Here is a 57671-nt window from a genome sequence, read left to right as displayed (position 1 = left end):
CATCCTTCGATGCGATCGGCGCCGGCCATGTAACCGAGCTCGGCCGCCGCGATCGCCGTGCCGCGGTCGTTGTGCGGGTGCAGCGAGAGGATGACGTTCTCGCGGTGGGCGAGGTTGCGGCTCATCCACTCGATCGAGTCGGCGTACACGTTCGGCGAGGCCATCTCGACGGTCGCGGGCAGGTTGATGATGACCTTGCGATCGGGCGTCGGCTCGAAGACCTCGATCACCTGGTTGCAGACGTCGACGGCGAACTCGAGCTCGGTGCCCGTGTAGCTCTCAGGCGAGTACTCGTAGTACACCTGCGTGTCGGGGATCGTCTTCTCGTACTGGCGGCACAGACGCGCCCCCTCGAGGGCGATGTCGATGATGCCCTGCTTGTCGGTGCGGAACACGACCTCGCGCTGCAGCACGCTGGTCGAGTTGTACAGGTGCACGATGGCCTGCTTCGCTCCCGCGATCGACTCGTAGGTGCGGGCGATCAGGTGCTCACGAGCCTGGGTCAGCACCTGGATCGTGACGTCGTCGGGAATCAGGTTCTCTTCGATGAGCTGTCGCACGAAGTCGAAGTCTGTCTGGCTCGCCGAGGGGAATCCGACCTCGATCTCCTTGTAGCCCATGCTGACGAGGAGCTCGAACATGACGCGCTTGCGCTCGGGCGACATCGGATCGATGAGCGCCTGATTGCCGTCACGCAGGTCGACGGCGCACCAGCGGGGAGCCTCGGTGATACGGGCGTCGGGCCACGTGCGGTCAGGCAGGTGGACGGTGATCTGCTCGTGGTACGGCCGGTACTTGTGGATCGGCATCGCAGACGGGCGCTGAGTGTTCTGCATGATGGGGCTTCTTCTCTTCGTCAGAAATGTGAACGGGCCAACACAAGCGCCGCGACGAGGAAGGCCCTAGCTTTAGGACTCGTCGCGGCAGCTAAGAAGAAGCAGACCGCCGAAAGGCATGCGGCCATGGTAGCAGGGATGCGGAACCGCTCCGACCGCTCGTGAGACGATCGAGCCCCGCGCGACACTGTCAGGCATGAGCACATCGCACAGCCGCATGCTTCTCGCCACCGCCGCCCTCGCGGGGGTGCTCGGTCTCGCCGCATGCGCCGCCGGGCCAGGTTCCTCCCCCGCCCCGACGAGCTCCGCCTCGTCGACCGGCGACATCTCCGGTGCCGCACCTCCGGAGGGCCGCGTGATCGGGACGGGCACGGTTCTCGATGTGGCGGGAGACGCGCAGCTGTGTCTCGGTGCCGTCGCCGAGTCGTACCCTCCCCAGTGCACCGGCATCCCGCTCGACGGGTGGACGTGGGAGGGCGTCGACGGCAGTGAGACCAGCGGAGACACGCAGTGGGGCACCTACGCCGTGTATGGCACCTTCGACGGCGACCGGTACACGGTCACAGACCCGCCGATCATGCTCGCGCTGTACGACCCCATCCGTCCGGAGGACCCGGCAGGCGGGGTCGACGGCACCAGCTCGGAGGCCGACCTCGCCCGCATCCAGGACGAGATCGCGGCGTCCCTCGGTCGCGAGGCGCTCTCGCTCTGGATCGAGCGCGGTTATGTCTGGGTGAACGTCGTCTGGGATGACGGGACGCTGCAGGATGCGCTCGACGCGGAGTACGGCGACGACGTGGTGATCGTCACCTCGGCGCTGCGCGAGATCGATTAGTCCGACGGGATCAGCGCGAGCTTGCCGCCGGGGTGTCCCTCGGCGAGCAGGGCGAGCGCCGCCGGAGCATCCTCCAGCGCGAACGTCTGCGCGACAGGGACGACGAGGTGCCCCGACTCCGCCAGCGCGACCAGTACGCCCCGCACGGCATCTCGGAAGCGAGCACTGTCGGGCATCGAGCCGGCGATCCACCGGATGCCGTCGGACGAAGCCCTCGTCGGGGCGGCGATCGTGACGATGCGACCGGGATCGGCGACGAGTTCGAGCGACACGTCGACCGCTTCGTCGGTGCCGACGGCGTCGAGCCCGGCAGAGACCTCCGCGCCCGCGGCGATCTCTCTGACCCTGTCCGCCAAGCCCGGTCCGTAGTGCACGGGAAGGCCGCCGAAGGCACGGACGACGTCGAACCTCGCCTCACTCGCCGTGCCGATCACGCGGATGCCGCGACGCACCGCCTGCTGGAGCACGCTCACCCCGACCGCGCCGGACGCCCCGTGCACCAGGATCGTCTCGCCGGGCATGGCTCTCGTCACGGCGAGCATCTCGGCCGCCGTGGTGCCGGCGAGAAGGAGATTCGCCGCCTCCGGGTGGGTCAGCGGCGACGGCTTCGCGAAGGCCTTCTCCGCGGGGATGGTGATCGCGGTGGCATACCCCCCGCTCACCCGGAACGCGATGACCTCGTCACCGACCTGCGCGGATCCGGATCCGATCAGGGTGTCCGGTCCGAGCGCCGTGATCTCGCCGGAGATCTCGTAGCCGATGGCCACGGGAAGGTCGGCACCCGCCCGCTCGACCGCGACATGCTTCGCGTCGGCAGGGTTCACGCCCGACGCGCGGATCCTGATCGTCACCTCACCCGGACCGGGCCGGGGCACCTCGTACTCGACGAACTGCCAGGCATCCGGCGAGCCCCACGAGGTGGCGATCCAGTGCCGCGCCATCAGAAGCCGAGACGTCCGAGCTGCTTCGGGTCGCGCTGCCATTCCTTCGCGACCTTGACGTGCAGTCCCAGGAACACGCGAGTGCCGAGGAGCTCCTCGATGCCGACGCGTGCACGACGTCCGACGTCGGCGAGGCGCTTGCCCTTGTGTCCGATGATGATCGCCTTCTGGCTGTCGCGCTCCACCACGATCGACGCGTGCACGTCGGTCAGGTCTGTGCCCTCGCGCGGTGCGATGTCGTCGATCACGACCGCGATCGAGTGCGGGAGCTCGTCACGGACGCCGTCGAGAGCCGCCTCGCGGATCATCTCCGCGATCCGGTCCTCCTCCGACTCATCGGTGGTGACTCCTTCGCCGTAGAGCGCAGGCCCTTCGGGCATCAGCGAGAGCACCTCGTCGGCGAGCACCTCGAGCTGGTCGTTCGTGAGCGCGGAGATCGGAATCACGGCATCCCAGTCCTCGCGAAGCGCATCGACCTCCATGAGCCGCTCGGTGATGTCGTCGCGGCCTGCCGCATCGGTCTTCGTGACGATCGCGATCTTCTTCGCCCGTCGGTACCCGTCGAGCGAAGCCGCGATCCTGCGGTCACCAGGACCGACCTTCTCGGTCGCCGGCACGCAGAAACCGATCACATCGACGTCGCCGAGCACCTGCTCGACCAGATCGTTCAGGCGCTCGCCCAGGAGCGTGCGGGGCTTGTGGATGCCCGGTGTGTCGACGATGACGAGCTGCCCTTCAGGGCGGTTGACGATCCCGCGGATCGCCCGGCGGGTCGTCTGCGGCTTCTCACTGGTGATCGCGATCTTCTCGCCGACCAGCGCGTTCGTCAGAGTCGACTTGCCGACATTCGGGCGCCCCACGAACGTCACGAACCCGCTCCGTGTCTGCTCAGTCATCGTTTCCGTCTCTCTCGTCTGCGGTGTCATCCGCGTCGTGTGCCGCACGTTCCACGAACACCGTCGCGATTCCGCGTCCTCGTCCTCGGGAGGCTCCGCCGGTGAGCGTCAGCCCCTCGACGGTCGCCGTCGAACCGGGCTGAGGGACCTGCCCCAGAGCCTTGCCGAGAAGTCCGCCGATGGAGTCGACGTCCTCGTCCTCGAGCTCGAGGCCGAACAGGTCCCCCACGTCCTCGAGCGAAAGGCGGGAGCTCACGCGGTAGCGTCCGTCACCGAGCTCGACCACTTCTGCGGATACCTGATCGTACTCGTCGGAGATCTCGCCCACGAGCTCCTCGATGAGGTCCTCGAGCGTCACGAGCCCCGAGATCCCGCCGTGCTCGTCGATCACGAGGCACACGTGCACGGCATCCCGCTTCATCTGCTGAAGCAGCGTCTCCGCGCGCATGGATTCGGGCACGAAGGTCGCCGGGCGCGAGATGGGACGGATGGATGCCGTACGCCACGCGTTCTCGTCTCGGAAGGCGAACAGCACGAGGTCCTTGAGGTAGAGGACGCCGACGACGTCGTCGGCGTCGTCGTCGACGACCGGCATGCGCGAGACGCCACGTTGCAGGAACAGGGTCATCGCCTCGCTCGTGGTGGCGGTCGCGTCGACCGTCACCATCTCCGTGCGGGGAACCATCACCGCACGCACGAACTGATCGGTGAAGTCGAAGACGGAGTGGATGAGATCGCGGTCGTCGGCCTCGATGAGGTCGTTCGACGCCGCCTCGTCGACCATGCTGAGCAGCTGCTCCTCCGACGTGAACGAGCTGCGTCCGCGCCCGGGGGTCACGCGGTTGCCGAGCACCACGAGGCCCTGCGCGAGCGGTCCGAGGATGATGCGCAGCCCGCGGACGACCGGAGCGTTGGCTCGGAGCATGCCCTCGGAGTGATGACGACCGAACGATCGGGGGCTCGCTCCGACGAGCACGAAGCTGATTCCGGTCATCAGGACGGCCGCGGCGAGCATCGCCCACCAGATGTTCTCGAACAGGATGCTGAAGGCCACCGTGACGAGCACGGCGGCTGCCGTTTCGGCGAGCACTCGGATGAACGCGACCGCGTTGACGTGCGCGTCGGGGTCCGCGGCGATGCGCGTCAGCTGCCGGGCGTTGCGGCCCTCGAGCCCCATCTCCGCGATGTCGGATCGCGAGGTCACACCGAACGCCGCATCGATCGCCGCCATCAGACCGCCGAACGCGACGAGCAGGACGGCGCCCGCGAGCAGGAAGGCAGCGGTCATCGTCGACGTTCAGCCGCGGCGAAGCCCTGGATGAGCTCCTTCTGCAGTCCGAACATCTCGCGCTCCTCGTCGGGCTCGGCGTGATCGAACCCGAGCAGGTGCAGCAGCCCGTGGGTCGTGAGGAGGATCAGCTCGTCCATCAGCGTGTGTCCGGCGGCCTGAGCCTGAGCCTCGGCGACCTGCGGGCAGAGCACGATGTCGCCGAGCAGCCCGGGGGCCGTCGGGCGGTCCTCGGTGCCGGGGCGCAGCTCGTCCATCGGGAAGCTGAGCACGTCGGTGGGACCGGGCTCGTCCATCCACTGGACGTGGAGCGCCTCCATGGCGCCCTCGTCGACGAGCACGATCGCGACCTCGGCGTCAGGGCTCACGTGCATCTGCGCGAGGTTGAAATCGGTGAGCCGCTGCAGCACGGTCTCGTCGACGTCGATCGCCGACTCGTTGTTGATCTCGATCATGGCTGTGCTCGTTTCATCAGGAGAGGCCTCGTTTGGGCATCCGGTCCCGGGGTCCTGGTCGTTGTGCGCCTCGGCGATCGGCGCGGTTGGCGAACTCCGCCGCCTGCTCGCGCTCGAAGCGCTGAGCCGTGCGGCGCTCGTCGTACTCGCTGTATGCGTCGACGATGCGCCCGACCAGCGAGTGGCGCACCACGTCCTCGCTCGTGAGACGGGCGAAGTGGATGTCGTCGATGCCGTCGAGCACGCGCGTCACGAGCCGGAGCCCCGAGGATCCCTGCGGAAGGTCGACCTGCGTGATGTCGCCGGTGACGACCATCTTCGACCCGAAGCCCAGACGCGTCAGGAACATCTTCATCTGCTCGGGCGTCGTGTTCTGCGCCTCGTCGAGCACCACGAACGAGTCGTTGAGAGTGCGGCCGCGCATGTAGGCGAGCGGTGCGACCTCGATCGTCCCTGTGGCCATCAGCCGGGGCACGATCTCGGGGTCCATCATCTCGTTCAGCGCGTCGTAGAGCGGGCGCAGGTACGGATCGATCTTGTCGGTGAGCGTGCCGGGAAGGAACCCGAGCCGCTCTCCGGCCTCGACTGCGGGGCGGGTCAGGATGATCCGCGTGACCTCTTTGCGCTGCAGCGCCTGCACGGCCTTCGCCATCGCGAGGTAGGTCTTCCCCGTACCGGCAGGGCCGATGCCGAAGACGATCGTGTTCTCCTCGATCGCGTCGACATACTCCTTCTGTCCGAGCGTCTTGGGACGGATGACCTTGCCCCTGGTCGACAGGATGGCCTCGCCGAGCACCTCGCTCGGGCGCGGGCCGCCGTCGTTGCGCAGCAGGCGTGCCGAGCTCGTGACGTCGCTCGGAGCGAGATCGTGGCCGGCCTTCGTCATGGTCATCAGCTCGTCGACGAGGGTCTTCGCCTTCGCGACGGCCTCAGCCGACCCAGTGAGCGTGATCTCGTTGCCGCGCACGAGCACCTGGACATCGCGGTGCTCCTTCTCGAGCATCCGGAGCAGCCGATCCTGCGGACCGAGCAGCTGCACCATGGCGACACCGTCGGCGTAGATCTTCTCGACGGCCGTGTCGGATGCGGTGGAAGGGGCGTTTTCGTCAGAAGCCAACGAGCTTGTTCTCCTCGATGTTGCCGAGCACATGGGCGTGCACGTGGAAGACGGACTGGGCGGCGCTCGCGCCGTTGTTGAAGATGAGGCGGTACTCGCCGTTCGCGTGCTCGGATGCGAGCTGCTTCGCAGCTGCGACCATCTCTGCCAGAAGGCCCGGGTCACCCTCCGCGAGCTCGGTGACGTCGCGGTAGTCCTCGGTCTTGGGGATCACCAGCGCGTGCAACGGTGCCTGCGGGTTGATGTCGCGGATCGCGAACACCCGCCCGGTGTCCAGCAGGATCTCACCCGGGATGTCGCCGTTCAGGATGCGCGTGAAGATCGAGGGATCGGACATGCTCCCAGTCTACCGACCGGGAGGGAGCCGGGCCGGAAGCGTCGGTCACCAGCGGCCGAGCGCCACCGAGAGGACGGCGATCGCGGCCGGACCTGCCGTCGACGTGCGCAGCACGGTGTCGCCGAGCAGCACGCGCTCGGCGCCGGCATCCGACAGCTTCGCGAGTTCGTCGTCGGAGATCCCGCCCTCCGGCCCGACCACGAGGACGATGTCGCGGCCGTCCGGCTCGAGTTCCGACAGCCGGGTGGTCGCACTCGGGTCGAGCAGAAGCACCCGCTGAGACGAGGCGCGCGCCGCGAGTCCTGCGGTCGACGCCGGAGGCGAGACCTCGGGCACCCACGCACGATGCGCCTGCTTGGCCGCCTCACGGACGATGGTCGCCCAGCGTTCGCGTCCCTTGACCGCCTTCGGGCCCTCCCACCGAGAGACGCTGCGGCTCGCCTGCCACGGCACGATCTCGTCGACGCCCAGCTCGCAGGCCGCCTGCACCGCGAGCTCGTCGCGATCGCCCTTCGCCAGCGCCTGCACCAGGATCATTCGAGGATTCGGAGCCGGCTCCTCGGAACGAGCCGAGATGCGCACGTCGACGCGAGACGGTGAGACCTCCTCAGCGGCGCCGGTCAGCCACACGCCGGCGCCGTCCCCGACCGTCACCGCCTCGCCGACGCGAAGTCGGCGCACGACGGCGGCGTGCTTGGCCTCAGCCCCCGTGAGCGACACGAGGTCGCCGATCGTGGCATCCGACGAGGACTCGAGAAGGAAGTGCAGTGCCATGAGCGCCGTCCGGATCAGTGCGAGCGGAAGCGGTCGCGGAGCTTCGAGAAGAGTCCCTGCTGGAACTGAGCGAGCTGGGGTCCCGGTGCCTTCGTCTTCTTCGCGAAGTCCTCGATGAGCGCGCGCTGCGCCGAATCGAGCTTCGTGGGTGTGACCACCTGGACGCCGACCCGGAGATCTCCGCGCTGGGTCCCGCGCAGCGGGGTGATTCCGCGGCCCTTGATCGTGAGGACGTCACCCGACTGCACTCCGGAGCGGACCTCGAGGTCGACCTCGCCGTCGAGCCCCTGGATCGTCGTCTCGGTGCCGAGGATCGCGTCGGGCATCGAGACCTCGAGGGTCGCCAGCAGATCGTCGCCGTCGCGGCTGAACGAAGGATGCGGATTGACGGTGACCTCGACGTACAGGTCGCCGTTCGGGCCGCCCGCCTTGCCGACCTCGCCGGATCCGGGCAGCTGCAGGCGCAGGCCGGTCTCGACGCCGGCCGGGATGTCGAGGGAGACGGTGCGACGCGAACGCACGCGACCCTGGCCGCCGCACGTGCCGCAGGGGTACGGGATGGTCGTGCCGTAGCCCTCGCAGGTGCCGCACGGCTGCGAGGTGACGACGTTGCCGAGCAGGCTGCGCACCTGGCGCTGCACGTGGCCCGATCCGCCGCAGATGTCACAGGTGACAGGCGACGTGCCCTCCTGACAGCACGAGCCGTTGCACGTCTCGCACAGCACCGCCGTGTCGACCTCGATGTCGCGGTGCGCGCCGAAGACGACGTCACCCAGATCGAGGGTCACGCGCACCAGTGCATCCTGACCGCGCTCACGACGCGAACGCGGGCGCGCTCCTCGGCCGCCACCCTGGCCCGCACCGAAGAACGTCTCGAAGATGTCGCCGAAACCGCCGAAGCCGCCGAAGTTCCCGGCTGCTCCGTCTCCGCCGCCCATGTCGTAGCGACGACGCGAATCGTCATCGCTGAGCACGTCGTACGCGTGCGTGACGAGCTTGAACCGCTCGGCCGCGTCTTCTCCCGGGTTCACGTCCGGGTGGAGCTGACGAGCCAGGCGTCGGTACGCCTTCTTGATCTCGTCGGTGGAGGCGTCGCGAGAGACGCCGAGTACCTCGTAGTGGTCTGCCACAATGGCCCTTCTGCGTATATGTGTCGTCTGGGCGCCCGCGTCAGCGGGACGCCTCGTCTTCGTCGAGCATCCGCGAGAGATAGCGGGCGACAGCCCGCGCCGCCGCGAGATTGCTCGGATAGTCCATGCGCGTCGGCCCCATCACGCCGACTCGCGCCGTGCCGCTGGGCGCGGCGTAGTTGCTCGCCACGATCGACGCCTCACCCAGGCCGAACGACGCGTTCTCCGTGCCGATGCTGGCCGCGAGGCCATGTGCGTCGGTCTCCATCTCGCTCATCAGGCGCAGCAGAGTCACCTGCTCCTCGATCGCCTCGAGCAGAGGATGGATGCTGCCCCGGAAGTCCTGCTCGCGTCGGGCGAGGGTCGCGGCACCCGCCATCACCAGGCGCTCCTGACGGAACGCCCCGAGTTCGTCGATGATGATGCTCGCGAGTGCGCGGAGCGCCACGTCATGCGAGTGCTCATCGGCGGCGAGCAGGCTCTGCAGTCCTTCGGCCGCGTCGCTCACCGCCCGCCCGGTGATCAATGCCGACAGGCGCACGCGAAGCAGCACCATGTCGGCCTCGTCGACGTCGACCGGCAGCGGCGCCATGCGCTGCGAGACACCGCCCGCGTCGGTGACGAGCACGATGAGAACCCGGTTCGCGGAGAGCGCGACGAGTTCGAGGTGAGTGAGGTGCGCCCGCGCGAACGACGGGTACTGCGCGAGCGCGACCTGCCCGGTGAGCTGCGTGAGCACGCGGACGGTGCGCACCATCAGGTCGTCGAGGTCGGCCGGCGCCGTGAGGAACGACTCGATCGCGGTGCGCTGCGCGACCGTGAGAGGACGCAACTGCGCGAGGTGGTCGACGAAGACGCGGTAGCCCTTGTCGGTCGGAACGCGGCCCGAAGACGTGTGCGGGGCAGCGATCAGCTCTTCGTCCTCGAGCAGCGCCATGTCGTTGCGGATCGTCGCAGCCGAGACCCCGAACGAGTAGCGGTCGACGATGGATCGGCTGCCGACGGGCTCGTGCGTCTCGACGTAGTCCTGAACGATCGCGCGGAGAACCTGGAGGCCTCTTTCACTGACCATCACGACTCCCTCCCTCTGGCACTCACTGGGTACGAGTGCCAATTCTACCCGCCGAGGCGGGCGCCGCGCTGATCCCCCTACGATGACGGGTATGAGTGTCGCGCCGCAGGTCACCGTGTCCACCGGAATCGTGCGCGGCGAGACTGTCGGCGGGGTGCACCGGTACCTCGGAATCCCGTACGCCGCAGCCCCGTTCGGGCTGAACCGCTTCCGGGCTCCTCAGTCGGCTCCCGCGTGGGAAGGCGTTCGCGACGCGGTGAGTTTCGGACCGACCGCTCCTCAGCATCCGTACCCCGGCGCCATCGGCGATCTGCTCGGTTCGGTCGAGATTCCCGGAGACGAGATCCTCTCGGTCAACGTCTGGGCTCCGGACGACGCCGACGGTGCACCGGTCGTCCTCTGGATCCACGGTGGCGCACTCGAGCGAGGCACCGCCGCGCTCCCCCTGTACGACGGATCCGGATTCGCTCGGGCGGGCATCGTGTTCGCCTCGATCAACTACCGCCTGGGATCCGAGGGCTTCTCGGTTCTCACGGGGGCTCCCCGGAATCTGGGACTCCAGGATGCCGCCGCGGGACTCGCCTGGGTGCACGAGGAGATCGCGTCATTCGGCGGCGATCCCTCGCAGATCACCGTGATGGGCGAATCCGCCGGCGGCGCCATCGTCGCCGGTCTGCTCGCCGTCGACTCCTCGCGAGAGCTCATCGCGCGGGCGATCATCGAATCCGGACCACTCGAGGCGCAGACCGCGAAGAAGGCCGGGCGCGTCACGGCGCAGCTCGCCAAGCGGCTCGGCATCAGGACCGACCGCGCGAGCTTCCTCGGAGCATCTCCCGCGAAGCTGCTGCATGCGCGACGACAGCAGTCCTCCGGCTCGTCTCCGCTGGGTGGGGCGCCCGGATTCCAGTTCGCCGTGGACGCCGAGTCGCTGCCTCGCTCGCCCCACGAGGTGCTCGCCGACACGGATATTCCCCTGCTCATCGGAAGCAACACCGATGAATACCGACTCTGGTTTCCTCCGGCTGCGCTGGCCGGAATCAGCGAGGCGAAGCTCCTGCTCGCACGACTCGCTCTGCGGATCCCGCGGAAGGCGCTCGCGGCCTATCGATCGACCTTCCCCGGTGCCTCCACCGGCGAGATCTTCGGCCAGCTCGCGACGGACATCATGCTGCGCGCACCGCTGACCCGACTGGCCAGGGCCCGCACCGCGCCGACGTACGTCTACGAATTCGCCTGGCAGAGCACTGTCCGCGACCTGCGTGCGGCGCACGCCCTGGAGCTCGGCTTCGTGTTCGATCGCCTCGGCGATCCCGAGGCGCAGCGGCTCGCCGGACAGGATGCTCCGCAGAGACTCGCGGACGAGATGCACGGAGCATGGATCTCGTTCATCAAGACCGGCGACCCCGGGTGGCCGGAGTTCGGCCCCGAGCGGATGACCCGCCTGTTCGACGCCGAGAGCTCGACCGTCGTGCAGAGACGCACCGAGGCGCTCGACCTGCTTCCCTAGCCATCCGACCCGAGGTCAGTCCGTGAGCTCACGCACCACCGCGTCGGCGAGCAGACGTCCACGAAGCGTGAGCTGCACGCGCCCGCGCACCGCGGCGGCGGGGTCGACGAGGCCGTCGGCGATCAGGCCGGCGACACGCGCGCGCTTGTCCGGCTGCAGGTCGGCGACCGCGATCCCCTCGCGGATGCGGCTCAGCAGCAGGACGCGCTCGAGGGTCCTCGATTCCGCATCGGGACGCTCGGTTCCGGCGGCCGGCGACTCCTCGGCGGCGAGACGCTGCGCATAGGCGGCCGGGTGCTTCACGTTCCACCACCGGAGCCCAGCGACGTGGCTGTGCGCGCCGGGGCCGAAGCCCCACCAGTCACTCCCCCGCCAGTACGCGAGGTTGTGTCGCGAGCGCTGTTCCACAGTGCGCGACCAGTTGCTGATCTCGTACCAGTCGAAGCCCGCCGCTGCGAGACGCGCATCGGCGAGCTCGTACATGTCGGCCTGCAGGTCGTCGTCCGGCGTCGGCACCTCGCCACGGCGGATCTGCCGCGCGAGCTTCGTGCCGTCCTCGATGATCAGCGCGTACGCCGAGATGTGGTCCGATTCGAGTGCGAGCGCCGCATCGAGCGACGCCTCCCAATCGCCGAGCGACTCACCGGGGGCGCCGTAGATGAGGTCGACGCTCACGGCGAGGCCTGCGTCCTTCGCCGCGGCGACCGCCGTCGTCACGTTCTCGGGGCGATGGGTGCGATCCAGCGCCGCAAGCACGTGCGGCACCGCCGACTGCATGCCGATCGACAGTCGGGTCACACCGGCGTCCGCGAGTGTGCGGGCGACCGCGGGCGTCACCGTGTCGGGGTTGGCCTCGACCGTGACCTCGGCGTCGGCCACCAGGCCGAACGCGTCGGTCGCCGCACCGAGCATCCGGGCGAGATCGCCCGCGGGGAGGAGAGTCGGGGTGCCTCCGCCGAAGAACACGGTGTCCATCGGTCGCAGCGCGCCCGCATCCGCGAGAACGCGCTGCGCCAGGTCGATCTCGGTGATCAAGGTCGAGGCGTAGTCCTCCTGCTTCGCGCCGCGAAGCTCGCCGGACGTGTACGTGTTGAAATCGCAGTAGCCGCAGCGCACCCGGCAGAAGGGGACGTGCAGATAGGCCGAGAACGGCACAGCCGGGTCGATCGCGAGATCGGACGGAAGGCGTCCGTCTGCCGGTGCCGGATCGCCCAGGGGAAGGGGACCGGCCATCAGAGAACTGCGGCCATCAGACCGGAGTCGCGTAGAGCGGCGAGATCGCGCGCAGGTAGCGTGCGAACAGCTCCCGGCGGCGGCGCTTCACGAGCGCGGGGACGACGCGGTACAGCAGCGAGTTCGGCGCATCGAACGCGCGCACCGAGAACCACACCTCGTCGTTGTCCTCACGCCAGTCGATGTCGAAGGATTCCTCACCGCGCACGACGGAGCCGCCGACCGTGCCCAGAACGAATCCGATGCGGCGCTTCTCTTCGGTGACCGAGATCACACGGAGTTCGGCATCCGCCCGCATCCCGCTCACACGCCCGTGCAGACGCAGGGTCATTCCGGGGCCTGCGAAGGGCGTGCCCTCGGCGTCGAAACGCTGCTCGACGTCGTTCTTGCTCGGGGCGATGGGCGTGCCCTCCGCATCGAAGCTCACGCCGGCGTATGCGGGGCCCGGTGCCGGGCGGACATCTTCGACTGTCAAACCCGAGGCGCGTTGCGCCGTCCAGGTCAGGAGCGATTCGCCGGCGGATTGGAAGCGTTCGATGCCGCTGCCGATCCGCCAGGAGTTCTCCGCCGGGATGCTGCGCTCCGGCGGATACTGCATCAGATCGGGCGCGTGGGTCGCACCCACGGCCGCATAGTCCACCGTGTCGTCTCGGAAAGTCCCGCGCCGCATGATTTCGAGCCTACTTCCCGTTGCCTGGACGATCACCCTGTACGCGCCGGGAACGACCCGACCCGAGGGCTGCTACTTCTTTTCCTTGCCCTCGACATCTCCCGAGAGTGCGGCGATGAACGCCTCCTGGGGAACCTCGACGCGGCCCACCATCTTCATGCGCTTCTTGCCCTCTTTCTGCTTCTCGAGGAGCTTGCGCTTGCGGCTGATGTCACCGCCGTAGCACTTGGCGAGCACGTCCTTGCGCAGCGCCCTGATCGTCTCGCGGGCGATGATCCTGGCGCCGATGGCGGCCTGGATCGGCACCTCGAAGTTCTGGCGAGGGATCAGCTTGCGCAGTCGCTCCGTCATCAGCGTGCCGTAGGCGTAGGCCTTGTCGCGGTGCACGATCGAGCTGAACGCGTCGACCTTGTCGCCCTGCAGCAGGATGTCGACCTTGACCAGATCCGCCTCCTGCTGTCCGGCGGGCTCGTAGTCGAGCGAGGCATAGCCCTGGGTCTTGGACTTGAGCTGGTCGAAGAAGTCGAAGACGATCTCACCGAGCGGCATCATGTAGCGGAGCTCGACGCGCTCCTCCGAGAAGTACTCCATGCCCAGCAGCGATCCGCGGCGCGACTGGCAGAGCTCCATCACCGTGCCCACGTAGTCCTTCGGCAGCAGGATCGCCGTCTTCACCATCGGCTCCGACACCGAGCCGATGCGGCCGTCGGGGTACTCGCTCGGGTTGGTCACCGTCACGGTCTCCCCCGTGTCGCTGGTGAGGACCTCGTAGATCACGCTGGGAGCGGTGGTGATGAGGTCGAGACCGAACTCGCGCTCGAGACGCTCGGTGATGATCTCGAGGTGGAGGAGCCCGAGGAACCCGCAGCGGAAGCCGAAACCGAGGGCGACCGAGGTCTCAGGCTCGTACTGCAGTGAGGCGTCGGAGAGCTTGAGCTTGTCGAGCGCCTCGCGGAGCTCCGCGTAGTCGCTGCCGTCGATCGGATAGACCCCCGAGAACACCATCGGCTTGGGATCGGTGTAACCGGCGAGGGCCTCGTTCGCCGGCCTGCGCGCCGTCGTGACGGTGTCGCCGACCTTGGAGAGCCGCACGTCCTTCACGCCGGTGATGAGGTAGCCGACCTCGCCGACGCCCAGCCCCTTGGTGGGCACCGGCTCCGGACTCGACACGCCGACCTCGAGCGCCTCGTGCGTTGCCCCCGTGGACATCATCTGGATGCGCTCGCGGGGCGACAGGCTGCCGTCGATCATGCGGACGTAGGTGACGACACCGCGGTAGGCGTCGTAGACGGAGTCGAAGATCATGGCTCGGGCAGGTGCGTCGGCGTCGCCGACGGGTGCCGGGATCTCCTTGACCAGGCGGTCGAGCAGCTCCTCGACCCCTGCACCGGTCTTGCCCGAGACGCGCAGCACGTCTTCGGGCTTGCCGCCGATGAGGGATGCCAGCTCCTTCGCGTACTTCTCGGGGTCGGCCGCCGGCAGGTCGATCTTGTTCAGGACCGGGATGATGTGCAGGTCGTTCTCGAGAGCGAGGTACAGGTTCGCCAGCGTCTGTGCCTCGATGCCCTGTGCCGCGTCGACGAGCAGGATCGCTCCCTCGCACGCCGCGAGCGACCGGGACACCTCGTACGTGAAGTCGACGTGGCCGGGAGTGTCGATCATGTTGAGAGCGAAGGTCTCCCCCTCGATCTCCCACGGCATCCGCACGGCCTGGCTCTTGATAGTGATGCCACGCTCGCGCTCGATGTCCATGCGGTCGAGGTACTGGGCGCGCATGTCACGGTCCGAGACCACGCCGGTGATCTGGAGCATGCGGTCGGCGAGGGTCGACTTGCCGTGATCGATGTGCGCGATGATGCAGAAATTGCGGATCTGCTTCGCAGGCGTCGCGGCAGGCTGAAGAGGGGTGAGGGCGCGTGGTGACATGTCCAGATGATTCTACGGTGAGGCACCGCTAATGCCCGATTCGCTCGATCCGGTGATATTCTGCCGAGGTTGCCCGGGAGCAATCCGTGACACCGGATCCCGTGAGCGATAAGACTCCGTCACAGACCAAGTGCAGGCGTCGTGTCGCGCAGATCGGCTGATGGTGATTGACTGTCTTCCCGGCTCAGCGTTGCGTCGGCGGATCCCGCGCGCGTCTGTAAAAGAGAAAGAATCATCACCTTGATCAAGTATCTGTTGCGCCGCCTGCTGGGATGGGTGCTGATGATCGTCATCGCGACGAACATCACCTACTTCCTCGCGTGGCTGTACCTCGACCCGGAGAACAACTACGTCGGACGGCGCCCCCCGCTCTCCGCCGAGCAGATCGACAATCTTCTGCGTCCTCGCAACCTCAGCGAGTCGGTCCCTCTCATCGAGCGGTGGTGGACCTGGTTCTCGGGAATCATCTTCCGCTGGGACTGGGGCCTCGGACCCACCGGCGAATCCGTCAACGAGCAGGTCGCCTACCGGGTCTGGGTCAGCGCCGAGCTGGTTCTCGGAGCAACCATCATCACGACCATCCTCGGCATCGCGCTGGGCGTCTACACCGCGTCCCGCCAGTACAAGCTCGCCGACCGCATCGGCCAGGGCACCAGCATCATCACGATGAACATCCCGACCGTCGTCGCAGGTTTCGCCCTGGTGCTCCTCGCGATCAACTTCAACAACGCGGTCGGAACCACGGTGTTCTACGTGACCGGCTCTTCCAGCCAAGGCGTCGAGGGCTTCTTCCCGGTCCTTCTCGACGTGCTCCAACATCTGACGTTGCCCACTCTCGGCCTCGTACTCACGGGATACGCATCGATCCACTTCCTGCAGCGCTCGCTGCTGCTCGACAACATCAAGGCCGACTACGTGCGCACAGCACGGGCCAAGGGACTGACCAAGCAGCAGGCGATCCGCAAGCACGCTCTCCGGACGTCGCTGATCCCCGTGGCCACGCAGGTCGCCTTCACGATCCCTCTCGTGTTCACCGGCGCGGTCATCACCGAGCGCATCTTCAACTGGAACGGCATGGGCAAGTACTTCCTCGACACACTGAACAACAACGACGTCCACGGCGTCGTCGCGGTCGCGGCGTTCGGCGCCCTGATGACCGCGATCGGCGCCATCCTCGCCGATGTCGCGGTGGTCGTCCTCGATCCGAGAGTGCGGGTGAGCTGATGTCCCTGGAATCCATCGGGGTCTCCCCCGAGATCGCCGTCCCCGAGACACCGAAGAACCGCAAGCGCACCTCGATGCTGACGCTCTACACGCGTCGGTTCATGCGCAACCGCGGCGCGGTGATCGGCGTCGTCATCCTGGCCCTGCTCGTCGTCTTCGCGATCGTCGGGCCCCTCATCGCCCCGTACTCGCACACGGACCTGGACTTCCTCGCGCTGCGTCAGGCACCGTCGGCCGAACACTGGTTCGGCACCAACGGATCGGGAAACGACAACTTCGCCCAGGTCGCCGTCGGCCTGCAGCGGTCCATGATGATCGCCGCTCTGGTCGCGATCGGCACCACGGTCGTGTCAGCGCTCGTCGGAGCGACGGCCGCCTACTTCGGCGGTCGGTACGAGCGGATCATGCTGGCGATCATCCACTTCATGATGGTCGTCCCGAACTTCCTGATCCTGGCGATGATCTCGAATGACGCCGGTGGGAACTGGCTCGTCATCTCTCTCGTGATGATCTTCATCGTGGGCTGGTTCTTCCCCGCCCGGATCATCTGGACGCTCTCACTCTCGATCCGTGAGCGCGAGTACGTCCACGCCGCTCGCTACGCAGGCCTGTCGGGCATGCGTATCGTGGTCCGCCACATGCTGCCGAACATCGGTTCGCTGCTCGTGATCAACTTCACCCTCGGTGTCGTCTCGGCCGTGCTGACCGAGACCGCGCTGTCGTTCCTCGGATTCGGTGTGAAACTGCCCGACGTGTCGCTCGGTGCGCTGATCGGATACGGCTCGAGCACGCTCGTGAGCGCGCCGTGGCTGTTCTACTTCCCCGCGGCGGCGCTGACGCTGCTCACCGTCTCGATGGCACTCATCGCCGACGGTCTGCGTGACGCCCTCGATCCGACCTCGGCGGCTGGAGGTCGCGCATGAGTACTGTTCTCTCCGTCCGAGACCTCAAGGTCAGCTTCCCGTCCGAAGCGGGTCGTGTCGACGCCGTCCGTGGCGTCTCGTTCGACCTCGAGGAGGGCAAGACCCTCGGCATCGTGGGCGAGTCCGGTTCCGGCAAGTCCGTCACGTCGCTCGCGATCATGGGTCTGCTCGACGACAACGCCAAGGTCACCGGATCCATCGTCTACGACGGCCAGGAGCTGCTCGGCAAGTCCGACAAGCAGCTGTCGGTGATCCGCGGCAACGGCATGGCGATGGTCTTCCAGGACCCGCTCACCTCGCTCACGCCGGTGTTCACGATCGGCGACCAGCTCATCGAAGCGCTCACCGTGCACCGCAAGCTCTCGAAGAAGGAGGCCTGGGATCGCTCCGTCGAGCTGCTGAACCTCGTCGGCATCCCTGAGGCGGAGCGCCGTATGAAGGCGTTCCCGCACGAGTTCTCCGGCGGTATGCGCCAGCGCGTCGTGATCGCGATCGCGATGGCCAACAACCCCAAGCTGATCATCGCCGACGAGCCGACGACCGCGCTCGACGTCACCATCCAGGCCCAGATCCTCGAGCTGATGGAGAAGGCGCAGGAGGAGACCGGCGCGGCGATGATCATCATCACGCACGACATGGGCGTGGTCGCGAAGACCGCCGACGACGTCCTGGTGATGTACGCGGGCAAGCCCGTCGAGCAGGCACCGGTGCGCGAGCTCTTCTACCGCACCCGGATGCCCTACTCGATCGGGCTCCTCGGAGCCATCCCCCGCGTCGACAAGTCCGAGAAGGTCCCGCTGATCCCGATCAAGGGGAATCCGCCTCTCCTGATCAACCTGCCGGATGCATGCCCGTTCGCCGCTCGTTGCCCGATCGCGATCGACGCGTGCCGTGAGCGCGAACCGGACCTGCTGCCCGTCACCACGAGCGGTCACACCGATCACTCGGTCGCCTGCATCCGTGCGAACGACATCGACGACGACGGGAAGATCGGCGGCCTGCCGGTGTTCCCGATCCCCGAGATCCCCGAGAGCACCCTCGCCAAGGTGCCGCGCGAGGATCGCCCGATCACCCTCGAGGCCGTCAACCTGAACAAGTCGTTCCCCCTCATGAAGGGCGCCGTGTTCAAGCGTAAGGTCGGCGAGGTCCACGCGGTCAAGGGCATCAGCTTCGACATCCGCCAGGGAGAGACCCTCGCGATCGTCGGAGAGTCCGGCAGCGGCAAGACGACGACTCTGTTGCAGATCATGGATCTCGTGGCGCAGGAGGACGGCGACATCAGGATCGGCGGCACCAGTGTCGCCGACATCAAGAACCGCGCGGAGGAGCGCAAGCTCCGCCGCGACCTGCAGATCGTCTTCCAGGATCCGATGGGCGCGCTCGACCCCCGCATGACGGTCTGGGACATCATCGCTGAGCCGATGTTCGCGATCGGGATGAGCAAGGACGACGTGTTCGACCGCGTCGAGGAGCTCATGGGGCTCGTCGGTCTCGACCCGGCGCACAGCGATCGATTCCCGCAGGCATTCTCGGGTGGCCAGCGTCAGCGCATCGGCATCGCCCGCGCGCTGTCGACCAACCCGAAGATCGTGGTCCTCGACGAGCCGGTGTCTGCTCTGGATGTCTCGATCCAGGCCGGCGTGATCAACCTCCTCGACGAGCTCAAGGCCAAGCTCGGCCTGTCGTACCTCTTCGTCGCGCACGATCTGTCCGTGGTCCGGCACATCGCCGATCGCGTCGCGGTCATGTACAAGGGCTCCTTCGTCGAGCACGGCGACGTCGATCAGGTGTTCGACGATCCGCAGCATCCCTACACGAAGGCGCTGCTGTCGGCGATCCCGATCCCGGATCCCGACGTCGAGCGCACTCGCGAGCGCATCATCCTCCCCGTGGAGGGTTTCGACGCCGAGGCCGTGGCGGCCGGCTGACCTGTGCGCCGATGTGCACGGTCCGATAACGGTTCCGTGTCGCAGGGGTTTCGCCCGCGAGATGCGGGGTTAGTCTGCCCCTATCCCAAGTAAGGCCGACAGGCACTAAGGAGTACCATGAAACGGCATCAGAAGCTGATGGGCATCGCTGCTCTCGGCGCCGCCTTCGCACTCGTCATGAGCGGGTGTGCACCGGCAGGCGACAGCGGCAACGGCAACGGCGACACGCCTCAGACGGTCGAAGGCGCGGACTACAACCCGCAGCCCCGTGAGAACCTCGCTGAAGGTGGCGAACTCCGCATCCCCGTCTCGAACATCGCCGAGCAGCTGAACTACTTCCACAGCGACGGCGACGCCCGCGTCACCCAGATCGGCACGTGGTTCCGCCCGCAGATCCTGCTCATGGATCCTGACGGCACTGTCAAGAAGAACGACGCCTACCTCGACGACTACTCCTTCGGTGTCGAAGACGGCAAGACCGTCCTGCACTTCAAGGTGAACGAGAAGGCTGTCTGGAACGACGGCACCCCGATCGACGTCACCGCGTTCAAGGCCACCTGGGAAGCCAACAACGGCACGAACGAGGCGTACCAGCCCAACGCCACCGACGGCTGGAAGGAGATCGAGTCCGTCGAGGCCGGCGAGAACGACCGCGACGTCATCGTCACCTTCAAGGGCGAGTTCGCCTGGCCCGAGATGGTCTACTCGCAGCTGCTGCACCCCGCGGTCAACACCCCGGAGCTGTTCAACACCGCGTTCCTCGGTGACTGGCACCCGGAGTGGGCCGCAGGCCCCTACACGGTCGAGGACTTCGACAAGACCGGCGGCGTCGTCACTCTCGTCCCGAACGAGAAGTGGTGGGGCAACGCTCCGCTGCTCGACAAGGTGACCTTCATCCAGATGGAGCCGACCGCTGCGGTCAACGCTCTGCGCAACGGCGAGGTCGACATGGCCGAGACCGGCAGCGCCGAGCTTCTCGCTCAGGTCGAGGGTCTCGACGGCGTCAAGACCTACAAGGGTCAGGCGACCGCGAACGCGATCTTCACGCTCAACTCGTCGAACCCCGCTCTCGCGGAGCTCGACGTGCGCAAGGCCGTCTTCGAGGCGATCAACATCGAGCAGGTCAAGGACATCGTCTTCAACGGCCTGAACTACACCGAGGAGCCCGCGGGTTCGCTCACGCTGTTCTCGTTCCAGCCCGACTACGTGAACGCTCTGGAAGAGGCCGGTCGCAAGGACGGCGACACCGAAGGCGCCAACAAGCTCCTCGATGACGCCGGCTGGGTCGCCGGTTCTGACGGCGTCCGCGAGAAGGACGGCGTGCGTCTGTCGCTCGTCTTCCCGGTCCACTCCGACACGGAGACCGCACGCGCCCGTTCGCTGGCCGTGCAGCAGCAGCTGAAGGAGATCGGCGTCGAGGTCACGATCGACACGCGTCCGTCTGCCGACTTCGCCGAGGACTACACCACGCAGAACGGTGACATCTTCTTCCTCAACTTCACGTCGTCCGACCCGTTCGGTGCCGCCTGGTTCTGCCAGCTGTACTGCTCGGACAGCGGCCTGAACCTGTCGGGCACCGGCACGCCGGAGATCGACAAGATGATCCACGAGGAGCTGGAGACGATCTCCGACCCGGTCGAGCAGACCAAGAAGGCCATGGAGATGGAGTCCGAGATCTTCGCGAAGACCTGGGGCATCATCCCGGTCCTCAACGGCCCGGAGATCTGGACCGTCAAGGAAGGCCTCGCCAACCTCACGCCCGAGCCCTACGTGGGTCTCGACCTCTTCGGCATCACGCCGGTGGAGAACGTGGGATACGAGAAGTAATTCCTCCGAAGGCTGACTCGATCAGTTCTTTGGGAAGCGGGGTCGGTGGTTCATCCACCGGCCCCGCTTTCTCTATGCTGAACGCGTGAGCGTCCAGATCGTCTTCGTGCACGGCATCCGCACGTCTGCGACCATGTGGCGGTCGCAGCTCGCATTCCTCGAGGAGCAGGGCATCGCCGCCACCGCCGTCGACCTCCCCGGTCACGGGACGCGGATGGCGGAGGACTTCACTCTGCACGAGGCGCTGCACACGATCGATGCGGCGGTCCGAGACGCCGCGACGCGAGGACCCGTACTGCTCGTCGGGCATTCGATGGGCGGCCTGCTCTCGCTCGCGTACGTCGGGGGCGCGCAGACGCCGCCGGTCGCAGGTCTCATCGCGGCGTCGTGCACGTCGCTCCCCCGGGGCGCCGGGCTCGCGGCCTACCGTGCGATAGCGAGGGCCGTGGATCGCCTGCCGGACCGCGGCATGTGGCTCACGGAGCGGATCCTCGAGGCCACGATCCCCGCGGACACACGATCCGACTTCGCGGCAGGCGGCTATGCGCTGGACACGCAGGACACCGCACTGCGCAACCTCTCAGCGCTCGACCTCGCGACGGCCGTCGCCCGCATCCGGGTGCCGCTCTGGTTCGTCAACGGCCAGTGGGATCAGCTGCGCGTGAACGAGACGCTGTTCCAGCGGCTCGCCCCGCACGCCGAGCTGATCGTCGTACCCCGCACGACGCACCTCGTCACCGCGATGCGCCCGCAGGTCTTCAATGCTGTCATCCGGCTGGCCGTCGCGACGATCGACGCCGGGCTCACGGCTCCTGCGGCTGAGCGTGGTCCTGGGACAGTTCCCGATCCTGGCTCGGACGAGCGGGCTGCCTCGCCAGAGCCGTGAGCGCGCCGCCGACGAGCGACAGCACGGCGGCAGCCACGAAGACGAGCCAGAACCCGCCGACGAGGGCGACGAGGCCCGCGCCGAGCACCGGACCGATCAGCTGACCGAGCGCCGCCGTCACATTGACGATCCCGAGATCCCGAGCGTGGTCCTTCTCGTCGGGCAGCAGGTCGGCGGCGAACGCCAGGCCGACGGTCGAGAACGCGCCGTAGCCGAGACCCATGAGTGCGGCGGCGATCATCGTCGCCTCGAACGTCGGCACGACGGCGATCACGACACCCGAGGCCGCCTGCACCAGTGTCGCGAGGATCGTGAGCGTGCGGCGGTTGCCGGTGCGGTCCGACACGATGCCTGTGAGCACCGACGCGAGCACGACGAACAGCGTGTAGACGACGATCAGCAGGAGCAGATTGTCCTGAGCCACGACCGATTCCTGGTGCAGCCCATGGAGCAGGAAGAAGAGGAACAGAGCGGTGCCGAGCGCATTCCCGATGTTCGTGACCAGGCGCCCCCACAGCATCCAGGCGAAATCGCGGTCGCGGAAAGATGCCAGGAGCCGTCGGTCGTTCATGACGGATGCCGGTGCGACCGGCGCGGGCTCGACGGGCGCGGGCGGGTCCGGCAGGATCAACGCCGCTCCCGTACCGATCACGGCGATCAGCGCGGCGAGCAGGAGGTAGCCGTCGCGGATCCCGAGGCCGAGGAGAACGACCAGGCCGACGCCGAGCACGATCCCCACCGCCTGGCTCGAGCCCACGGCTGCGGATGCTGCTCCGCGCTGGGTCGCGGGAAGCTGGTCGGCGATGAGGGCGGTGAAGGCGGCGGACGACACGGCCACACCGATCGTCACGCCGACCCAGGCTCCTCCGACGGCCCACGGCCCCTCGCTGAACCCCGTGACGACGAGGAACACCGCCGTGAGGATGACCCCGCCGATCGCCCAGGGACGGCGTCGTCGCCGTCCGATGCCCGCACGATCGGAGAGCGCGCCCGCGACAGGGCCGGCGATGATTCCCGCCAGCCCTCCGATACCGAGCACGAAACCGGACGACACGACCCCGCTGATCCAGTCGTCATCCGAGGTGTTGAGCTGCAGAGGCAGCAGCAGCTGCACCGGAGTCAGCTGCACGGTCCAGATCGCCAGCCACGCGAGGGTGAACACCGTCATCCATCGGGCGCCGACCCGCTTCAGGACGCTCACCGCTTCGCCGCCGGAGGGATCTTCGCGGCGAAGAGAGAACGGGGCGGGAGGGCAGGGCTCATGTCGCTCCTTGACGTCTGCGTCGCGACGAGGATGTCGGGATACTGATGATTGTGCACCCAGTGCCACTCGGCGCGCGACCGAGTGTCCATCTCCGGTGACCGTGTCGTCCGGTCGTCTCGCACACCCGAGGTGCCGTTTAGGGCGAACAGCCCGGATGCTGGTAGAGTTGGTTCTTGGCTTGCGTGTGGGTTCTTCCCTCACGACCGCCGCGTGGAAGCCCTCTTCTTCTGCCGGCATTCCTAACAACTCCGTACAGAAAGCGTCCACACGTGGCAAACATCAAGTCGCAGATCAAGCGCAACAAGACCAACGACAAGGCTCACGAGCGCAACAAGGCCGTGAAGAGCGAGCTGAAGACGCACATCCGCGCGACCCGCGCCGCTGTCGTCTCCGGTGACAAGGCTGCAGCCGAGGCTGCTCTGAAGGCTGCTTCCCGCAAGCTCGACAAGGCCGTCAGCAAGGGTGTCATCCACCAGAACCAGGCTGCGAACCGCAAGTCCTCCATCGCCAAGCAGGTTTCCGCTCTCTGAGCCGATCCCGCTTGAGGGTGTGACAAGAGCCCGTCCCGTTCGCGGGGCGGGCTCTTTCGTACGCTCCGACCAGTCAGCGTTCGTGTCGCACGCCGGTCGGTGACGTCTCGGCGAGCCCAGGTCGAAACGCGACGCGAGGCACACTCCGCGAACGGTGCCGCTGATGCGGCGGCGAGGTCACTCCCCGAACGGCTGCCGAGTGGCGATCACCGTGAGCATGCGCTCGAGGGCGAAGACCGGATCACGCGATGCACCCTTGACCTCGGCGTCGGCGCGCGCGGTCGCCTGGATCGCCATACCGAGGGACCGCTCGTTCCATCCGGCGAGATCACGCTTCGCGCGATCGACCTGCCAGTCCTTCATCCCGAGTCGCTGGGCGAGCTGACGGCTGGGCTCGCGGTTTCCGGCGACCCTGGCCATGGTGCGCAGCTTCATCGCGAAAGCGGCGACCATGGGAACGGGATCGGCACCGGAGGCGAGTGCGTGGCGCAATGCGACCAGAGCTTCGCCGTAACGCCCGGCGATGGCCGTGTCGGCGACGACGAACGCCGACACCTCGACACGGCCGCCGTAGTACTTGGTGACGACGTCTTCGGTGATGTCGCCCTCGACGTCGCCGATCAGCTGCTGGCAGGCGGCCGCGAGCTCAGTCAGGTCGTCGGCGAAGGCCGACACCAGAGCGCGCAGCGCAGGGGGTGCGATGCGCTTCTTGGCGGCTTTGAACTCCCCCGCCGCGAAGTCGACGCGATCACTGTCGCGCTTGATCGCGGGACACGGGATCTCGATGCCGTCACCGGTGCCGGAGCGCAGCGCATCGAGCAGCTTCTTGCCGCGGACGCTGGCACCGGTATGCCGAAGGATGACGGTCGCGCCCTCCTGCGGGTGATCGAGGTACGACACGGCTTCCTGCAGGAAGGCATCCGAGCACTTCTCCACTCCCGAGACACGCACGAGACGCGGCTCTCCGAAGAGGGACGGTGACGTGAGCGAGAGGAGGGTGCCCGGCGCGTAGTCATCGGCGCGGACGTCGGTGACCTCGAGAGCCGGATCTTCGGCGCGCAGGTAGTCGCGGACGCCTGCGATCGCTCGTTCGGCGCAGACCTCTTCGGGACCGAAGACGAGCACCACGGGCGCCGGACGCGGCTCTCGCCAGGAGACCTGCGCGATCTTGGCCGCCTTGGCACCGCCGCGGGAGGGGGTACGAGAAACAGCCATGCATTCAGCCTACTGGGGGCCGCCGACGTCGATCTCGCGGTCATGGCGGCTGCTTCTCGGTCCACAGTTGCAGTTCTCCGTCGTGCAGACCGACGAGGAGCCGCCCCTGTCGGTCTGTGCGCAGCACACGGGCGCCCGTGGCCGCGAGCGAGGCGAGAGTCTCCTCGCGAGGATGGCCGTAATCGTTGTCGACCCCGACGCTGAACAGCGCCACGAGCGGATGAAGATCGGCGTAGAGCTGGGCATCCTGGTCGGCGCTTCCGTGATGGGCGACTTTGACCACCGCGTACCGGCCCCGGATATGCGCGGTGCGCTCCAGCATCCGCTGCCCCTCGGCCGACAGATCCCCGAGGAAGAGGGATCGCGGGACATCGCCGCCGCCGACCTCGAGAACGACGCTGAGATCGTTTCCCGGCGGGAACGCCGTCGACCTCCGCTGCGGCCACAGCACCTGCCAGGATGCTGCACCGAGGTCGCCTCGCTGACCTGCCCACGCCGGAGAGAGCGTCGCCCCTCCGTCGGCGAGGCGCTGCAGCATCCGCTCGTCTCCGCCCTCTGCCGTGGGGCCGTGAAGGACCGAACCGACTCTCCCCTGGACCGCCTCCACACCACCCACGTGATCGAGATCGAAGTGCGTGAGCACCAGCAGATCGATGTGATCGATGCCGAGCGCCCGCAGACAGGCCGCGAGGGGCTCGGGATCCGGACCAGTGTCGATCAGGGCGATCCGCCCCTCCGAGCGGATGAGAAGCGCGTCGCCCTGGCCGATGTCGCACGCGGCGATCGACCAGCCGTCCGGGCCGGTCGCACTCGCGAGGGGGCCGCTGAGGACCACGTGGGCACCGCCCAGGGCGAGCACGACCGCGAGAACCGCTCCCGCCCCGACCCGGATGATCGCCCTCCGGCGGAATCCGTCGACCAGGACGACGCCGATCGCGGCACTCACGAGAGCGACGAGGAATGCACTCGGTATCCCCGGTTGCATCACGAGCTGCGCGAACGGGAGCCGTGCGGTGATTGTCGCGGTCTCGGCGATCCACGCGGCGGGAAGCCACGCGGATGCCGCCAGCAGATCGGCGACGGCGGGCACCGGCGCCGCGAGGCAGGCGAGCAACCCGATGATCGTGGCGATCGGGGCGGCCGGCGCCGCCAGGAGGTTCGCCACGAGTCCGACCATCGACTGCTGCTCGGCGAACAGGGCGATCACCGGACCGCACACGAGCTGCGCGGCCGTCGGCACGGCGATCGCGAGAGCCAGCGACTGTGGCATCCAGCGCCCGAGACCGTGCGCGAGAGAGGGAGCGAGCATGATCAGCGCTCCCGATGCGGCGACCGACAGAGCGAATCCCGGCGTCGACGCAAGCCAGGGGTCGGCGATCAGGATGCCGACGGCGCTGAGCGCGAGCATCCCCGCTCCTGCACTCGGACGCCCGAGAAGCAATGACAGCATCGTCACCCCTGCCATCACCGCGGCACGGATCACGCTCGGCTCCGGGGTGACGAGCACGACGAATCCGGCGAGCACGAGGGCGGCGGAGACGACCCGGAGTACCCGGCCCGCCCCACACAGACCTGCGAGCCAGAACGCGGCTCCGACGACGATCGCGCAGTTCGCGCCGGAGACCGCGGTCAGGTGGCTGAGCCCGCTGGTGCGCATGTCGTCGTTCAACTCCGCCGGCACCGCTCGGGTGTCGCCGACGGCCAGCCCGGGCAGGAGCCCCGCACCCGGCTCGGGGAGCCGCGACGAGCGCTCGATGAATGCGCTCCGGACATCTGCCGCCACGGCGAACACCCCCGACGCGGGTGTCTCGACGCTCGCGGTGCTCGCGAACACCACGAGCGCCGCCCGCTCCCCCGGTTCTGTCGCCTCGGCCTCGCCCGTGACGCTCACCGTCGCGCCGAGGTCGAAGCCGTCAGCCGGATCGATGCCGATGCGCACGGGCGCCGACGCCGCCCGCACCGCACCCGGCGATCCGATCCCGGTGGCCTGCACCTCCATCCAGAGGCGCCCGTCCCGGCCGATCGACGCCGAGGAGGTGACCTCCCCCGTCGCCGCGACCACCCGCCCATCCCAGGATGCCGCCCCCGCCCGCCCCGGCAGCGACGACATCGCAGTGAGCGAAACCGCCGCGGCCGCCGCGAGCATGACGACCACCAGCGCAGCACGCGACGCCGCACGGTCTGCACGTCTCAGCACGACCGCACACACGATGACCGCACCGATTCCACCCGCAAGCGCGCACCATCCCGCCGCGGCAGGGATGAACACGCACAGCAGCGCGGCCGCCCACACTCCCCCGGCGACGGGCAGAAGGCGCAGATCCCGCCTCACCCGCGCACGCCGTCAGGCATCACGACGAGCACCCATCGGATGCTCGTACTCTTCGCGGACCCTCGCATCAGGGCAACCTAAGGGCTCGCGCAGCTGTCTCCCCGACAGAGACCCACCGACCGTGGACAGACGTGCCGCGCCTCCCCCTGTGCAGAAGTGGAGCGCGCCACCACGAGCGGTGCAGCTCTCCAGCTGCTCGACACCCGCGTGTGGACCCGAGCCGTGCTGGCCGAGAGACTGCTGAGTACGGCGTCGACGGAGCTGCGTGCACCGTAGGCTTCGGAAGTGATGCAGATCTCTGACCGCCCCCAGCGACGGCTGGTCCGAATCGCGGGCTGGATGTTCGCATGTGCGACCGCGGTCGCGGTCGCGGTCATCGCCGTCGACTGGCTCTCCGCGGGCACCGCGTCCGTACTCATCGGCCCGCTCGACGACCAGATCCTCCTCAGCGCAGCCATGCTCATCGCGTCCGTCGCGCTCGTGATGGGCTTGGTGAGCGTCTCATCACCGACCTGGATGTTGCCGTTCAAGATCCTCGGGATCCTCGGCGCGGCCGTCGCTGCCCTCGGAGCGGGATTCTCGACGCTGTGGAGCATCGACGTCACGATGACGACACTGATCGACGATGGCTGCGACACCGGATACGTCGTGGTCGAGCGTTCGCTGCTGATGGGATCGAGGGGAACGGTCTACCGGCAGGACGGTCCGATCGTCGCCTCACCGATGGCGCGGACCTCGGGGAACAACGCGCATCAGCCCTTCGCTGCGGGCGACTATGGAGCGGCCGTGGACGGCGGGGCACTGATCGTGGAGTACCGACCGAATCCGACCGGCAGCCGCGTCACACTCGAGCTCCCGGTGATCGCTGACCGCCGGCCGAGCTGCGGGTACGCGAACACCAGCCTGAGCGCTCGTCCGGAGACCTCGGAGCCGACCGAGCCGGTGGAGGTTCTCACACCGAACGAGGTGGACGCGGAGATCCGTCGGCTCCTCGATGACTCGTTCGCCGCGACAGTGGGGACTCCCATCGATGCGGCGGGTGCCCCGCTCGATGCACCGGCGACGACACCGGATCCCGTTTCCTGCGCCGAGGGACCGGGTATGCAGCACCACGTGGGCCTCGCCTTCCGCACAGACGACAACGCGAGATCGGTCACGCAGATCCTCGGTGTCTGGGACGACGCCGGGTATGAGTCGGACAGAGCGATGCAGGAAGACATCAGGTACAGCGAGACAGCCCCCGTGGAACGCATGACCATCCGCGATACGACGAGCATCGACGGGCTCATCCGGATGACGCTCACCTCGGCCTGCATGTCCGCGGAGTAGGGCGCCCGCCCCCGAGCGTCCGCCCACCGGCATCCCGTCGTACGCTGGTGCCATGGAGCGGACGCTGCGCAATCTGGTGATCGTGCTCGGCGACCAGCTCGATCTCGAGGCCAGCGGGTTCGACGGGTTCGATCCGCGTCGGGACGCGGTATGGATGGCTGAGGTCGCTGAGGAATCCACTCACGTCTGGAGCAGCAAACCGCGAACCGCGCTGTTCCTGTCGGCGATGCGCCACTGCGCAGCAGAAATGCGCGCCGAGGGACGAGAGGTGCACTACACGTCGCTCGACGATCCGGGCAATCGCGGCACGCTCGGCGATCAGCTCGCCGCCGATATCGCGCGACTGGCTCCCGCATCGCTTCGGATGACCGCTCCCGGCGATTGGCGCGTGCTCGAATCGTTGCGACAGGTGGCGGCGGATGCCGGCATCCACCTCGATATCCGTGAGGACCGCCACTTCTTCTGCACGGTGAGCGAGTTCGCCGCTCATATGAACGAGCGGAGCACGTTGCGGATGGAGTACTTCTACCGGGAGCAACGTCAGCGCTTCGGTATCCTCATGACGCCGGACGGGAAGCCCGAGGGCGGTGCGTGGAACTACGACGCCGAGAACCGCAAGGCCTTTCCGGCGCAGGGCCCCGGGATGGTGCCGCCGAGAGCGGTGTTCGCACCGGATGAGATGACCCGCGACGTCTTCACGCTGGTCAGCGAGCGCTTCGCCGACCACCCCGGTCGCCTCGACACGTTCGCATGGCCGGTCACTCGCTCCCAGGCGCTCGACTCCCTCGCGCTCTTCATCGACGAGCGCCTGCCGTGGTTCGGAGACTTCCAAGATGCCCAGTGGCCCGGCGAGCCGTGGCTGTGGCACGCTCATCTGTCCGCCGCCATGAACCTGAAGCTCCTCCACCCGCGCGAGGTCGTGGCCGCAGCCGAGGCCGCCTATCGCGACGGACGTGCACCGCTGCCGTCAGTCGAGGGCTTCATCCGGCAGATTCTCGGATGGCGCGAGTACGTCCGCGGAATCTACTGGACTCAGATGCCGGGGTATGCCCGCCGCAACGCGTTGGACGCGCATGAACCGCTGCCTGACTGGTACTGGACGGGCGACACCTCGATGGCGTGCATGGCCGACGCGATCAGCACCACGCTGGAGAACGGCTATGCCCATCACATCCAGCGGCTGATGGTCACCGGTCTCTACGCCCTGCTCCTCGGGATCGAACCGGCGGAAGTGCACGCCTGGTACCTCGCGGTCTACGTCGACGCGGTCGAGTGGGTGGAACTGCCCAACACCCTGGGCATGAGCCAGTTCGCCGACGGCGGCCTCATGGGGAGCAAACCCTACGTGGCGTCCGGTGCCTACATCTCGCGGATGAGCCCGCACTGCCGCACTTGCCGATTCGATCCGAAGAAACGCGTCGGAGCGGATGCCTGCCCGATCACCACTCTCTACTGGGATTTTCTGATGCGCCACCAAGATGCTCTCTCCGCGAACCCGCGCATGGCCCTGCAGGTGCGCAACGTCGATCGGATCGACGACGATGAACGCACCGCGATCGGCCGGCGCGCTGCGGCGATCCGCCGAGGAGAGGTCGTCGCGAATGCATGATGTGATCGTCGTCGGCGCCGGTCTGGCGGGGCTCCGCTGTGCCGGGCTGCTCTCCGCGCGCGGGCTCGATGTCGTCGTCCTCGAGGCTGCGGAAACGGTCGGAGGACGCCAGCGCACCGACATCATGGACGGCTTCCGTCTGGATCGCGGATTTCAGGTGCTCAATCCGGCCTACCCTGCGGTGCGGCGCAGCATCGATCTCGACGCACTCGCGCTGGGGAGCTTCCCGGTGGGTGTGCGTGTGCGCACGACGGACGGGATGGCCGAGCTGAGACATCCGCTTCGGTACCCGTCGTCGATCGCCGCGTCGCTGCGCAGCGGCCTGGTGAGCGGCTGGGATGCCGTCGCGCTGGCCCGCTGGGCCGCGCCGGCGTTCGTGCGTCCGCTCGCGCAACTCGCGCGGAACGATGTCTCCCTGCGCGAAGGGTGGGAGGCCGCGGGGCTACGCGGCCCGCTCCGCACCGCAGTGATCGAGCCGTTCCTCGCCGGGGTCCTGGCGGAGGGCCGAGGAGAGACGTCGAACGCATTCGCCCGGCTGCTTGTGCGGTACTTCGCGCTGGGCCGCCCCGGCCTGCCGGCACAAGGGATCGCTGCGGTCCCCGAGCAGCTTGCCGCGCATGCGCGGACGGCGGGAACCGACATCCGTCTCGGCGCCCGCGTGGAACGCATGACGGCGCTCGGAGAGAATTTCAGGGTGGAGCTGAGCGACGGCGACCCCGTCGTCGCATCCCGGGTGGTCTTCGCGGTCGGCCCCGACGATGTCGCCGGTCTCACGGGGCTTCCCGCGCCGACGACGAACGGCCTGCAGACATGGTGGTTCGCTGCTGCCGAACCACCGACCGGATCCGCGCTGCTGACCGTTGACGGCCGAGGCCGAGGCCCCGTCGTGAACACCGTCGTGATGACGCACACTGTGCCCTCGTACGTGCCGGCCGGGCGTCACCTCATCGCCGCGACGTGCCTTCTGCCGCGCGGTGGCGACCCCGCCGCGGAGGTCGACGTCCGCCGCCACCTGAGGGAGATCTGGGGTGCGGACATCAGCGCGTGGGAGTTGATGCGGCGCGACGACATCCCCCATGCGCTCCCGGCTCAACCCGCGCCTCTCAGCGCACCGCGATCGCCACGCTATGCCGAGCGTCTGTACATCGCAGGGGACCATCGAGGCACCGCCTCTATTCAAGGGGCTCTCACGTCTGGCGAACGCGCCGCGCGCGCGATCCTCACTGACACACGGTTGACGAGCAGCGGCACGTCGCTTCACGGCTGACGATGCCCCGCTCGGGAAGACGCCTGGACAGGGCCCCGCAGGTCGCGCCTCACACCCGCACACCGTCTCGGATGCCGGCGAGCAGCTTCTCCCCTATCCCCGGGACGGCCAGCAGGTCGTCGACGGACTGGAATCGTCCGTTCTCGTCGCGCCAGGCGATGATCCGCTCCGCGAGCGCAGGGCCGATGCGCGGCAGCGTCTCGAGTGCGGCCTGGTCCGCCGCGTTGAGGTCGATACGGTCGTCCGAAGGCGCCACAGCCCCCGGGACATCCGCCGCAGCCCCGACGGTCGGCACGATGATCTGTTCGCCGTCCTCGAGCACGCGCGCGAGGTTGATCGCGGCGAGGTCTGCGTCGTCGGTGGTACCTCCGGCGGCCGCGACCGCATCGACCAGTCGCGCATCGAGCTCGAGGACGTAGAGGCCCGGATGCTCGACAGCGCCGAGCACATGCACGTAGAGCTCGCCCGTGGTGCCCCCGCCGTCAGCCGAAGCATCCGTCGCCAGCGGCACCGATTCGGCCGGCGCCGCCTGTCCTCTCATCAGCCCGAGTCCGACGGCCGCCGACAGCACGACCAGAGCCAGTACGATCGCCGCTCCGATGCTCAGCCGTAACCGGCGCGGCGAAGACGTCGGCGGAGGCGGAGAATCGGGCATCCCGCCACGCTAGGCGAGCGATCACATGCCCCTCATGCGTCCGGCCGCCCGGNGGGCGGCCGGATGTGCAGAGCCGGTGCGTCGTTCGTCGACGACGCGGGCGGTCAGCCCTTGACGACGATGCTGACGATCTTGGGGGCGCGCACGACCACCTTGATGATCTCGCGGTCGCCGATCGAGCGGATGACGCGCTCGTCGGCGCGTGCCAGCGCCTCGAGCTCGGCCTCACCGATGCGCGCGGGCACCTCGAGCTGGGCGCGGACCTTGCCGCCCACCTGCACGACGGCCGTCACCGTGTCCTCGACGAGGAGTGCCGGGTCCGCCGAGCGCCAGGTGACGAGGCCGACGGAGGGCTCGTGTCCGAGGATCTCCCAGATCTCCTCCGCGGTGTGCGGTGCGATCAGGTCGAGCATCACGGCGATCGTCTCAGCGGCCTCACGGACCGCCGGGTCCGCTGCGCCTGCCGCACCGTCGATGGTCTTGCGGGTGACGTTCACCAGCTCCATCAGACGGGCGACGAGCACGTTGAACTTCGTCTGCTCGACCAGCGCGGGCGCATCGGCGAGCAGCTTGTGAGTGGCGCGGCGCAGCGCGGCGTCACCGCCGGCGAAGACCACATCGACGGGCGAGGAGACCTCGTTCGCGATGCGGAGGGCTCGGGCGAGGAACTTCTGGGCACCGGTCGTCGAGACGTCCGCCCAGTCCTTGTCATCTTCCACAGGGCCGGCGAAGGCGAGGCCCACGCGCAGCGCGTCGGCGCCGTACGCGTCGAGCTCCTCTTCGAAGAGCACGAGGTTTCCCTTGCTCTTCGACATCTTCGCGCCGTCGAGCAGCACCATGCCCTGGTTGATCAGGTTCGAGAACGGCTCCGTGAAGTCGATCAGGCCCATGTCGAAGAGGACCTTGGTGATGAAGCGCGCGTAGAGCAGGTGCAGGATCGCGTGCTCGACCCCACCGATGTACGAGTCGACCGGCGACCAGCGGGCTGCCTGAGCCGGATCGAACGCCACCGTGTCGCTGTTCGGCGACAGGAAGCGCAGGAAATACCACGAGCTGTCCACGAAGGTGTCCATGGTGTCGGGGTCGCGCAGGACGGGGTCGCCGCTCGCGGCGTCGACCGTGCGCACCCAGCTCTCGGCCGCGCCGAGGGGCGACGAGCCCTTGGGCTTCAGGTCGAGTCCCTCGACGCTGGGCAGCTTCACCGGCAGCTGATCCTCGGGCACCGGGATGATCCGGCCGTCCTCGGCGTGCAGCATCGGGATGGGCGTGCCCCAGAAGCGCTGGCGCGAGATCAGCCAGTCGCGGAGGCGATAGTTCTTCGCCGCGCGACCCGTTCCCGACGCTTCGAGCTGCTCGATCGCACGGGCGATCGCGTTGCGCTTGGACAGACCGTTCAGGGGTCCGGAGTTGATCATCCGGCCCTCACCCGTGAGAGCGATGCCGGTGGATGCGGGGTTCTGCTCGTCGAGAGCGGCACCCGTGTCGATCGGCACGCCCTCGTCATCGACCTCGATGACCGGCATCGCGCCGGTGACCGGCGCCGTCGTGTCGACGACGACCTTGACGGGCAGATCAAAGGCACGGGCGAAGTCGAGGTCGCGCTGGTCGTGCGCGGGCACGGCCATGACCGCACCGTGACCGTAGTCCGCCAGCACGTAGTCCGCAGCCCACACCGGCAGCTTCTCGCCGTTGACGGGGTTGATCGCGTAGCGCTCCAGGAAGACACCGGTCTTCGGGCGATCGGTCGCCTGACGGTCGACGTCGGTCGTCTTCTGCACGTCGCCCAGGTACTTCGCGAAGCGCTCGCGCACCTCAGCGGGAGCATCCGCGGCGAGCTCGCTCGCCAGGTCGGAGTCGGGGGCGACGACGAAGAACGTCGCGCCGTGCAGCGTGTCCGGACGGGTCGAGAACACGGTGACCGGCTCGTCGCGACCCTCGATCCGGAAGTCGACGTCGGCGCCGATCGAACGGCCGATCCAGTTGCGCTGCATCTGCAGCACCTTGTGCGGCCAGAAGCCCTCGAGCTGGTTCAGATCGTCGAGCAGTCGGTCGGCGTAATCCGTGATCTTGAAGTACCACTGGGTCAGCTTCTTCTTCACGACCTCGGCGCCGCAGCGATCGCAGCGTCCGTCGACGACCTGCTCGTTCGCGAGCACCGTCTGGTCGTTCGGGCACCAGTTGACAGCGCTCTTCTTGCGATACGCCAGGCCGCGCTCATGCAGCTTCAGGAACAGCCACTGGTTCCAGCGGTAGTACTCCGGGTCGGACGTGTGCAGCACGCGCGACCAGTCGAACGAGACGCCGTAGTTCTGGAACGCCTGCTTCTGCTGGGCGATGTTCTGGTAGGTCCACTCACGCGGGTCGGCCCCCTGGCGGATGGCCGCGTTCTCGGCCGGCAGACCGAACGAGTCCCAGCCGATCGGGTTGAGCACGTTGTGCCCTCGGTGACGCCAGAAGCGAGCCACGATGTCGGAATAGAGGTAGTTCTCGGCGTGCCCCATGTGCAGGTCACCCGAGGGGTACGGGAACATCGCCAGCACGTAGCGGCGGGGCCGCGTGTCGTCGTCGCCGCCGGTGAGGAACGTCTCGTTCTCCGCCCAGTACTTCTGCCACTTGGCCTGGATAGCGTGCGCCGAGGAGGTCTCCTCGTCGACGGGAGAGGTGGACAGGTTCTCAGACAACGAACGCACGACCAATCTGAAGGGAAAAGGGGATCAGTTCAGGATATCGGAAGCCCAGGCCGCAGGCATTTCCGCACCGAGCGCTGCAAGGGGCGCCCGGGCTTTGGTCGCGACCTCGGCGACCTCGGATGCCGCGACGGAGCGCCACGTGATGCCCCCACCCGCTCCGACCACTGCGCGCTCGTCGTCGATGACGATGCTGCGGATGACCATCGCCAGGTCGAGCGAGCCGTCATCGCCGATGTATCCGAAGCATCCGGCATAGACCCCACGGGGCCCACCCTCCAGCTCGTGCAGCCGCGTCATCGCCGACAGCTTGGGGGCGCCGGTCATACTCCCGGCGGGGAAGGATGCCTCGAAGAGCGCGCCGGCAGTGGCGCCGGCGGCGGCGTCACCGCTCACCGTGCTGACGAGCTGGTGCACCGCCGGATAGCTCTCGACCGCCCACAGGGCGTCGACGCGGATCGACCCCGGTTCGCACACCTGCGACAGGTCGTTGCGCATGAGGTCGACGATCATGACGTTCTCGGCGCGTTCCTTGACGTCGGTCGCGAGCTCTGCGGCGAGCGCGGCATCCTGCACCGGGTCCTGGCTGCGCGGACGCGTTCCCTTGATGGGACGGGTGCGGATGACTCCGCCTTCGGCGTGGAGGAACTGCTCCGGGCTCGCGCTGAGGAGGGAACGGCCACCGATCCGTACGAAGCCACCGTGATGGGCGGGGGTGGCGGACCGCAGCCGACGGTAGACCGACACGGGATCGTGCTCCCCCGGAACGGTGAAGCGGGTGGTCAGACACAGCTGGTACGCGATCCCCGCTCTGATCAGGTCACGACACCGTTCGATGAGGGCCTCGTAGTCGTCGGGCGTGTGGCGGGCCACGGCACGGCGCGGCTCTGCGGCGAGCGCGGGCGCTTCGCCGACGTCGGCGGATCCCCTGTCCGCCACGAAGACAGCCCACGCGTCCATGTCGGCCTCCGACGCCGCCACCCAGACTCGCCCCGTCGTGTGATCTACGGCGGCGAAGCGGGTGGTGCGCAGCCATGCCCCACCGCCCGGCTCTTCCGACTCGGACACCGGGGCACCTGCGGCGCGGGCACCCGTCTCGTAGTCGTACCACCCCACCCAGCCATCCCGCAGCGGAGGCCCTGTGGGGTCGACCCGCACCACCGATGCATCCAGCCTGACGTGCGCGGGGAACGCGGCGGGCTCTCCCGTGCCGATGAAGCTCCAGCCCTCGGCCGCGGACGCACCGGCGTCGAGCCAGAAGACGTCGGGTTCCACGCGCTCGAGCGCGAGGAAGAGCGCTGCAGGGTTCACCCCGTCCTCCAGGACGCGGGTGCTCAGGCGTTCGGGCACGTTCTCAGCCTAGGCGGCGGTGGCTCCCGTATTCTCAAGGGGTGGACGACTTGGTGCCGTGGCTGATCGACTTCATGCGGTCGATCGACCCGGTCGCTCGGACTCTCGTGGCCGGGCTCGCGGTGATGCTGGAGACCAGCGTCCTGATCGGCCTGGTGTTCCCGGGTGACACGATCGTCCTCGTCGCGTCGATCGGCATCACGAGCGTGCCGCAGGCGGTGGCGATGGTCATCGCCGTCGTGGTGGGTGCGCTGATCGGCGAGAGCATCGGCTTCTGGCTGGGCCGCTGGATCGGCCCCCACATCCGCGCGTCCTGGGTCGGGCGTCGAGTCGGCGAAGAGAACTGGGTGCGTGCGGAACGGTATCTCGCCCGCCGGGGCGGTATCGCCATCTTCCTCTCGCGCTTCCTCCCCGTGCTGCACTCGCTGGTCCCCCTCACGGTCGGGATGAGCCACTACTCCTACCGCCGCTTCCTCGCGTGGACGGCTCCCGCCTGTCTGCTCTGGGCCACCGCCTACGTGAGCATCACATCACTCGCCGCCGGCAGCTTCGACGAGCTCGCCGACAAGGTGCACTACGCGGGGTACCTCTTCGTCGGCATCATCGCGCTGTTCCTGATCGCGGTCTTCGTCATCAAGAAGGTCATCTCGCGGCTCGAGGCTCGTCACCTCGACATCTCCGACGCGAAGGACTCGACCGACGTGAAAGACTGAAGCAATGGCTTCGTCACCCCCGGCGCCCCGGATCCACTGGTTCGCGCGTCTCGAACACCGCCTCCACGTGTGGCGTGAGGGACGAGCGCGCCGTCGCGGTCGCACCGCGACCATCCTCCCGTTCCCCGGCTACGGCGGGCCCGGATGGGTGCGCGTCGTCGGGCGAGTGCTGATCGTTCCTCCCCAGCGCAGCACGAAGGACGGAGAGCCGGCGAGTGTGCGCGGCTGGCGGAGCTTCGTCGGGATCCCCGTGAGCTTCGCGAAGGTCGCCGTGCAGATCGGCGATTCGGTGCACCATGTCGTCGCCGACCGCGGCGGTGTGATCGATTCCGTCGTGCACGTGGAGCTCGAACCGGGGTGGCAGACGTTCACGTTCTCCGTCGAAGGACAGCCCCCGGTCGAGGCCACGGCGTTCATCGTCGCCGAGTCGACTCATTTCGGCGTCGTCTCCGACGTCGACGACACGGTCATGGTGACGGCTCTTCCCCGGCCGTTCATCGCGGCCTGGAACTCCTTCGTCGTCGACGAGCATGCACGCATCCCCGTCCCCGGCATGGCCGTGCTTCTCGACCAGGTACTGCGTGAGCACCCCGGTGCGCCGATGATCTACCTGTCAACGGGCGCCTGGAACGTCGCGCCGACACTTCGACGCTTCCTCGGCCGCCATCTGTTCCCCGCGGGTTCCATGCTCCTCACCGACTGGGGTCCCACGCACGACCGCTGGTTCCGCAGCGGACGCGAGCACAAGCTCACCAACCTGCGTCGCCTGGCGACGGAGTTCCCGCACGTCAAGTGGCTGCTCATCGGAGACGACGGCCAGCACGACGAATCGATCTACTCGGAGTTCATGGACGAGCACCCCGGCTCGGTGGCCGGTGTCGCGATCCGTCGCCTTCTGCCCGCAGAGGCTGTGCTCGCCGGTGGACGCGCGGGTCACGAGCCGCACTCCGAAGACGTCGCCCCCTGGGTGAGCGCCGAAGACGGCGCGGGCCTGCGCGATCTCCTCGGCGAAGCCGGCATCCTCCGCTGACATGACCGCATCCCTGTCCCGGCGCGTCTGGCTGGAGCGCGAGCGCGCGCACCAGGAGCGAGCGGATGCCCTCACCTCCGCACACCGTGAGAGGGCGTCCCGACGCGAGAAGCACCCCGTCTGGGACTTCCTCTTCACCTACTACAGCTACAAGCCTGCCCAGCTGCGTCGGTGGCACCCCGGTGCGGGCGTGGAGCTCGAAGAAGCCCCCGAGCGGCTGAGCTGGCGCTGGTACTCACCCGGGTCGAGCGAGCACAGCGCCGTCCCCGACGCCGCGACGTTCGCGGGTGAGAAATCGGAGCTCGCTGCGCTCATCGAACGGATGCTGCGTCGCACCGCCTCACGTCCTGGACAGTTCGGATGCTTCGGTCTGCACGAGTGGGCCATGGTCTACCACGCCGACGAGCACCGGCATCCCGTCCCCCTCCGCCTCGGACAGGCCGGGACGGATGCGGTGGTCGAGAACCATGACCTCCGCTGCACGCACTTCGACGCCTTCCGCTTCTTCACCCCGGAGGCGGTGCCGCGCAACCGCACCGAGCTGACACGCGACGAGCAGTCCCTGTTCGAGCAGCCCGGCTGCCTGCACGCCGGCATGGACCTGTACAAGTGGGCGTTGAAGCTCGGCCCCCTCGTGCCCGGCGAACTGCTGCTCGACGCGTTCGAGCTCGCCCGCGACATCCGACTGCTCGACATGCAGGCAGCGCCCTATGACCTCTCCGCCTGGGACGTCATCCCGGTGCCGATCGAGACGGCTGAGGGCAAAGCCGAGTACGTGCGTCAGCAGCGCGTCTTCGCCGACCGCGGCACCCGTCTTCGCGGCGAACTGCTGCAGGCGTGGCTCGGGTCCGCACGCTCCGTGGCCCTCAGCGCCTGAGACGTCAGCCGGCCGGTTCGCACTCCGCACACAGCGACCACTGGGCGCTCGACGTGGTGGACTGCAGACGCAGGGACAGGACCCTCGTCGCGGCGTCGGCGAGTCGCTCGGCGGGGAGCGTGCCTGCGTCGACGGCCGCGGTGATCCCTGCGACGATCTCTGACGCGGTGTCCGCAGTCGACCCGGCGATCATGAGCACGAGGTCGCTCCCGGCGACGACCGCGCTGACGGCATTCACCACCGGGTCGGAGTACTCCGGAAGCCCCGAGGACTGCAGCATCCCGAGGTCGTCAGTGACGATCACTCCGTCGAATCCCAGGTCCTCGCGGGCGATCTCGTGCCAGCGGGCCGAGAGCGATGCCGGCGCGGAGTCGACCGCTGTGTAGGCCAGATGACCGAACATCAGCAGCGAGGCTCCCGCATCGATGCCGGCGACGAACGGCACCGCATCGCTCGCCCGCCACTCCTCGAGCGTCTCGCCTGTCGTCGGGATCGCGTGGTGCGAGTCACCGGGGGCGGCACCATGCCCCGGAAAGTGCTTGAGCGTCGACGCGACGACCTGCTCCTGCGCGATCGTGGCGGCCTCGACCCGATCCGCCGATGACGTCGGATCGGTGCCCAGGGCCCTGCCGTAGATGAAGGACGCGGGGTCGGCCGTCACATCGGCGACCGTGCCGAAGTCGACGCCGATGCCCATCTTCGCGACGAGCGCCGCCCTGGCGGAGAACGCCGCCGAGGTGTCGGCCACAGGCAGCGTCTTCAGCGTCGTCGAGGACGCGTAATCATCACCCGGCAGGCGCGAGACGATGCCGCCCTCCTGATCGATCGCGATCAGTGGGGGAAGCTCCGGGTCGACCGTCAGCGCCGTGGTGAGTGCCACGAGTTCGCCATCGGTCGCCGGGATGTTCGCCCCCATCAGGATGAAGCCGCCGAGCCCCTGCGCCATGTACGCACTCAGGGCCGTGGTGTCGGTCGTCGGGATGTGCCCCATCACGATGCTCGCCGCCTGTTCGGCTGTCGTCATCTCCGCCACCAGTGCCTCGGCACGAGCATGGGGTCCTGGCGGGTCTGTGGCCGCGCTCGTCGCAGGCGCGCCCTCCGTCTGGTGAGCCGATGCCGTCGCGGAGACGTTCAGTGCCGACAGCCCCACGACCACGGCCGCTGCGACCGCCCAGGCACGACGCCGGAACACGGCCTCAGGCGCTGAGGGCGTCGACGATCGGCACAGCGGTGTCGTCCGTGCCGTTTCCGAACCGGATCGTGCGGCCGAAGGTCGAAGGGACGCCGAGGGTCTCTGCGATCACCGCGGCGACATCGGCGCGCGAGACCTCGCCCTTGCCCTCAGGATCGAGGACGATGCGGCCGGTCGGCTCGTCGAAGGTGAGGGTTCCCGGGCCGAGAATTGTTCCGTCGAGCTCGGTACCTCGAAGGTGCTCGTCGGCCGCCCACTTCGCGTCCGCGTAGGGGAAGAAGTCGGCATCCTCCGGCACGCCGTGATCGGCTTTCGATCCGATCCACGACACCATCACGTAGCGTTTCGTGCCCGCGTCCGCCGCAGCATCCATCGTGCGGATCGCGGCGTCGCGATCGACCGCATAGGTGCGCTCCGCGGATCCGCCACCGGCCCCCGCAGACCACACCACGGCGTCGTGCCCGCGGATGATCTCCGCGAGCTCGGCCGTGCCGAGGGTCTCGACATCTGAGACAAGTGCGCGGGCCCCGGTCTTCTCGACCTCCGCGACGTGATCCGGGTTGCGGATGACCGACGTGACCTCATCACCGCGGGCGACGAGCACAGGAGCGAGGAGCAGAGCGATGCGGCCGTGGCCGCCGAAGACGATGATTCGCGACATGTCTTCACCCTACGCGCCTCTACCGACGCCGGCTCGGGATCGGGTCAGCGAGGGCCCGGCGAGCTGTCGATCACGAAGGCCTGCGGGTGATCAGGGAGGTAGCGGACGACGACCGGCTCGCCGTACGGCAGATAGGCGTCACGATCGGGGTACACGGCAGGCGTGAAGAAGTTGCTCTCGACCGTGTACTCGACGCCGCTCGACGTTGTGAACGTCACCCAGTCGCCGTCGACGGTGCCGGTCGTCGGCTCACCGTGCTCGGAGATGTACGCGCGCGTGACCGGGACGCCGATGAGGCTGAGGATGCCGATCACGAGGTTCGCCACCATCAGGACGGCGAGGATGCGGAACACGATGCGTCGGATGGCGTCCGCTGTCCGACCGGGCGTGGCGACGTCGCCGTGCAGCAGCCCTTCGCGTTCGCGGACGCGTCGTAGGGAGACTCCAGGAGCTGCACCCGGCATCGACATCGCGAACAGACCGAGGATCGAGAAGCCCGCGATGAACACCATCGCGTATCCGTGGGAGGCGGGGAAATTGATCAGCCAGATCAGGGTGTCGAGGACATTCACCGGCCGGCCTCCTTCTCGATCGTCACGGCCACGGTCTGAGGATCCTCCCGGCGGTAGAAGGCCCAGATCGGCGCGCCGACCTGGAACCGCGAGATCGCCTCGGGGTAGGCGAACACCGTCGTGTCGGTCTCCCATGTCGACGCACCCTCTGGAGCCATGAGCACCTTCAGCTCGAGCTCGCTCTGGCCCTCCAGGCGACGCCCGGTCGGCCGCACCGCCAGCACCGATGCAGGCACCTGGGTGCCCGTCGTGCGAGCCTTCACGAGTCGAGGATCGACCAGTCCCCGATCGATCCGCCACTGCAGCACCGCGTCGCGAACCGTCGGGTCGGCGATGTCTGCGAGTTCGACCGTGTCCTGATCCGCGAGGCTGTACTTCACGGGGATCGGGTGCCCGATCTGCAGCGAGGCGAGGTCGCTGGGGTCGACCAGCATCCGCAGCTGCCCGATGAAGTCCTCCCCTGCTTTCGGTGTGACCCGGACGAACAGGTCGTACTGGGGCACGTCGTTGACCGAGAGGCCTGTGCGGGAGATCTCGACGATGCGGCCCACGCCGATCTGCGATTCACCTCGGACCCTCCTGCGGCGACCGAGGCCCGACATCGTGCCGCCGAAAGTCAGGATCAGTCCCCAAGCGACCCCGATGAAGATCGGCCCGCCCAGGGTGTCCTCCCCGGAGAACGGCAGGATCGACTCGCGCTGATTGATGCCGAACAGCCCCTCGCCGGTCCAGATGACGAGCCACGCCGACAGCAGCAACCAGATGACCAGGACGACGATGCGGATCATGCCCTCAGCGTAGCGAGGGTGCATCGCCAGGCTGAGGACCGGGGTCCGGAATACATCAGATCACTGGGCGCGAGCGGACGCACCGGCCAGCGCCCGCTGCACACCCTTCGCCGCCGATCGTCCCGCCCGGTTGGCACCGATCGTGCTCGCCGAGGGACCGTAGCCGACGAGCTGGATGCGAGGATCCTGCACCGCGGTCGTTCCGCGGCCGTTGCGGTCGAGCTGGATGCCGCCCGCCGCGCTGCGCAGGTGCAGCGGCGCGAGATGGGCGATCGCGGGGCGGAATCCGGTCGCCCACAGGATCACGTCGACCCGTTCGAAAGACCCGTCAGCCCAGCGCACGCCGTCGGGCTCGATGCGCGCGAACATGGGGCGCCGTGCGGCGTAGGCCCCCAGACGCTCGGCCTCGCGCTCCTGCGGACGCAGCATCAGCCCCGTCACGCTCACGACGCTCTGCGGAGGAAGACCCTGCGCCACCCGCTGCTCGACGAGAGCGACCGCCGCGGCACCGGCTTCCGGGGTGAAGTCGTCGTTCCGCCACACAGGCTCTGTGCGGGTCGCCCAGAGGGTGTCCGTGAGCGGAGCGAGCGCTCCGAGGAACTGCACGGCCGAGGCGCCCCCACCGACGACGAGCACCCTCTTGCCGATGAAGTGCTCCGGCCCCGGGTAGTCGACCGTGTGCAGCTGCTCGCCGATGAACGTCTCCATCCCCGGGTAGTACGGGAGAAACGGATGCGTCCAGGTGCCGGTCGCGTTCACGAGGGTGTGTGCCCGCCACTGGCGGTCTCCCGCGTGCACCACGAGGATGCCGTCATCGTCCTCCACTCGATCGACCCGCACAGGGCGGACGACCGGGAGTCTGTGCGCCTTCTCGTAGGCCGCGAAGTATGCCGGAACGGCCATATTGGCTCGTTGCCCGTCGCGCGGAGGAGGCGCGTCGTCCGGAAGCTCGGCCACCCCGTGCACATCACGCATCGTGAGCGCATCCCACCGGTGCCGCCATGCTCCCCCGGGCTCGGCATCGGAGTCGAGCACGACGTGGGAGATGCCGAGGCGGGTCAGATGGTACGAGGCCGACAGACCTGCTTGACCCGCGCCGATCACGACGCTGTCCAGGATGCTCACGGTGATCTCAACGCCATCGGACCAGCGGTTGTTCCTGAGCGCGCGGCGACGCGCCCGAGAGCCCGGCCCCGATTGGTGTTGCCCGCGGTCCGTGTAGTACTCTGTTCAAGTTGCTTCGAGCAGTGAGGAAGCAGTTCTGGGCCTGTGGCGCAGCTGGTAGCGCACCTGCATGGCATGCAGGGGGTCAGGGGTTCGAGTCCCCTCAGGTCCACAACGAAACCCGCGAGAGATCGCGGGTTTTCTTGTGTCTTGCGGGGCTCGCCAATTCGAGAATGCGGGCAATCGCAAGGGGTTCTGCCCTGATTCTCTGCCCACGCCGTACCGTCGGGACCTTGAGGGATACCGCAGGACTCGCCGGGAGTGTTCGCGGTTCTGCACACACTTCAAATGTGCGACGCCACAACCTGCCCGTACGCGACGGCACGTTCGACTGACTGCTGCCCGCACTCTCCCTGATGGACGGACCCGAGGGCGAACGTGTCTACACGAGAAACGCAACCGTCTGCGGGCACCCGCACGGTGAACAACAACCGGACAATGGCGCACAGGACAGCATCATCGATGCCGACTCCGCGCATCTCTTCCACGGATTGAGGGGGTGCGCGAGCCAGCCGAGTCGCCACTCAGAAACGACTTGTCAAGAGTCCCATGCGACAGTTATCGATGGAGCACCTCCTCACCGCTCACGCCGTTGATGCGTCCTGAGGAAACACCCCAGGACGCCCAGGTCCCCCGCCAGAGAGCGAAGCATCGAGATACGCCGAGGGACGACGCGCCCCCGATATGCTGTGCAGCAACACACCTGGGGGGGGACATTGAACGAGCTCCGAATGAGTCGCGCGCGACTTTACGTACTGATCGATGCTTTCGAAGCCGACCTGCGCGCGAGCATCGAACGATATCTTCTCGATCACCTCGATGAGAACCAGATCTACACAGCGGGTGAACTCGCCCAGATTGAGGGGCGCCGAGAATCACTCGGCGATGCGGAGTCGAACGCCTCAGTACATTTCCTTGACCTTCAGACTGGCATCGATGTATTGGCTCGGCATAAGGACCTGCTCCCTCACGAGCTCATGGTCGAGTTCCGTGACAACCTGCCGCTACTGCCGAAGCTCACCCCTATTCGACACCGCGTTATGCACGGACGACCACTGGCCGACACAGATCCGACGACTGCAGTAGACCTGCTCACCGGACTTCGTTCTCGTCACTGGCCTGACACCAAAGGCGTCCTGAAGCACCTCGAGGTCGATCCCGCGTGGGAGCCACTGTTTGAGAAGCAGTCAGCGCCCAACGAGAGAACTTTGCACAACCTCCCCGAGGTGGACTACGACGAGACGAGCTTCATTGGTCGGAAGGATCTTCGGGTCAAGCTCATAGACACTCTGAGGCGTCGGCGCAACCCTGTCACAACGTTGATCGGTGAAGGTGGAATCGGAAAGACTGCGCTTGCTCTCGATGTCGCGTATGAACTTCTCGACAGCGATGACAACCCCTATGAAGCCATCCTTTGGGTTTCACTCAAAACCGAGAAGTTGACTGCATACGGAGTCGAAGAGCTCCGGGGAGCTATCCGCGGCGTGGACAGCACGATCCGCGAACTCGGGCGTGGGCTAGATTCCGACTTCGGTGGCTCGTTGCAAGAGTTGTCAGACGCGCTAGATGGCATCGAGACCCTTATCATCATCGACAATCTGGAGTCCGCGCACGGCGAGGAGATCGTGCAGATGTACGACGCTCTTCCCCAATCGGTCACCTACCTCTTCACCAGCAGGTGGGGCATCGGACAGCTAGAGCGTACTGTGCCAGTGCTGCCCCTTAACGAGACGGAGTCCGAGCTCTTGCTACGGAAGTTCGCGTCCGCGCGGGACCAACGCACGCTCGCGTCGCTTAGCCCAGTAGCTGCTAAGAACACCGTGAAAGTGCTCCGGTACAGCCCTCTCGCTATTCGCTGGTTTGTCCTAGCCAGCGAAGCTGGCCGTATACCGCTGGAAACTCTTCGCGATCAAAGCGAACTGTTGGAGTTCTGCGTCAAGAACGTGGTCGATACCTTGACTACGGACTCCCGAGCGGTCCTCGACATCCTCCGGACACTGGATCGCGCGATCTCCTTCGACGAGTTTGCTGTTCTCACCGAGATGTCTGTCGATGCTTTGCGCCGAGCTACGCAGGAACTAACACGAGGATCGCTAGTACTGGTGGAAGCTGACGCTGCTGGCGCCATCGCCGGGCGCCTTGCGCTCACCGCTACGGCCCGCATGTTCCTGCAGAAACCGTCGGTCAATACGAGCTTCCTGTCGACGGTTCAAAAACGAGAGCGCGAATACCGCGCTGCGCTCGATGCTGGTGGCAAGAATCGACGATATCCGCAAGTGACGCCACGCGATTCGAACGACAACCCCGCGGTCTTCCTGTTGCAGTCCGCTGAGAACCTGAGCCGAACCGGCAATTACGCAAAAGCAGAGGTTCAAGTCAAGCGCGCGCTTAGCTTCAATCCGGAGTTCTCCGAGGTGTATCGAGTGTGGGCGAGGTTGCTCGCCGAGCAAACCCAATACGAAGCTGCCGTGTCTCAGCTCCAGTCAGCTCTTTCCTACGCTCAGGACGACGCGTCGCGGGCCAGGGCGCATTACGAGATGGCCGACGTCCTCGCGCGGAACCTTCGTGATACTCCCGGAGCTCTACCGCACGCGGAGAAAGCGTCTAGCTTCGAGCCGTGCTCCGACACGCACTTTCTTCATGGGAGGATCCTGTACTGGAACGGAGACTACGCCGGGGGCCAAGAGGAACTCGAGATGGCTCTGGATGGAGCCAGTCACCGCCAGGCGATCGCAATCACCACTGCGCTAGTCGACAGCTGGGGCCGATGGGCGGACACACACCTTCGAGATCATGAAGCGGAACCCGCGCTCACCAAATCGCTGACCGGGTTTCATCAGGGACGCGCCCTATTAGAGAAGTATCCTCGCGACGGTCGCCTCTGCAACGTGACGGCGGAGTGTGTCCTCCACGCCGTGCGTTCACTGCACCGAGTCCCCGATCATGCGCTTGCGCGGCATTCCGCAGCCTTGAGGCAGACCGGGGCGTTCGTCTTGAAGCACCGCGGCCTAATCGATTCCAACAAACGTCGCCTCCTGCGCGACGCGTTTGACAGAGCAACCTTCCGAGACATCCTCGGGAGCGAAACGCAGCGAAGCCTTGAGCACGCGCGAGGCGACCTCGTAGCGAGTAGCCAGCCCGCGAAGCGATAGCGGACGCGAATGAAGGTCTATCCGCGCCTCCGCAGATTCCAACGAATGGATGTGCGCCCGACGTCACTATGAGAAACGGCTGTGGCGCGGAGGCGCCTCCATCCCGCAGCAAAGTCGAATCGCGGCAGGTCCCGCGGTCGACGTGACTCGCAAATTATCCGATCTGCGACGAACGGCTCTCGCTATGCATTCGTTCCACGCGGGTCAACTGAACCGCACCCGCCTTGAATGGATGTTTCACGACGATCCTCCGAGTACCTGACGCCAGCGCCCGCCGAGAGATCGAGTGGCCCAGTCCTCCGATAGCCGCGACGCATAATCTAACGCGCCGCGGCCATCAGTAACGAGTGCTAGAACTCGACTTCCGTGTGAACAGAGCATGCGCAGCGGCACGAGCGCGCCGTCTGCGGCGACGCGAAGGGGTCACTGCCCTCCTCCCACTCGCGCCACGGGTCTGCCTCTCCGGTGCTCCAGAGCTCGATTCGGAAGTCCAGGTCCGCATCATGCGTCCTTTCGACCTTCTTCAAGACCCGCCCCTCCGAGAAGACCTCCAAAGAGCTCTGCAGCTGGTATTCCGAAGGAAGCTGGACGGCGACCGTGATGCCGCCACGCTGAGACAGGCGCCGCGCGTGCGCGAGGACTCGAGGGCCTTCATCGTCGAAGTTGTCGTCGCCGACTGAGAAGACGAGCAAGGTGTCGCCGTTGCTCCCGATGTAGAGGTTGGGCGACTTCATCGTCCAGTACACGCCGTCCTTGATGCTGTCGGTAAAGCCGGGAACGTGGTTCGTCATATCAGAGTCTTTCGTTAGAGTGCGTCTTGGAGTTGGGATGCGTATCGCATCCGGACTAGCGCTATGCGCGCCGCTCAACAGAGAAAACGTTCCGCTCCAACGACAGGTCGTGCCGAAAGCGTGAGGACAAGCGAGACGTGCGATTCGCCCCTGAACTTCCAGCTCGTCGGCGGTGGTCCGGCGCGACCTGCGCCTCATCACCAACGGGCATCGCGACTAAACGGGAAGCGCAGCCCGCCAGATCTAGTCCCGATGGACGAGACGAGACGAGACGAGTCGAGACGATGACGGCGTTGGCCAGACTCATCTTTGGAGTCAGAACTCCTCGGGGCGCCACCCTGCAGCATATTTCTCGGCGAGAACAACAAGTGCGGTCTCACCGTCAGCGCGGCGAAGTCGTTGAACAGCCTCCATCAGCTTCCCTTCCCCGCCGGAGACTCGGACCAGTCCGTCCCATGCGAGTCGCACTTCTTCTCGAACATGGCGGGTGCCGTCGCTCTGGGATCGCGCGACGGATGATGCGGATTGGAGAAGGGCCCGGACTTCCGTTGGAGTTATCAACGTCGGTGCGACGTAGGCCTCCTGCTGACGCTCCGCGACCAACCAATACACGCGGAACAGGTTCCACTCCCGGTCGGGATTAGCCGACGGGGTCTCAAGGACTCGGTGGAGGAACGCGTCGTCAAGTTCAGCAGTGCACTCCGCGGAGATCAATGCGTTGTTCGGATCTTCCACGCGCCCGACGCTTCGGATCAGGACCTCCTGGGACGAGTAGGAGTGCACGTTCGCGATGATCTCGCGGACAGCTGCATCACGTGCCTCTTCATCGGGGAACTGCTTGAGTAAGCGGATGACCACGCGGGTGACCACGATGTCCGGCCTCATCAGATCGAACATTCCGCGATTTCGTCGTTCTGGGATGTCCGCAATGAGATTCAACAGCGTCGAGGTGGCTGGCACTACGGACTGAGCTGGGTACTCGCCCTGATATGTTTCGAGCCCCGTGATTACCGGCTCCAGGCTGTCGACAGGCAACGACCTGAGGTACTCCTCGAAGGCGCTGGGATCGCTCATCCGGGCGAATGCTAGCTCCGATTGCTGAAATGCGACCAGGTCCGTCGGAGCGGTACGCCCGAAGTACAAGTCGAGGTACCCGAGGTACGCGACTCGGTGCTCTCGTTTCCAGGAGTTCACCCAATCTGGACCGTAACGGTTGTTCTCTATATATGTTCGAGCGGCCGGGAACAGTCGCCGAATAGCTGCGCGCGCAATCTCGGCGTCCGGCCCTGCAGTCTTCAGCAGTTGGTCGATGGCTGCCTGGCTCTGAGCCTTGTCGCTGCGGTCGTAGTAACTCTGCGGCTCCGTGAGCGTGACGCGAGCGTCATGGAGGGCCATGAAGATCTCCGGCCGGAAGACTCGCAGCGCCTCAAGGGCGAGAAGGTCCACCGTCTCGATCTGACCTCCCAGGGCGCGCAATGCCGGCCGAGCGGATAGAGCGAGTCGTGTGACATCGCGCAGACTCCCCAGGAGCGGTTCGATGATCTCGACAAATACGTCTAGCCACAGCCCGCTCGTGAATCGGAGGTCATCCACGCCCTCGAGAACCAGGTCGAGGCGCTCGAAGACTTGCATGCGAAGGGTCTCGGTGGGAATAGTCGGCAGATCGAAACTGAGCTGCAGAATCTTCTCCAGATACAAGCGTCCTGGAACTCCATCCTATTACGCTTTCCAAGACGCCCGGGGTCCGAGGAGGATCGACCGTCGAGGCCGAGCACGTCCCTCCACGGCGTGGCCTGCTGAGCTCGAGTCGCGCTTCAGCGGCTAGGACTCGTGCGCTACTTCTCGTCTCTTGCGAGAAGAACCCCTCTCTGCCGTCTCACCGGCATTCTGTCTTTCCCCTCCTACCCCGCCAGCACTGGATCACGATGTACGCGCGCGACCTGCTCACTTCGGGCAAAGGGACAGTTCCTGAGCTCTCGTGCTTTTCCGAGAGCAGGCCGGGCGGACGCCCGCGGCGCAGTTACTCTCGAGACACACCGCTGATACAACTCACTCTCAACTACCAAGCAGTCACCCGCCCTAGCGGGAGCCGCGACCCGCGAGCCCGCGTCCCGCCGGCTGCTGCGCCGCGTCTATCTCTCATCTTCCTTGGCTCTCTGCAGCACGGAGATGCCAAACAGTCGCGCTTGACGCTCCCCGTTATTCTCTAGACGAACGCGGACACACCGAATCGGCTCGCCTCTCCCGTCTCGGAGCTCGCTTCCGCGTGAATCCACGCTGACTCTCGCGCGATCGATCGCCCCCTGAGGAATCGAGATGTGCCGGGTGTACCAGCCTTCCGAGTGGGCCCCCATGTCCTCGACTCCGAGAAGTTCTCCATCGACCAGGATCCGAAAAGCTCCCGCGTCGGTGCCGCCGCAGAGATCGAGCTGCAAGATCGAGAGAGAGTTTGTGGGAGCCACCGCAAGCGTGTAGGCGAACCAAGCTCCGACGCCCGGTCCGGCCGCTCGATATCGTCGACTCGCCTGGTATCCGGTAGCCGACTTACTGCGTTCGAACGCCTTGCCAGCTTCTGCGTTGCTGTCGTCGAAAGCGGTGACTCGGTCGATCAGCGCCTGCCCTTCAGCCCTACGTCGAGAAGGATCGGAGCAGTCCTCAGCTTCACTTTCTTGGACAGCGAAGTAGATGGCGTAGCGAGCGTCATCCAGCCACTCGTACGGCTCGAGAATCAGTTCGTCGCCATTTCTGTTAAGGTCTCGCAACTGAAACCGCAGACGGCAGCCAGGAATCGCCGGCACATGCGAGGCGATGTCTTCAAGCCAACGAGTGGGACTTTTCACCTGAATCACGCGGGGCGAGGAAGTATCCGCCGTACTCATCCGAACGAGCACTCCTGCCTCGTACGAATCGCCAACGCGCACTCGGTTGATAGGAGCCGCGAGGAGCACGGGGCCATACGCGAAGGCAGCCCAGTCGGGGTCCTCGGCGTGTGTGATTGCGGTAATGGAGCTCGGCAGCTGAAGACGAATCTCGTCACCGTCCGAGACGGTAAGCTCGATGAAACCGCCCTGGCGAACGCGATGCACGACGCGCCCATGCCGAGTCAGCGTCGGCTCCCCCGATGCCCAAGCGGGAATGCGTAAGTGCAGACGGACGGTAGGGACCGAAGGACCACAGCTCACCCGGATCTGTACGTGGTCGTCCCCAGGAAGGTCCGCGGTCACCTCCAGGACAACATCGTTCTGGAGATCGACGATTTTCGACGTCCAGTACTGCGTGACTGCGAGATGCCCGAGGCTGGAGTATGCAGAGGATGCGCCTAGTGCTGAGAGGGATTCGATCCCGGTGCCCTGGTCGCACCAGAATTCACCCTGCGGCGCACCGAAGACCTTAGCGTATCCCGCGGTCATGGGTTGAAAGTACGTAACCATTGCAGTATCGAAGTTGGCCGAAGCGACGACCGAATTGCGGAGAGCCCACTCATCGTAATCTGCGTACCCGACGTCCCCCGTCAGCGCGAAGAGGGCTTGCGCAAGCTTTCGCATGTTGTAGACGTTGCAGCCTTCAGCAGTGGAGTTCTCACCGTAGCCCCACGTGATGCCATTCGTTGCCTGGTTCATCAGAGTGCCCGGCGGGTGAAAGTGTTCTGCGATGCTGTTGCCACCGTTCGCGTAAGTGTGGTCGCGAAGAACGATGGCAAAGAAATTTTCCGCTGCACGTCGATAAACATCGGCCGGCAGCGGCGCATCACCGCCGACATTCATCCCGGCGAGCACCCGATAGCGCGTGATAGCGCCGATGACTTTCGGGATGGTCGTGTTTGCGTGCTTGCCCGCCAACACATCCTCGCCGCTGGCGAGCCGACGGAACAGATCAATTTCATCGAAATGCTCCGCCGCGCGCAGGTGGGCGGGGTCGCGGGTGACCTCGAACAGGTTGTACAGCGCTTCGTTCATTCCGCCGTACTCGGTCTGCTGAAGCTGCACGTCATCGTCGTAACGGTCTGCCCAGTCCCCCAACCATCGTCCGAACGCGGCGGCGATGAGAAGCGCTCGATCGCCAAGTGCGCCTGAAACGTGGCGGTACACGTCGAGAAGGCCCGCGAGAACCTTGTGAAGGTTGTAAAAGGGGACGAGGAGACCGTCCTCCCCGGCAGGGAGATAGGAAACGGGGAAGGGCGCAACGTACCCCGCATTACCAGGGTCTCGGCGGGCGAGTTCGCTCTGTACCCGAGCCAAGCCATCGATGGCGACTCTCAGAGCAGCGACGGCTCGGTCCCGCGATCGATCCCTGGCCAAGGTCGCGGATTGTGCCATTGCGCTCAAGTAGTGCCCGAAGAAGTGCCCAGTGAAACGTAAACCTTGGTCGCGTTCCCAACCGCCATAGCCGGCTCCCGATTGACACGGAATTCCCGCGTGAACAAACCAGGCATGCAGAAACCTCTGGGGGTCGAGTGACAGGAGGTAATCGAAATTCCGGTTCGATAATGAGCGAAGCTTCGGGTCGCCGAGCTGGACGGATCCGGGTGCAAGCGCGTTCCACCTCGAACGCGCGTCGAGAAGCGGCGATTGCAGCGAGCGAACCTCGAGAGTCGACTTTCTCGCGAACGGCAGTCTAGACATTCAGCGAGGAGCCCCGGATCGAGCGCTCTACCAGCGAGTATCCCGAGCCCTTTGGGCCGTCGACAGGCAGCGATGGCGTGGGAACGGCGCTGTCGCGGTCGCAGACCAACGTCCCGTCGACGACCTGAAGGCGGGCGACGTGCAGCGTCGTACGTCGGCCTCCGTCCGGGTGCGTGAAGTAGAAGATCAGCGCGTCATCATCGCGCACGACGACATCAGGGTGCTGGCCGATGGCACCGTCGTCGGGGCCTGTACCAGGCGCTTCCAGGATCATGCCCTGGCGTTGCCAGGTGTCGAGGTCAGCAGAACGGTAGACTGCGAGGCCACGCCATTCGTCAACGACCATCCAGTACGCACCCTGGAGCGCGAAGACGTTGGGGCCCTCGTGAGGCGTTTCGGTGACCGCCTGCCGAGGACGATCCCAGGAGTAGAGATCGCTGCTGTCGGTGCTCCAGGTGTGGCAGTCGTCGGCCTCATCCTTGTACCAGAGACGCCATCCGCCGTGTGCGAGGGGAAAGACGCAGGCATCAATGACGAGGTTGCTGGACAGTTCGAGTGTTTGGACGAATGACCAGTCCCACAGGTTCTCACTGACGTAGTGGCGGATGGTACGTGCATGGCCGATCCAAGTGGAGGGAATGCCGTCAATCACGCTGACGAACATATGGAACGTCTCGCCGTGTTGGATGATCTCTGGAGCCCAGTACGTGTGGGTGCCTGGTTCCGTGTCGAGACCGTTGAGCGTGCCGCGGTACAGCCACGATTCGCCGCCGTCGACGGTGGATGCGATCCCCAGGGCGGTGCCGTGGATCCAGGCAACGTCGTCGGCAAGCGCAAGGTTTGCGCGCCGGGCTGTGTAAACCATCCACCACGCGTTCTCATGCGGGTTCCAGATGAGAGTGGGGTCAGCGGCGCCGTCGTAGATGGGATCGCGGAACAGGGGTCGGGGGGCATAGTTGGTCATGGAGTCTCCAAGAGGGTTTTGCGTTCCGCCGTGCCGATGGCGAGCACGGAGCCGTGCCTTGCGCCCGTCGGAAGCTGGGCGTGTGGAATGTGTTCCCATTCGCCCGTCGTGAGATCTGAGGTCTGGAACAGCTGATAGCCACGCAAAGCGAACTCGTCGATTAGCAGAAAGAACCCTCCGCTCCGATCGGCGAACACAGCTGGCCCTTCTCCGCGGGCGAGCTCAGGCTTGCCGACATCCACGCGCAACGATCGGTAGGAGGGGTCTTCCAGCGCGGTGCCCTTCTCGATGAAAATGTGGTGTCCGATGCCGGCATTTTTGTCTTGTCCGTGTGCGTTCGCGGAGAACCGGTACCAAACCCCGTCGTGTTCGAGGAAGGCCGCGTCGATCACGTCATGCCCAGGATCGAGGTACGTGAACGCCGGACCGAACGAGATGAAGTCCTCCGTCGCCGCGGCAAGCAGGCGCTGATGACTGGGAATGGAGCGGCCTTCGGGATAACGCGCGGACGCCCAGATCACGAGGAATGCGTTGCGCTCGGCTGACCACACCGCCTTCGGTGCCCAGGTATTGCCGGCGTCTTTCGGCGACACGGAGACGAGATGAGGCCCATCCCACGCGCGGAGGTCATCAGTCCACCAGACAACGACGTTGCGCGAGCCCTCCCGCACCGCCCGGTCCCAATCTCCGTCCGCTGCGACGCGCAGGTCAGTCGCAATGATGAAGATTCGGCCGGAGTGCGGATGACGGATGAGGAACGGATCGCGCACTCCTCGCTCGCCGACCGTCGATGTCAGTACGGGCTGCCCACCTCGTAGAGGTGTCCACCGTGTTGGATCGTCGAGATCCGACACCGCGAGTCGCACCTGTTCACCATCGTCGAACGCTTCACTCGTGAAATACGCCATCAGATAGGCGCCGGCCGTCATTGCTCACCATCCACGTGGACCTCGAGGACGACGTCGCGCAGGTGAGGGGCAAGGTCGCGTTCCGGTGTGACAGCGAGATCGGGGCGACCGTCAGCGCGCCAATGAACCCTGCGGATGCCGGTCGCTCGACGGGTTTCCGATCGGTCGGAAAGAGCGTGGAAAGCGATCAAGGTATCTTCGCCTGCCCGCACGAAACTCACGTGTCCCGGGCCGAACTCGCCCGGAACGGAGCGGGTATCAAGGGCGGGATACGGCTGGGGCTCCCACGAGGCCGGGTCTAGGAGGTCTTCGCCAACGTCAGCGGTAAGAAAGCCGGTGGCATAGTCCGGCCCTACTGCAGCAGCGGCATAGGCGAGGTGGATGCGACTATTGCGGATGAGCGCATACGGACCTTCGACGACGTTCGTATCTGTCAACTCCCAGCTGTAGCTGCCGGAATAGATCCGCGCGGCGTCACTCTTTAGTTGGGCAGGTTTCGCGGGGTCGACCTCCGCGATCCACAACTCGGCGTCCCCGGCGAGGTCGCCCACAATAGATCGCTGTGACCATAGGTAATAGGAGCGCTCCTCCGCCTCGAAGTACGTCATATCCAGACTGATCCCGGGGAGGTCTGCGGAGATCTGCAGCGGCTGGCCGTGGCGGTTGCGGACAGGTTCGGGCGCCGACCAGTCCGCGGCGACCGTGAGGTCGCCTCCCGCGCGCAAGGTCATGATGTGGCATTGCACGCTCCGCCAGTCGCCGGTGCCAAGGCTCGGCGCGAAAAGGACCCTGACATGGCCGCCGATAAGGTGAAGCTCTGGGGCCCAGAAGCACCCGTCGATCCCGGCTGAGCCCGTGCCGAGGATCTTGTGGTCGGGCGCCTCTGCAAGATCTCGAATCCGGGTCGCTTCCCGGATGAGCAGTCCGTAGTCATCGCCGCGATCATCTTCGTCCGTCGCGATCAGGTACCACCGACCACAGTATGAGAAAAGGACCGGATCCGCGCGCCCTTCCACGAATGGAAAAGGAAGATCGAGGATATCCACGCGCCCTCGCACGTGATGCACCCCGGGCGTCGACAACGCATCCAGGTCCGCAGCGTCCCACGTGACGTCTGCACGTCGAGCGGAACCATCGCTGTAGTGGATGCGGGCTCCGGAAGCGAGGATGGCGTCGCGAGAAGCGTTTGCGGGCGCTTCCACTTGTACTGACACACTCTGTACGGGTTCGAGTCGAGTGATCAGCTGGCGCGCTTCCTTGGCGAGGACATGGAGCTCGGCCTGGTCCGTGACGTGCTGGACCGTTGGCGACACCGTCCACTCGTCTTCGTCAGTGAGCAAACGTGAGGCGAGAATGCCGGCGTCATCCCTCCAGGTGAGGGTCGGTTGGCCGCCCACGACGCCGACGCGGAGATCGTGAACGCCGGCCCGCGTGCCGAGCTCGATTCTCTGGAAGACGATGTCGTCCCATTCCTGTGTGCGGGCGAGCAGTAGCGCGTCGTCGAGGAGTTCTCGTCCCGCGGAGTCCCGGGGAACGGCCGCAATAACGTAACTATCCGCCACGCGGAGTGCGACGGGGTCCGTCAAGGTTTGCATCGTCTGGCGGCCATCCGCGGCCAGTTCGGACGTGGCGTATGCGATGCCGCCACCCGAGCGCAAGTGGTGCTGGTCGCCGTCCTTCCTGATCGCCAGGTGCAGGGCGTATCGCTGTGCGGCGGGGAGGTCGCCCGCGCCGATCCCCACGACCAGTCGCGTCGAAGATTGCGGGTCGAGGTCGCGGCGAAATCCGCCGGCACGCCTGATGACCTCCAGGCGGCCGTCATCGTGGTGTAGGAGCTCATCGAAGACCACTTCCCTCTGATGCCCGCTTCCGCCGGCGATCGCGAACCGGTGGTATGCCACGATCCACTCGTCTTCCGAGACTTCGAGAACGCAGTGATGTCCGGTCCCTAGGTATCCGAGTTCCGGTTCCGCTTGGATGAGGACGCCGCGGTCCAGCCACGGCCCGTGCGGGGAGGCCCCCGTCGCGTAGCGCACCCGATACTCCGGATCTCTCGTGTCGTTTTCGGACCAGGTTGCGTAGTACACGCCGCCTCGCCGATGAATCGTGATCGCTTCTCGAAATCCCGTGGGCACCCAGTCGGCCACTTTGTCGCGCGCGAAGGACATCATGTCGTCGTTGAGTGCGGCGATGTGAGCGACTCCGTTCCCCCACAGCAGATACCACGTGCCGTCGTCGTCCTGGAAGACGGACGGGTCAATCGCCACGCCGTCATAGTCGTCAGGGCTGATCAACGGCCGCCCGAGATCCTGGAACGGGCCATCAGGACGGGAGGCACGGGCCACTCCGATACTGTTCCCGCCTGCGGTGTAGTAGAGGAAGAATGACCCGTCGCGCTCTGCTATCGCCGGCGCCCAGGCCTTCTCGGTGGCCCAACCGACTTCGCGCCCGAGACGAAGCACCTCCCCCGCCGGAGTCCAGGTGGCGAGATCTGAAGACGAAAAGGCCGAGAACGACGTCGCGCCCCATCCAGCTATTCCGTCGGTCGTCGGATAGAGCCAGTAACGATCTCCCACCCGGAGCAGCGCGGGGTCGGCGTAGAAGCCGGGGACCGGGGACGGGGACGTGAAGTCGGGCGGAGCCGTCGTCATAATTCTCTCTCCATCGAAAGCGGTGATCGATTGTGTCAGTTCGCCACTTGCGTTTCAGCCGCGAAACTGTATCGTTACATGCGCCAGTCGATCTCGCAACTAATCGGGGTTGTCCCCGATGAAACAGAAACTGTAACGATACAGCGTCGTTTGCGAGATTCCCGCACCTACAAGGAAGAAGCAATGATGCCCTCCACCTCACACAGCAACCGCGCGCGGTCCCGAGCGCGGCGCATTTTCACCCTGACCGCTGCTGCAGGAACGTCCGCTCTCCTCCTCGCGGGTTGCGCTGGACCCGCAGCAGAAGATTCCGGATCGACGACGGTCCGCTTCCTCTCGTGGGACGATGCCGCGATGATGCAGCCCATCATCGATGCCTTCGAGGATGAGAATCCCGACATCAAGATTGAGATCTCCAACGTCGCGGATGTCGCGCAATATCAGAGCACCCTGCAACCGCAGTTGCTATCAGGCACCGCGCCCGATGTGTTCATCCTCGGGTCAAAGGTCGAGATGACCGGAGCGGGCTACGTCGAGGATCTCTCGGATCAGCCATTCGCGGACACGCTTTCCCCCGCGAACGTCTCGTATGGCTCGTACGAGGGCAAACTCTACGGAGTCTCCGTTGCATCCTGGGGCGGCGGCTTCGCGTTCAACGCCGACGCGCTCAAAGAGGTCGGCGTGAATGGCCCCGAGGATTATCCGCAGAGCTGGGACGATCTGCTCACGCTGATCGACGACTTGAAAGCGGCGGGTTGGGAGACTCCGTTCCTCGAGGCGAATGCGACCGGCATTCCTAGTTCACTCTGCGCACTCTCGGGTATCGCGAACGCTGAAGCCGGCGGCGACCTCGATGCGCAGGTCTTCGCCGGCGAGACCACTTGGGCCGAGCACTGGACCGAGCCCTGGGAGCAGTGGCTTCGCCTCTTCGAGGAAGGCCATGAGACCCGTGACGTCGTAGGCATCTCCGGAGAACAGGCACAGCAGGAGTTCGCTAACGAGAACGCCGCGATCATCGGTGGTGCATCCTGGGCGATGGGACAGTTCAACGAACTGAACACGCCCTTCGAGATCAGCTTCATGCCAGTGCCCGGCACCGAATCGGGAACGAGCTACCTGTGCGGCGCTGCCGGTCCTGCCGTATCGGTAAACGCCGCCAGTGAGGTCAAAGACGAGGCCATCGCATTCGTCGAGTTCCTGACGACTCCGGAAGCCGCCAAGCTCTACAACGAATCGACCGGCTCCATCACCACCGTGGCCGACTTCACTCCCGTCGTCGATCCTGCCCTGGACCCGATCCTGGGACAGATCCAGGAGGGTGACATCTACCTCCCGGTCGTCAACTGGCCGCAGTACCAGGACGCCCTCGACGCGGAGCTCAACGTCGTCGTCCAGCGGATGATCCTCGGCGAGCTCTCTGCAGCGGAGGCTGCAGAGGCACTCGACGCCAAACTCGCCGAAGTCCAGGGCTGACGCCAGCGGG

Annotated in this window: 46 protein-coding genes and 1 tRNA gene (1 of these 47 only partly in view); 17 read left to right on the top strand and 30 right to left on the bottom strand. The window is 66.5% G+C overall.

Annotation, left to right across the window (positions count from 1 at the left end; translation table 11 throughout):
* On the bottom strand, positions 1 to 836 hold the beginning of the coding sequence (leuA, locus tag ACTJKH_RS16800; protein WP_440737865.1) for a 2-isopropylmalate synthase. Its footprint begins 919 nt before the window's first position; 836 of the gene's 1755 nt are visible here — the first part of the coding sequence; it begins with the start codon at positions 834 to 836; the stop codon falls past the left edge of the window.
* 196 nt (positions 837 to 1032) lie between these two features.
* On the opposite strand from leuA, the gene ACTJKH_RS16795 reads away from it, so the two are divergent.
* Positions 1033 to 1671, top strand: coding sequence for a hypothetical protein (locus tag ACTJKH_RS16795; RefSeq protein WP_440737864.1), 639 nt, complete (start codon positions 1033 to 1035; stop codon positions 1669 to 1671).
* Here the strand turns inward: ACTJKH_RS16795 and ACTJKH_RS16790 are convergent.
* Genes ACTJKH_RS16790 through hrcA form a run of 9 tightly spaced genes read right to left on the bottom strand, consistent with a single transcriptional unit; the run spans position 1668 to position 9681 of the window.
* Positions 1668 to 2612 (bottom strand): quinone oxidoreductase family protein, encoded by a 945-nt coding sequence (locus ACTJKH_RS16790; protein ID WP_440737863.1) that lies wholly within the window; start codon positions 2610 to 2612, stop codon positions 1668 to 1670. The two genes, ACTJKH_RS16795 and ACTJKH_RS16790, sit on opposite strands and share 4 nt — an antisense overlap.
* Positions 2612 to 3538 (bottom strand): GTPase Era, encoded by a 927-nt coding sequence (gene era, locus ACTJKH_RS16785; protein ID WP_210098196.1) that lies wholly within the window; start codon positions 3536 to 3538, stop codon positions 2612 to 2614. Before era ends, ACTJKH_RS16790 begins: the two co-directional genes overlap by 1 nt.
* Complete coding sequence (locus ACTJKH_RS16780) at positions 3501 to 4796, bottom strand: hemolysin family protein (protein ID WP_440737862.1); 1296 nt, start codon at positions 4794 to 4796, stop codon at positions 3501 to 3503. Before ACTJKH_RS16780 ends, era begins: the two co-directional genes overlap by 38 nt.
* The gene (gene ybeY / locus ACTJKH_RS16775) at positions 4793 to 5251 is read right to left on the bottom strand and encodes an rRNA maturation RNase YbeY (RefSeq protein ID WP_056307252.1); all 459 of its coding nucleotides are present in this window, start codon (positions 5249 to 5251) and stop codon (positions 4793 to 4795) included. Before ybeY ends, ACTJKH_RS16780 begins: the two co-directional genes overlap by 4 nt.
* Before the next feature lie 16 nt (positions 5252 to 5267).
* Positions 5268 to 6368: a PhoH family protein gene (locus ACTJKH_RS16770; RefSeq protein WP_440737861.1), complete on the bottom strand. Its 1101-nt coding sequence runs from the start codon at positions 6366 to 6368 to the stop codon at positions 5268 to 5270.
* Positions 6358 to 6705 (bottom strand): HIT domain-containing protein, encoded by a 348-nt coding sequence (locus ACTJKH_RS16765; protein ID WP_259162753.1) that lies wholly within the window; start codon positions 6703 to 6705, stop codon positions 6358 to 6360. The genes ACTJKH_RS16770 and ACTJKH_RS16765 overlap by 11 nt, the downstream gene beginning before the upstream one ends.
* Before the next feature lie 45 nt (positions 6706 to 6750).
* Positions 6751 to 7479, bottom strand: a complete 729-nt coding sequence (locus ACTJKH_RS16760; protein ID WP_440737860.1) for a 16S rRNA (uracil(1498)-N(3))-methyltransferase — start codon at positions 7477 to 7479, stop codon at positions 6751 to 6753.
* Between the two features lie 14 nt (positions 7480 to 7493).
* Complete coding sequence (dnaJ, locus tag ACTJKH_RS16755) at positions 7494 to 8609, bottom strand: molecular chaperone DnaJ (RefSeq protein ID WP_259162755.1); 1116 nt, start codon at positions 8607 to 8609, stop codon at positions 7494 to 7496.
* 40 nt (positions 8610 to 8649) lie between these two features.
* A complete protein-coding gene (hrcA, locus tag ACTJKH_RS16750; RefSeq protein ID WP_210098202.1) occupies positions 8650 to 9681 on the bottom strand; it encodes a heat-inducible transcriptional repressor HrcA in 1032 nt (343 codons plus the stop codon).
* A gap of 91 nt (positions 9682 to 9772) precedes the next feature.
* Between hrcA and ACTJKH_RS16745 the strand changes: the two genes are divergently transcribed.
* The gene (locus tag ACTJKH_RS16745; protein WP_440737859.1) at positions 9773 to 11188 is read left to right on the top strand and encodes a carboxylesterase/lipase family protein; all 1416 of its coding nucleotides are present in this window, start codon (positions 9773 to 9775) and stop codon (positions 11186 to 11188) included.
* Positions 11189 to 11203: 15 nt separating this feature from the next.
* On the opposite strand, the gene hemW is transcribed toward ACTJKH_RS16745, so the two are convergent.
* The 3 genes from hemW to lepA form a co-directional block, all read right to left on the bottom strand.
* Positions 11204 to 12421 carry a radical SAM family heme chaperone HemW gene (gene hemW, locus ACTJKH_RS16740; RefSeq protein ID WP_440737858.1) on the bottom strand — a complete coding sequence of 406 codons (1218 nt, stop codon included), beginning with the start codon at positions 12419 to 12421 and terminating at the stop codon, positions 11204 to 11206.
* A gap of 16 nt (positions 12422 to 12437) precedes the next feature.
* Positions 12438 to 13091, bottom strand: a complete 654-nt coding sequence (locus ACTJKH_RS16735) for a DUF1990 family protein (RefSeq protein WP_259162760.1) — start codon at positions 13089 to 13091, stop codon at positions 12438 to 12440.
* A 72-nt stretch (positions 13092 to 13163) separates the two neighbouring features.
* A complete protein-coding gene (gene lepA / locus ACTJKH_RS16730) occupies positions 13164 to 15017 on the bottom strand; it encodes a translation elongation factor 4 (protein ID WP_440737857.1) in 1854 nt (617 codons plus the stop codon).
* A gap of 240 nt (positions 15018 to 15257) precedes the next feature.
* Here lepA and ACTJKH_RS16725 point away from each other — a divergent pair, with 240 nt between their 5' ends.
* The 5 genes from ACTJKH_RS16725 (at position 15258) to ACTJKH_RS16705 (ending at position 21805) form a co-directional block, all read left to right on the top strand.
* Positions 15258 to 16241 (top strand): ABC transporter permease, encoded by a 984-nt coding sequence (locus ACTJKH_RS16725; RefSeq protein WP_210098207.1) that lies wholly within the window; start codon positions 15258 to 15260, stop codon positions 16239 to 16241.
* Complete coding sequence (locus tag ACTJKH_RS16720; RefSeq protein ID WP_440737856.1) at positions 16241 to 17164, top strand: ABC transporter permease; 924 nt, start codon at positions 16241 to 16243, stop codon at positions 17162 to 17164. The genes ACTJKH_RS16725 and ACTJKH_RS16720 overlap by 1 nt, the downstream gene beginning before the upstream one ends.
* Positions 17161 to 19092, top strand: coding sequence for an ABC transporter ATP-binding protein (locus ACTJKH_RS16715; RefSeq protein WP_440737855.1), 1932 nt, complete (start codon positions 17161 to 17163; stop codon positions 19090 to 19092). The genes ACTJKH_RS16720 and ACTJKH_RS16715 overlap by 4 nt, the downstream gene beginning before the upstream one ends.
* Before the next feature lie 117 nt (positions 19093 to 19209).
* A complete protein-coding gene (locus ACTJKH_RS16710) occupies positions 19210 to 20919 on the top strand; it encodes an ABC transporter family substrate-binding protein (RefSeq protein ID WP_440737854.1) in 1710 nt (569 codons plus the stop codon).
* Between the two features lie 85 nt (positions 20920 to 21004).
* The gene (locus ACTJKH_RS16705; protein WP_440737853.1) at positions 21005 to 21805 is read left to right on the top strand and encodes an alpha/beta fold hydrolase; all 801 of its coding nucleotides are present in this window, start codon (positions 21005 to 21007) and stop codon (positions 21803 to 21805) included.
* Here ACTJKH_RS16705 and ACTJKH_RS16700 read toward each other — a convergent pair.
* On the bottom strand, positions 21723 to 23306 hold the full coding sequence (locus ACTJKH_RS16700; protein ID WP_440737852.1) for an MFS transporter: 1584 nt from the start codon (positions 23304 to 23306) through the stop codon (positions 21723 to 21725). The two genes, ACTJKH_RS16705 and ACTJKH_RS16700, sit on opposite strands and share 83 nt — an antisense overlap.
* Before the next feature lie 32 nt (positions 23307 to 23338).
* Here ACTJKH_RS16700 and rpsT point away from each other — a divergent pair, with 32 nt between their 5' ends.
* On the top strand, positions 23339 to 23599 hold the full coding sequence (gene rpsT / locus ACTJKH_RS16695) for a 30S ribosomal protein S20 (protein ID WP_053096545.1): 261 nt from the start codon (positions 23339 to 23341) through the stop codon (positions 23597 to 23599).
* Positions 23600 to 23776: 177 nt separating this feature from the next.
* On the opposite strand, the gene holA is transcribed toward rpsT, so the two are convergent.
* On the bottom strand, positions 23777 to 24814 hold the full coding sequence (gene holA / locus ACTJKH_RS16690) for a DNA polymerase III subunit delta (protein ID WP_259162766.1): 1038 nt from the start codon (positions 24812 to 24814) through the stop codon (positions 23777 to 23779).
* A 40-nt stretch (positions 24815 to 24854) separates the two neighbouring features.
* Entirely contained in the window at positions 24855 to 27146 is a 2292-nt protein-coding gene (locus tag ACTJKH_RS16685; RefSeq protein WP_440737851.1) for a ComEC/Rec2 family competence protein, read from the bottom strand.
* A 285-nt stretch (positions 27147 to 27431) separates the two neighbouring features.
* Between ACTJKH_RS16685 and ACTJKH_RS16680 the strand changes: the two genes are divergently transcribed.
* From ACTJKH_RS16680 to ACTJKH_RS16670, 3 genes are read left to right on the top strand one after another with little or no spacing between them, the layout of a single operon-like run.
* Complete coding sequence (locus ACTJKH_RS16680; RefSeq protein WP_440737850.1) at positions 27432 to 28475, top strand: hypothetical protein; 1044 nt, start codon at positions 27432 to 27434, stop codon at positions 28473 to 28475.
* Positions 28476 to 28527: 52 nt separating this feature from the next.
* On the top strand, positions 28528 to 30084 hold the full coding sequence (locus ACTJKH_RS16675; RefSeq protein ID WP_440737849.1) for a cryptochrome/photolyase family protein: 1557 nt from the start codon (positions 28528 to 28530) through the stop codon (positions 30082 to 30084).
* Complete coding sequence (locus ACTJKH_RS16670) at positions 30077 to 31351, top strand: NAD(P)/FAD-dependent oxidoreductase (RefSeq protein ID WP_440737848.1); 1275 nt, start codon at positions 30077 to 30079, stop codon at positions 31349 to 31351. Before ACTJKH_RS16675 ends, ACTJKH_RS16670 begins: the two co-directional genes overlap by 8 nt.
* A 49-nt stretch (positions 31352 to 31400) precedes the next feature.
* On the opposite strand, the gene ACTJKH_RS16665 is transcribed toward ACTJKH_RS16670, so the two are convergent.
* The 3 genes from ACTJKH_RS16665 to ACTJKH_RS16655 form a co-directional block, all read right to left on the bottom strand.
* On the bottom strand, positions 31401 to 32006 hold the full coding sequence (locus tag ACTJKH_RS16665; protein ID WP_440737847.1) for a helix-hairpin-helix domain-containing protein: 606 nt from the start codon (positions 32004 to 32006) through the stop codon (positions 31401 to 31403).
* A gap of 104 nt (positions 32007 to 32110) precedes the next feature.
* Positions 32111 to 34687 (bottom strand): leucine--tRNA ligase, encoded by a 2577-nt coding sequence (gene leuS, locus ACTJKH_RS16660; protein WP_440737872.1) that lies wholly within the window; start codon positions 34685 to 34687, stop codon positions 32111 to 32113.
* A gap of 33 nt (positions 34688 to 34720) precedes the next feature.
* Entirely contained in the window at positions 34721 to 36043 is a 1323-nt protein-coding gene (locus ACTJKH_RS16655) for an anthranilate synthase component I family protein (RefSeq protein ID WP_440737846.1), read from the bottom strand.
* A gap of 41 nt (positions 36044 to 36084) precedes the next feature.
* On the opposite strand from ACTJKH_RS16655, the gene ACTJKH_RS16650 reads away from it, so the two are divergent.
* From ACTJKH_RS16650 to ACTJKH_RS16640, 3 genes are read left to right on the top strand one after another with little or no spacing between them, the layout of a single operon-like run.
* Positions 36085 to 36756: a DedA family protein gene (locus tag ACTJKH_RS16650; protein ID WP_440737845.1), complete on the top strand. Its 672-nt coding sequence runs from the start codon at positions 36085 to 36087 to the stop codon at positions 36754 to 36756.
* Between the two features lie 4 nt (positions 36757 to 36760).
* The gene (locus tag ACTJKH_RS16645) at positions 36761 to 37786 is read left to right on the top strand and encodes an App1 family protein (RefSeq protein WP_440737844.1); all 1026 of its coding nucleotides are present in this window, start codon (positions 36761 to 36763) and stop codon (positions 37784 to 37786) included.
* 1 nt (position 37787) lies between these two features.
* Positions 37788 to 38663: a 3-methyladenine DNA glycosylase gene (locus tag ACTJKH_RS16640; protein WP_440737843.1), complete on the top strand. Its 876-nt coding sequence runs from the start codon at positions 37788 to 37790 to the stop codon at positions 38661 to 38663.
* A 4-nt stretch (positions 38664 to 38667) separates the two neighbouring features.
* Here the strand turns inward: ACTJKH_RS16640 and ACTJKH_RS16635 are convergent, their stop codons facing one another.
* From ACTJKH_RS16635 to ACTJKH_RS16615, 5 genes are read right to left on the bottom strand one after another with little or no spacing between them, the layout of a single operon-like run.
* Entirely contained in the window at positions 38668 to 39855 is a 1188-nt protein-coding gene (locus ACTJKH_RS16635) for a glycoside hydrolase family 3 N-terminal domain-containing protein (protein ID WP_440737842.1), read from the bottom strand.
* A gap of 4 nt (positions 39856 to 39859) precedes the next feature.
* Entirely contained in the window at positions 39860 to 40516 is a 657-nt protein-coding gene (locus tag ACTJKH_RS16630; protein ID WP_440737841.1) for an SDR family oxidoreductase, read from the bottom strand.
* A gap of 44 nt (positions 40517 to 40560) precedes the next feature.
* Positions 40561 to 41088: a hypothetical protein gene (locus ACTJKH_RS16625; protein WP_440737840.1), complete on the bottom strand. Its 528-nt coding sequence runs from the start codon at positions 41086 to 41088 to the stop codon at positions 40561 to 40563.
* Positions 41085 to 41876 (bottom strand): hypothetical protein, encoded by a 792-nt coding sequence (locus tag ACTJKH_RS16620; RefSeq protein ID WP_440737839.1) that lies wholly within the window; start codon positions 41874 to 41876, stop codon positions 41085 to 41087. Before ACTJKH_RS16620 ends, ACTJKH_RS16625 begins: the two co-directional genes overlap by 4 nt.
* A 60-nt stretch (positions 41877 to 41936) precedes the next feature.
* On the bottom strand, positions 41937 to 43001 hold the full coding sequence (locus ACTJKH_RS16615; RefSeq protein ID WP_440737838.1) for an NAD(P)-binding domain-containing protein: 1065 nt from the start codon (positions 42999 to 43001) through the stop codon (positions 41937 to 41939).
* A 138-nt stretch (positions 43002 to 43139) separates the two neighbouring features.
* Here ACTJKH_RS16615 and ACTJKH_RS16610 point away from each other — a divergent pair.
* Both ACTJKH_RS16610 and ACTJKH_RS16605 read left to right on the top strand, forming a co-directional pair.
* Positions 43140 to 43212: transfer RNA gene (locus ACTJKH_RS16610), tRNA-Ala, on the top strand.
* A 619-nt stretch (positions 43213 to 43831) separates the two neighbouring features.
* The gene (locus ACTJKH_RS16605; RefSeq protein ID WP_440737837.1) at positions 43832 to 46252 is read left to right on the top strand and encodes an NB-ARC domain-containing protein; all 2421 of its coding nucleotides are present in this window, start codon (positions 43832 to 43834) and stop codon (positions 46250 to 46252) included.
* 350 nt (positions 46253 to 46602) lie between these two features.
* Here ACTJKH_RS16605 and ACTJKH_RS16600 read toward each other — a convergent pair whose 3' ends face one another.
* The 6 genes from ACTJKH_RS16600 to ACTJKH_RS16575 form a co-directional block, all read right to left on the bottom strand.
* Entirely contained in the window at positions 46603 to 47043 is a 441-nt protein-coding gene (locus ACTJKH_RS16600) for a hypothetical protein (protein ID WP_440737836.1), read from the bottom strand.
* Between the two features lie 315 nt (positions 47044 to 47358).
* Positions 47359 to 48675, bottom strand: a complete 1317-nt coding sequence (locus ACTJKH_RS16595) for a hypothetical protein (RefSeq protein ID WP_440737835.1) — start codon at positions 48673 to 48675, stop codon at positions 47359 to 47361.
* A gap of 500 nt (positions 48676 to 49175) precedes the next feature.
* Entirely contained in the window at positions 49176 to 51665 is a 2490-nt protein-coding gene (locus tag ACTJKH_RS16590) for a beta-L-arabinofuranosidase domain-containing protein (protein WP_440737834.1), read from the bottom strand.
* A complete protein-coding gene (locus tag ACTJKH_RS16585) occupies positions 51658 to 52629 on the bottom strand; it encodes a family 43 glycosylhydrolase (RefSeq protein WP_440737833.1) in 972 nt (323 codons plus the stop codon). Before ACTJKH_RS16585 ends, ACTJKH_RS16590 begins: the two co-directional genes overlap by 8 nt.
* Positions 52626 to 53558, bottom strand: coding sequence for a glycoside hydrolase family 43 protein (locus ACTJKH_RS16580; protein WP_440737832.1), 933 nt, complete (start codon positions 53556 to 53558; stop codon positions 52626 to 52628). Before ACTJKH_RS16580 ends, ACTJKH_RS16585 begins: the two co-directional genes overlap by 4 nt.
* Positions 53555 to 56188 (bottom strand): family 43 glycosylhydrolase, encoded by a 2634-nt coding sequence (locus ACTJKH_RS16575; protein ID WP_440737831.1) that lies wholly within the window; start codon positions 56186 to 56188, stop codon positions 53555 to 53557. The genes ACTJKH_RS16580 and ACTJKH_RS16575 overlap by 4 nt, the downstream gene beginning before the upstream one ends.
* 78 nt (positions 56189 to 56266) lie before the next feature.
* Between ACTJKH_RS16575 and ACTJKH_RS16570 the strand changes: the two genes are divergently transcribed.
* A complete protein-coding gene (locus ACTJKH_RS16570; RefSeq protein ID WP_440737830.1) occupies positions 56267 to 57661 on the top strand; it encodes an ABC transporter substrate-binding protein in 1395 nt (464 codons plus the stop codon).
* The last annotated feature ends 10 nt before the right edge of the window (positions 57662 to 57671 follow it).

The sequence above is a fragment of the Microbacterium sp. 22215 genome, from assembly GCF_052045655.1.
Taxonomy (GTDB): Bacteria; Actinomycetota; Actinomycetes; order Actinomycetales; family Microbacteriaceae; genus Microbacterium; species Microbacterium phyllosphaerae.
This window is presented reverse-complemented; position numbering and strand designations above follow the sequence as displayed.

Bases quoted from the DNA above. Each gene is read 5' to 3' on its own strand.
- ACTJKH_RS16795 (WP_440737864.1), top strand. From the start codon at position 1,033: ATGAGCACATCGCACAGCCGCATGCTTCTCGCCACCGCCGCCCTCGCG.
- ACTJKH_RS16790 (WP_440737863.1), bottom strand. From the start codon at position 2,612: ATGGCGCGGCACTGGATCGCCACCTCGTGGGGCTCGCCGGATGCCTGG.
- era (WP_210098196.1), bottom strand. From the start codon at position 3,538: ATGACACCGCAGACGAGAGAGACGGAAACGATGACTGAGCAGACACGG.
- ACTJKH_RS16780 (WP_440737862.1), bottom strand. From the start codon at position 4,796: ATGACCGCTGCCTTCCTGCTCGCGGGCGCCGTCCTGCTCGTCGCGTTC.
- ybeY (WP_056307252.1), bottom strand. From the start codon at position 5,251: ATGATCGAGATCAACAACGAGTCGGCGATCGACGTCGACGAGACCGTG.
- ACTJKH_RS16765 (WP_259162753.1), bottom strand. From the start codon at position 6,705: ATGTCCGATCCCTCGATCTTCACGCGCATCCTGAACGGCGACATCCCG.
- ACTJKH_RS16760 (WP_440737860.1), bottom strand. From the start codon at position 7,479: ATGGCACTGCACTTCCTTCTCGAGTCCTCGTCGGATGCCACGATCGGC.
- hrcA (WP_210098202.1), bottom strand. From the start codon at position 9,681: ATGGTCAGTGAAAGAGGCCTCCAGGTTCTCCGCGCGATCGTTCAGGAC.
- ACTJKH_RS16745 (WP_440737859.1), top strand. From the start codon at position 9,773: ATGAGTGTCGCGCCGCAGGTCACCGTGTCCACCGGAATCGTGCGCGGC.
- hemW (WP_440737858.1), bottom strand. From the start codon at position 12,421: ATGGCCGGTCCCCTTCCCCTGGGCGATCCGGCACCGGCAGACGGACGC.
- ACTJKH_RS16735 (WP_259162760.1), bottom strand. From the start codon at position 13,091: ATGCGGCGCGGGACTTTCCGAGACGACACGGTGGACTATGCGGCCGTG.
- lepA (WP_440737857.1), bottom strand. From the start codon at position 15,017: ATGTCACCACGCGCCCTCACCCCTCTTCAGCCTGCCGCGACGCCTGCG.
- ACTJKH_RS16720 (WP_440737856.1), top strand. From the start codon at position 16,241: ATGTCCCTGGAATCCATCGGGGTCTCCCCCGAGATCGCCGTCCCCGAG.
- ACTJKH_RS16715 (WP_440737855.1), top strand. From the start codon at position 17,161: ATGAGTACTGTTCTCTCCGTCCGAGACCTCAAGGTCAGCTTCCCGTCC.
- ACTJKH_RS16710 (WP_440737854.1), top strand. From the start codon at position 19,210: ATGAAACGGCATCAGAAGCTGATGGGCATCGCTGCTCTCGGCGCCGCC.
- ACTJKH_RS16700 (WP_440737852.1), bottom strand. From the start codon at position 23,306: ATGCCGGCAGAAGAAGAGGGCTTCCACGCGGCGGTCGTGAGGGAAGAA.
- holA (WP_259162766.1), bottom strand. From the start codon at position 24,814: ATGGCTGTTTCTCGTACCCCCTCCCGCGGCGGTGCCAAGGCGGCCAAG.
- ACTJKH_RS16675 (WP_440737849.1), top strand. From the start codon at position 28,528: ATGGAGCGGACGCTGCGCAATCTGGTGATCGTGCTCGGCGACCAGCTC.
- ACTJKH_RS16670 (WP_440737848.1), top strand. From the start codon at position 30,077: ATGCATGATGTGATCGTCGTCGGCGCCGGTCTGGCGGGGCTCCGCTGT.
- ACTJKH_RS16665 (WP_440737847.1), bottom strand. From the start codon at position 32,006: ATGCCCGATTCTCCGCCTCCGCCGACGTCTTCGCCGCGCCGGTTACGG.
- ACTJKH_RS16645 (WP_440737844.1), top strand. From the start codon at position 36,761: ATGGCTTCGTCACCCCCGGCGCCCCGGATCCACTGGTTCGCGCGTCTC.
- ACTJKH_RS16640 (WP_440737843.1), top strand. From the start codon at position 37,788: ATGACCGCATCCCTGTCCCGGCGCGTCTGGCTGGAGCGCGAGCGCGCG.
- ACTJKH_RS16630 (WP_440737841.1), bottom strand. From the start codon at position 40,516: ATGTCGCGAATCATCGTCTTCGGCGGCCACGGCCGCATCGCTCTGCTC.
- ACTJKH_RS16620 (WP_440737839.1), bottom strand. From the start codon at position 41,876: ATGATCCGCATCGTCGTCCTGGTCATCTGGTTGCTGCTGTCGGCGTGG.
- ACTJKH_RS16605 (WP_440737837.1), top strand. From the start codon at position 43,832: ATGAGTCGCGCGCGACTTTACGTACTGATCGATGCTTTCGAAGCCGAC.
- ACTJKH_RS16600 (WP_440737836.1), bottom strand. From the start codon at position 47,043: ATGACGAACCACGTTCCCGGCTTTACCGACAGCATCAAGGACGGCGTG.
- ACTJKH_RS16595 (WP_440737835.1), bottom strand. From the start codon at position 48,675: ATGCAAGTCTTCGAGCGCCTCGACCTGGTTCTCGAGGGCGTGGATGAC.
- ACTJKH_RS16590 (WP_440737834.1), bottom strand. From the start codon at position 51,665: ATGTCTAGACTGCCGTTCGCGAGAAAGTCGACTCTCGAGGTTCGCTCG.
- ACTJKH_RS16585 (WP_440737833.1), bottom strand. From the start codon at position 52,629: ATGACCAACTATGCCCCCCGACCCCTGTTCCGCGATCCCATCTACGAC.
- ACTJKH_RS16580 (WP_440737832.1), bottom strand. From the start codon at position 53,558: ATGACGGCCGGCGCCTATCTGATGGCGTATTTCACGAGTGAAGCGTTC.
- ACTJKH_RS16575 (WP_440737831.1), bottom strand. From the start codon at position 56,188: ATGACGACGGCTCCGCCCGACTTCACGTCCCCGTCCCCGGTCCCCGGC.
- ACTJKH_RS16570 (WP_440737830.1), top strand. From the start codon at position 56,267: ATGCGCCAGTCGATCTCGCAACTAATCGGGGTTGTCCCCGATGAAACA.